This window comes from Actinoplanes flavus, from assembly GCF_017592555.1.
Lineage (GTDB): Bacteria > Actinomycetota > Actinomycetes > Mycobacteriales > Micromonosporaceae > Actinoplanes > Actinoplanes flavus.
Map to the genome: position 1 here is coordinate 158,365 of NZ_JAGFNS010000017.1, position 56,448 is coordinate 214,812.

56 protein-coding genes, 1 tRNA gene and 3 pseudogenes (2 of these 60 cut by a window edge) are annotated in these 56,448 nt (G+C 69.1%); 23 read left to right on the top strand and 37 right to left on the bottom strand.

All coding sequences use genetic code 11. The features are described from left to right. The 4 genes in view from J5X75_RS25530 to J5X75_RS25545 are tightly spaced (at most 31 nt apart) and all read right to left on the bottom strand, a layout consistent with a single transcriptional unit that may run on beyond the window. Positions 1-342: the beginning of a hypothetical protein gene (locus J5X75_RS25530; protein WP_208470030.1), read on the bottom strand. 669 nt of this gene lie to the left of the window's left edge; only the first 342 of its 1,011 coding nucleotides appear in the window; the start codon lies at positions 340-342; its stop codon lies beyond the left edge, outside the window. After that, positions 326-838, bottom strand: coding sequence for a SigE family RNA polymerase sigma factor (locus J5X75_RS25535; RefSeq protein WP_208470031.1), 513 nt, complete (start codon positions 836-838; stop codon positions 326-328). The genes J5X75_RS25530 and J5X75_RS25535 overlap by 17 nt, the downstream gene beginning before the upstream one ends. Positions 839-869: 31 nt before the next feature. Further along, on the bottom strand, positions 870-1,772 hold the full coding sequence (gene mqnP, locus J5X75_RS25540; protein WP_208470090.1) for a menaquinone biosynthesis prenyltransferase MqnP: 903 nt from the start codon (positions 1,770-1,772) through the stop codon (positions 870-872). Further along, positions 1,760-3,220 (bottom strand): menaquinone biosynthesis decarboxylase, encoded by a 1,461-nt coding sequence (locus J5X75_RS25545; protein ID WP_208470032.1) that lies wholly within the window; start codon positions 3,218-3,220, stop codon positions 1,760-1,762. The genes mqnP and J5X75_RS25545 overlap by 13 nt, the downstream gene beginning before the upstream one ends. Positions 3,221-3,281: 61 nt before the next feature. Between J5X75_RS25545 and J5X75_RS25550 the strand changes: the two genes are divergently transcribed. Further along, positions 3,282-4,127 carry a hypothetical protein gene (locus J5X75_RS25550; protein ID WP_307798257.1) on the top strand — a complete coding sequence of 282 codons (846 nt, stop codon included), beginning with the start codon at positions 3,282-3,284 and terminating at the stop codon, positions 4,125-4,127. 3 nt (positions 4,128-4,130) lie between these two features. Here the strand turns inward: J5X75_RS25550 and ccsB are convergent, their stop codons facing one another. From ccsB to hemL, 6 genes are read right to left on the bottom strand one after another with little or no spacing between them, the layout of a single operon-like run. Further along, on the bottom strand, positions 4,131-5,054 hold the full coding sequence (gene ccsB, locus J5X75_RS25555; protein WP_208470033.1) for a c-type cytochrome biogenesis protein CcsB: 924 nt from the start codon (positions 5,052-5,054) through the stop codon (positions 4,131-4,133). Further along, positions 5,054-6,646: a cytochrome c biogenesis protein ResB gene (resB, locus tag J5X75_RS25560; protein WP_208470034.1), complete on the bottom strand. Its 1,593-nt coding sequence runs from the start codon at positions 6,644-6,646 to the stop codon at positions 5,054-5,056. Before resB ends, ccsB begins: the two co-directional genes overlap by 1 nt. Beyond that, complete coding sequence (locus J5X75_RS25565; RefSeq protein WP_208470035.1) at positions 6,643-7,398, bottom strand: cytochrome c biogenesis CcdA family protein; 756 nt, start codon at positions 7,396-7,398, stop codon at positions 6,643-6,645. The genes resB and J5X75_RS25565 overlap by 4 nt, the downstream gene beginning before the upstream one ends. Then, positions 7,398-7,964: a TlpA family protein disulfide reductase gene (locus J5X75_RS25570; RefSeq protein ID WP_208470092.1), complete on the bottom strand. Its 567-nt coding sequence runs from the start codon at positions 7,962-7,964 to the stop codon at positions 7,398-7,400. The genes J5X75_RS25565 and J5X75_RS25570 overlap by 1 nt, the downstream gene beginning before the upstream one ends. Then, a complete protein-coding gene (locus tag J5X75_RS25575; protein WP_208470036.1) occupies positions 7,961-8,617 on the bottom strand; it encodes a histidine phosphatase family protein in 657 nt (218 codons plus the stop codon). Before J5X75_RS25575 ends, J5X75_RS25570 begins: the two co-directional genes overlap by 4 nt. 2 nt (positions 8,618-8,619) lie before the next feature. Next, positions 8,620-9,957: a glutamate-1-semialdehyde 2,1-aminomutase gene (hemL, locus tag J5X75_RS25580; protein WP_208470037.1), complete on the bottom strand. Its 1,338-nt coding sequence runs from the start codon at positions 9,955-9,957 to the stop codon at positions 8,620-8,622. Between the two features lie 125 nt (positions 9,958-10,082). On the opposite strand from hemL, the gene J5X75_RS25585 reads away from it, so the two are divergent. Next, positions 10,083-10,409: an STAS domain-containing protein gene (locus J5X75_RS25585; protein ID WP_208470038.1), complete on the top strand. Its 327-nt coding sequence runs from the start codon at positions 10,083-10,085 to the stop codon at positions 10,407-10,409. Positions 10,410-10,447: 38 nt separating this feature from the next. On the opposite strand, the gene J5X75_RS25590 is transcribed toward J5X75_RS25585, so the two are convergent. From J5X75_RS25590 to J5X75_RS25605, 4 genes are all read right to left on the bottom strand, one after another. After that, on the bottom strand, positions 10,448-11,230 hold the full coding sequence (locus J5X75_RS25590; RefSeq protein WP_208470039.1) for a hypothetical protein: 783 nt from the start codon (positions 11,228-11,230) through the stop codon (positions 10,448-10,450). Positions 11,231-11,438: 208 nt separating this feature from the next. Continuing rightward, the gene (locus J5X75_RS25595; protein ID WP_208470040.1) at positions 11,439-12,944 is read right to left on the bottom strand and encodes a pectate lyase; all 1,506 of its coding nucleotides are present in this window, start codon (positions 12,942-12,944) and stop codon (positions 11,439-11,441) included. Between the two features lie 137 nt (positions 12,945-13,081). Next, positions 13,082-13,630 carry a response regulator gene (locus J5X75_RS25600; protein WP_208470041.1) on the bottom strand — a complete coding sequence of 183 codons (549 nt, stop codon included), beginning with the start codon at positions 13,628-13,630 and terminating at the stop codon, positions 13,082-13,084. 29 nt (positions 13,631-13,659) lie between these two features. Continuing rightward, positions 13,660-18,051, bottom strand: coding sequence for a hybrid sensor histidine kinase/response regulator (locus J5X75_RS25605; protein ID WP_208470042.1), 4,392 nt, complete (start codon positions 18,049-18,051; stop codon positions 13,660-13,662). Positions 18,052-18,162: 111 nt separating this feature from the next. On the opposite strand from J5X75_RS25605, the gene J5X75_RS25610 reads away from it, so the two are divergent. Continuing rightward, positions 18,163-20,199: a SpoIIE family protein phosphatase gene (locus J5X75_RS25610; RefSeq protein WP_208470043.1), complete on the top strand. Its 2,037-nt coding sequence runs from the start codon at positions 18,163-18,165 to the stop codon at positions 20,197-20,199. A gap of 336 nt (positions 20,200-20,535) precedes the next feature. Then, entirely contained in the window at positions 20,536-21,150 is a 615-nt protein-coding gene (locus tag J5X75_RS25615; protein ID WP_208470044.1) for a dihydrofolate reductase family protein, read from the top strand. 40 nt (positions 21,151-21,190) lie between these two features. Here J5X75_RS25615 and J5X75_RS25620 read toward each other — a convergent pair whose 3' ends face one another. Then, positions 21,191-22,291 carry an FAD-binding oxidoreductase gene (locus tag J5X75_RS25620; protein ID WP_307798258.1) on the bottom strand — a complete coding sequence of 367 codons (1,101 nt, stop codon included), beginning with the start codon at positions 22,289-22,291 and terminating at the stop codon, positions 21,191-21,193. 106 nt (positions 22,292-22,397) lie between these two features. Here J5X75_RS25620 and J5X75_RS25625 point away from each other — a divergent pair, with 106 nt between their 5' ends. Continuing rightward, positions 22,398-24,461 carry a S9 family peptidase gene (locus J5X75_RS25625; RefSeq protein WP_208470046.1) on the top strand — a complete coding sequence of 688 codons (2,064 nt, stop codon included), beginning with the start codon at positions 22,398-22,400 and terminating at the stop codon, positions 24,459-24,461. Here the strand turns inward: J5X75_RS25625 and J5X75_RS25630 are convergent. From J5X75_RS25630 to J5X75_RS25655, 6 genes are read right to left on the bottom strand one after another with little or no spacing between them, the layout of a single operon-like run. Next, positions 24,458-25,987, bottom strand: a complete 1,530-nt coding sequence (locus J5X75_RS25630) for a SpoIIE family protein phosphatase (protein WP_208470047.1) — start codon at positions 25,985-25,987, stop codon at positions 24,458-24,460. The two genes, J5X75_RS25625 and J5X75_RS25630, sit on opposite strands and share 4 nt — an antisense overlap. Continuing rightward, positions 25,984-27,327 carry a sensor histidine kinase gene (locus tag J5X75_RS25635; RefSeq protein WP_208470048.1) on the bottom strand — a complete coding sequence of 448 codons (1,344 nt, stop codon included), beginning with the start codon at positions 27,325-27,327 and terminating at the stop codon, positions 25,984-25,986. Before J5X75_RS25635 ends, J5X75_RS25630 begins: the two co-directional genes overlap by 4 nt. Continuing rightward, entirely contained in the window at positions 27,324-28,355 is a 1,032-nt protein-coding gene (locus J5X75_RS25640; RefSeq protein ID WP_208470049.1) for a SpoIIE family protein phosphatase, read from the bottom strand. Before J5X75_RS25640 ends, J5X75_RS25635 begins: the two co-directional genes overlap by 4 nt. Next, the gene (locus J5X75_RS25645; protein ID WP_188120635.1) at positions 28,352-28,756 is read right to left on the bottom strand and encodes an anti-sigma regulatory factor; all 405 of its coding nucleotides are present in this window, start codon (positions 28,754-28,756) and stop codon (positions 28,352-28,354) included. The genes J5X75_RS25640 and J5X75_RS25645 overlap by 4 nt, the downstream gene beginning before the upstream one ends. Further along, positions 28,753-29,166, bottom strand: coding sequence for an STAS domain-containing protein (locus tag J5X75_RS25650; protein ID WP_208470050.1), 414 nt, complete (start codon positions 29,164-29,166; stop codon positions 28,753-28,755). The genes J5X75_RS25645 and J5X75_RS25650 overlap by 4 nt, the downstream gene beginning before the upstream one ends. 1 nt (position 29,167) lies before the next feature. Further along, positions 29,168-30,007, bottom strand: coding sequence for an STAS domain-containing protein (locus J5X75_RS25655; RefSeq protein WP_208470051.1), 840 nt, complete (start codon positions 30,005-30,007; stop codon positions 29,168-29,170). A 165-nt stretch (positions 30,008-30,172) separates the two neighbouring features. On the opposite strand from J5X75_RS25655, the gene J5X75_RS25660 reads away from it, so the two are divergent. From J5X75_RS25660 to J5X75_RS25670, 3 genes are all read left to right on the top strand, one after another. Continuing rightward, positions 30,173-30,526, top strand: a complete 354-nt coding sequence (locus J5X75_RS25660) for an STAS domain-containing protein (RefSeq protein ID WP_188120632.1) — start codon at positions 30,173-30,175, stop codon at positions 30,524-30,526. Positions 30,527-30,612: 86 nt separating this feature from the next. Beyond that, positions 30,613-31,062, top strand: a complete 450-nt coding sequence (mscL, locus tag J5X75_RS25665) for a large conductance mechanosensitive channel protein MscL (protein WP_208470093.1) — start codon at positions 30,613-30,615, stop codon at positions 31,060-31,062. 64 nt (positions 31,063-31,126) lie between these two features. Further along, positions 31,127-31,360, top strand: a complete 234-nt coding sequence (locus tag J5X75_RS25670) for a hypothetical protein (RefSeq protein ID WP_208470052.1) — start codon at positions 31,127-31,129, stop codon at positions 31,358-31,360. Here the strand turns inward: J5X75_RS25670 and J5X75_RS25675 are convergent, their stop codons facing one another. Both J5X75_RS25675 and J5X75_RS25680 read right to left on the bottom strand, forming a co-directional pair. Next, complete coding sequence (locus tag J5X75_RS25675) at positions 31,361-32,131, bottom strand: zf-HC2 domain-containing protein (RefSeq protein WP_208470053.1); 771 nt, start codon at positions 32,129-32,131, stop codon at positions 31,361-31,363. 42 nt (positions 32,132-32,173) lie between these two features. Next, a complete protein-coding gene (locus J5X75_RS25680; RefSeq protein WP_208470054.1) occupies positions 32,174-32,770 on the bottom strand; it encodes a CGNR zinc finger domain-containing protein in 597 nt (198 codons plus the stop codon). A gap of 110 nt (positions 32,771-32,880) precedes the next feature. Here J5X75_RS25680 and J5X75_RS25685 point away from each other — a divergent pair, with 110 nt between their 5' ends. After that, on the top strand, positions 32,881-33,663 hold the full coding sequence (locus J5X75_RS25685) for a L,D-transpeptidase family protein (protein ID WP_208470055.1): 783 nt from the start codon (positions 32,881-32,883) through the stop codon (positions 33,661-33,663). On the opposite strand, the gene J5X75_RS25690 is transcribed toward J5X75_RS25685, so the two are convergent. The 4 genes from J5X75_RS25690 to bglS form a co-directional block, all read right to left on the bottom strand. Beyond that, positions 33,657-34,097, bottom strand: a complete 441-nt coding sequence (locus J5X75_RS25690; RefSeq protein WP_208470056.1) for a hypothetical protein — start codon at positions 34,095-34,097, stop codon at positions 33,657-33,659. The two genes, J5X75_RS25685 and J5X75_RS25690, sit on opposite strands and share 7 nt — an antisense overlap. Positions 34,098-34,338: 241 nt before the next feature. After that, the gene (locus J5X75_RS25695; protein WP_208470057.1) at positions 34,339-34,725 is read right to left on the bottom strand and encodes a hypothetical protein; all 387 of its coding nucleotides are present in this window, start codon (positions 34,723-34,725) and stop codon (positions 34,339-34,341) included. 58 nt (positions 34,726-34,783) lie between these two features. Then, positions 34,784-35,797 carry a LacI family DNA-binding transcriptional regulator gene (locus J5X75_RS25700; protein WP_208470058.1) on the bottom strand — a complete coding sequence of 338 codons (1,014 nt, stop codon included), beginning with the start codon at positions 35,795-35,797 and terminating at the stop codon, positions 34,784-34,786. Between the two features lie 54 nt (positions 35,798-35,851). After that, positions 35,852-36,625, bottom strand: a complete 774-nt coding sequence (gene bglS, locus J5X75_RS25705; RefSeq protein WP_208470059.1) for a beta-glucanase — start codon at positions 36,623-36,625, stop codon at positions 35,852-35,854. Positions 36,626-36,891: 266 nt separating this feature from the next. Between bglS and J5X75_RS25710 the strand changes: the two genes are divergently transcribed. Further along, positions 36,892-37,935, top strand: coding sequence for a glycoside hydrolase family 26 protein (locus J5X75_RS25710; protein ID WP_208470060.1), 1,044 nt, complete (start codon positions 36,892-36,894; stop codon positions 37,933-37,935). Positions 37,936-38,050: 115 nt separating this feature from the next. On the opposite strand, the gene J5X75_RS25715 is transcribed toward J5X75_RS25710, so the two are convergent. Then, a complete protein-coding gene (locus tag J5X75_RS25715; protein ID WP_208470061.1) occupies positions 38,051-38,305 on the bottom strand; it encodes a hypothetical protein in 255 nt (84 codons plus the stop codon). 333 nt (positions 38,306-38,638) lie between these two features. Further along, complete coding sequence (locus J5X75_RS25720) at positions 38,639-39,031, bottom strand: hypothetical protein (RefSeq protein ID WP_208470062.1); 393 nt, start codon at positions 39,029-39,031, stop codon at positions 38,639-38,641. Positions 39,032-39,643: 612 nt separating this feature from the next. Here J5X75_RS25720 and J5X75_RS25725 point away from each other — a divergent pair. The 3 genes from J5X75_RS25725 to J5X75_RS25735 all read left to right on the top strand — a co-directional run bounded on the left by J5X75_RS25725 (position 39,644) and on the right by J5X75_RS25735 (position 41,915). After that, on the top strand, positions 39,644-40,486 hold the full coding sequence (locus tag J5X75_RS25725) for a TIGR04255 family protein (RefSeq protein ID WP_208470063.1): 843 nt from the start codon (positions 39,644-39,646) through the stop codon (positions 40,484-40,486). A 170-nt stretch (positions 40,487-40,656) separates the two neighbouring features. Continuing rightward, complete coding sequence (locus tag J5X75_RS46425) at positions 40,657-41,097, top strand: helix-turn-helix domain-containing protein (RefSeq protein WP_372450959.1); 441 nt, start codon at positions 40,657-40,659, stop codon at positions 41,095-41,097. Between the two features lie 149 nt (positions 41,098-41,246). Next, positions 41,247-41,915, top strand: coding sequence for a hypothetical protein (locus J5X75_RS25735; protein ID WP_208470065.1), 669 nt, complete (start codon positions 41,247-41,249; stop codon positions 41,913-41,915). Positions 41,916-41,922: 7 nt separating this feature from the next. On the opposite strand, the gene J5X75_RS46430 is transcribed toward J5X75_RS25735, so the two are convergent. Next, positions 41,923-42,324 (bottom strand): aminoglycoside phosphotransferase family protein, encoded by a 402-nt coding sequence (locus tag J5X75_RS46430; protein WP_372450957.1) that lies wholly within the window; start codon positions 42,322-42,324, stop codon positions 41,923-41,925. On the opposite strand from J5X75_RS46430, the gene J5X75_RS25745 reads away from it, so the two are divergent. Together J5X75_RS25745 and J5X75_RS25750 are read left to right on the top strand one after the other, a co-directional pair. After that, positions 42,269-42,433, top strand: coding sequence for a hypothetical protein (locus tag J5X75_RS25745; RefSeq protein ID WP_208470067.1), 165 nt, complete (start codon positions 42,269-42,271; stop codon positions 42,431-42,433). The genes J5X75_RS46430 and J5X75_RS25745 overlap by 56 nt on opposite strands. Then, positions 42,430-42,945 (top strand): hypothetical protein, encoded by a 516-nt coding sequence (locus J5X75_RS25750; protein ID WP_307798259.1) that lies wholly within the window; start codon positions 42,430-42,432, stop codon positions 42,943-42,945. The genes J5X75_RS25745 and J5X75_RS25750 overlap by 4 nt, the downstream gene beginning before the upstream one ends. On the opposite strand, the gene J5X75_RS25755 is transcribed toward J5X75_RS25750, so the two are convergent. Continuing rightward, positions 42,939-43,247: a CPCC family cysteine-rich protein gene (locus tag J5X75_RS25755; RefSeq protein WP_307798260.1), complete on the bottom strand. Its 309-nt coding sequence runs from the start codon at positions 43,245-43,247 to the stop codon at positions 42,939-42,941. The genes J5X75_RS25750 and J5X75_RS25755 overlap by 7 nt on opposite strands. A 164-nt stretch (positions 43,248-43,411) precedes the next feature. Between J5X75_RS25755 and J5X75_RS46435 the strand changes: the two are divergent. Both J5X75_RS46435 and J5X75_RS46075 read left to right on the top strand, forming a co-directional pair. Further along, a pseudogene (locus J5X75_RS46435) lies at positions 43,412-43,591 on the top strand (replication initiator); the annotation flags it as partial. A gap of 94 nt (positions 43,592-43,685) precedes the next feature. Further along, positions 43,686-43,931, top strand: a pseudogene (locus tag J5X75_RS46075) (site-specific integrase); the annotation flags it as partial. Here the strand turns inward: J5X75_RS46075 and J5X75_RS25760 are convergent. After that, complete coding sequence (locus J5X75_RS25760; RefSeq protein ID WP_208470068.1) at positions 43,900-44,115, bottom strand: hypothetical protein; 216 nt, start codon at positions 44,113-44,115, stop codon at positions 43,900-43,902. The pseudogene J5X75_RS46075 and the gene J5X75_RS25760 overlap by 32 nt on opposite strands. Positions 44,116-44,213: 98 nt before the next feature. Continuing rightward, positions 44,214-44,285: transfer RNA gene (locus J5X75_RS25765), tRNA-Lys, on the bottom strand. 527 nt (positions 44,286-44,812) lie between these two features. Here J5X75_RS25765 and J5X75_RS25770 point away from each other — a divergent pair. From J5X75_RS25770 to J5X75_RS25780, 3 genes and pseudogenes are all read left to right on the top strand, one after another. Beyond that, positions 44,813-45,133, top strand: a complete 321-nt coding sequence (locus J5X75_RS25770; RefSeq protein WP_208470069.1) for a hypothetical protein — start codon at positions 44,813-44,815, stop codon at positions 45,131-45,133. A gap of 199 nt (positions 45,134-45,332) precedes the next feature. After that, a pseudogene (locus J5X75_RS25775) lies at positions 45,333-45,575 on the top strand (SAM-dependent methyltransferase); the annotation flags it as partial. Positions 45,576-46,061: 486 nt separating this feature from the next. After that, positions 46,062-48,737 (top strand): transglycosylase domain-containing protein, encoded by a 2,676-nt coding sequence (locus J5X75_RS25780; RefSeq protein WP_238489211.1) that lies wholly within the window; start codon positions 46,062-46,064, stop codon positions 48,735-48,737. 160 nt (positions 48,738-48,897) lie between these two features. Here the strand turns inward: J5X75_RS25780 and J5X75_RS25785 are convergent, their stop codons facing one another. Next, complete coding sequence (locus J5X75_RS25785; RefSeq protein ID WP_208470070.1) at positions 48,898-49,998, bottom strand: calcium-binding protein; 1,101 nt, start codon at positions 49,996-49,998, stop codon at positions 48,898-48,900. Between the two features lie 373 nt (positions 49,999-50,371). Here J5X75_RS25785 and J5X75_RS25790 point away from each other — a divergent pair, with 373 nt between their 5' ends. Next, positions 50,372-52,072: a methyl-accepting chemotaxis protein gene (locus J5X75_RS25790; RefSeq protein WP_208470071.1), complete on the top strand. Its 1,701-nt coding sequence runs from the start codon at positions 50,372-50,374 to the stop codon at positions 52,070-52,072. A gap of 50 nt (positions 52,073-52,122) precedes the next feature. Here the strand turns inward: J5X75_RS25790 and J5X75_RS25795 are convergent, their stop codons facing one another. Beyond that, positions 52,123-52,671 (bottom strand): RNA polymerase sigma factor, encoded by a 549-nt coding sequence (locus tag J5X75_RS25795; protein ID WP_208470072.1) that lies wholly within the window; start codon positions 52,669-52,671, stop codon positions 52,123-52,125. A gap of 42 nt (positions 52,672-52,713) precedes the next feature. Between J5X75_RS25795 and J5X75_RS25800 the strand changes: the two genes are divergently transcribed. Next, positions 52,714-54,051 (top strand): serine/threonine-protein kinase, encoded by a 1,338-nt coding sequence (locus J5X75_RS25800; protein ID WP_208470073.1) that lies wholly within the window; start codon positions 52,714-52,716, stop codon positions 54,049-54,051. Here J5X75_RS25800 and J5X75_RS25805 read toward each other — a convergent pair. Beyond that, positions 54,042-54,665 carry a hypothetical protein gene (locus J5X75_RS25805; protein ID WP_208470074.1) on the bottom strand — a complete coding sequence of 208 codons (624 nt, stop codon included), beginning with the start codon at positions 54,663-54,665 and terminating at the stop codon, positions 54,042-54,044. The two genes, J5X75_RS25800 and J5X75_RS25805, sit on opposite strands and share 10 nt — an antisense overlap. A 184-nt stretch (positions 54,666-54,849) precedes the next feature. Here J5X75_RS25805 and J5X75_RS25810 point away from each other — a divergent pair, with 184 nt between their 5' ends. Beyond that, positions 54,850-56,061, top strand: a complete 1,212-nt coding sequence (locus J5X75_RS25810) for a phytase (RefSeq protein WP_208470075.1) — start codon at positions 54,850-54,852, stop codon at positions 56,059-56,061. 178 nt (positions 56,062-56,239) lie between these two features. Here J5X75_RS25810 and J5X75_RS25815 read toward each other — a convergent pair whose 3' ends face one another. Then, a protein-coding gene (locus J5X75_RS25815) for an STM3941 family protein (RefSeq protein WP_208470076.1) crosses the window boundary here: on the bottom strand, positions 56,240-56,448 show its end. It continues 265 nt past the right edge of the window; only the last 209 of its 474 coding nucleotides appear in the window; the start codon falls outside the window, past its right edge — the gene reads right to left on this strand; it ends in the stop codon at positions 56,240-56,242.

The following is a 56,448-nucleotide window of genomic DNA, read 5'->3' on the forward strand; positions in this document are numbered from 1 at the left end:
GACCCCGACGCTGGTGTAGCCGGGGCCGAAGCTCCCCGGGTCACCGACCCGGAACGACGCCGTCTGATAGCCGCGGAACCGGGCGACGGACGGGATCAGATACTCCGGCGCCGGCGCCGGGGCGACCGACGCGGCCGGCTGCGGCGGGGCCGGCGCCGGACCCCGGGTGACGACCTGCGGCACCCCGATCGCGGCGGCCACCGCCACCACGGCCGCGAACGCCCACTCGGAGTTCCGGCGCCGCACCCGGCGCCGGCCGGCCGCGACCACGTGGTCGACGTCGTAGCGCGGTGGTGGCCCATCCACCTTCGCCTCGTGTAACAGCTCAGACAGCGGTCTCATGAACGGCCTCCCATTCAGTGCCGAGAATGCGGCGGAGCGCGTCGAGGCCACGCGCGGTGTAGACCTTGACGGTGCCCTCCGGGCACCTCAGCGCCTCGGCGGTCTGCTGCACGCTGAGGCCCTCCAGGAACCGCAGCACCAGCACGGCCCGCTGCCGGGCGGGCAGGCCGTCGAGGGCCTCACGCATCCGGAGGCGCTCGTCGACGGCCCGGGTGGCGTCGTCGGGGACGGGGGCGTCCGGCATGGCGTGGCTGCGGGACTGTTCGCGTCGCCACCACGGGCGGCGGGTCTCGTCGATGGCGGCCCGCACCACGGCGGTTCGCGCGTACGCGTCCGGGTTCTCCACCCGGTTCCATTTCGCGTACAGCTTCGCCAGGGCGGACAGCACCGCGTCCTCGGCCACCTGCCAGTCACCGCAGGTGAGGTACGCGAGCCCCCGTAACGACTCCATCCGCGCGCCGACGAACTCGCGGAAGTCGGCCTCTCTATCGCTCACGCGGATGAGACGGAGAGCACCGGGCTACGGGTTACAGCACGTACAGATCGATGAGCGCGAATAGGAACAGGGCGATGGCGATGAACCCGTTCGCCGTGAAGAACGCCCGGTTGACCTTGGAGAGATCGTTCTCGGTCACCACGACGTGCTGGTAGACCAGGCCCGCGCCGGTGACCAGCAGACCGGCCCACCAGGCCCAGCTGAAACCGGCCAGCTGACCGAACCAGACGAACAGCGCGAAGCACAGCACGTGGGTGACCGTGGAGATGTGCAGGGCGGTCCGCACACCGAACCGGGCCGGGGTCGAGTGCACGCCGATCCGCCGGTCCACCTCGACGTCCTGGCAGGCGTAGATGATGTCGAAGCCACCGATCCAGAGGCCGACCGCGACACCGAGCACCCAGGCCGGCCACGAGCCGCTGAACGTGCCGGTGATCGCCAGCCAGGCGCCGACCGGAGCGACCGCCTGAGCCAGCGCCAGCACGTAGTGCGGGAAGTTCGTGAACCGCTTGGCGTACGGGTAGATCACCAACGGGACGACGGCGAGCGGGGAGAGCACCAGGCAGAGCGGGTTCAGCAGGCCGGCCGCGACGATCAGGACGGCCAGCGAGATCAGGGCGCCGGTCCAGGCCGTCCGCAGGCTCACGGCGCCGGTGACCAGTTCGCGATTCCGCGTACGCGGGTTGAGGGCGTCGATCCGGCGGTCCAGGATGCGGTTGGCCGCCATGGCGAAGGTCCGCCCGGACACCATCGCGATCGTGACCAGCACCAGGTCGAGCCAGTGCTCGCCGACCGTGTCCGTCAGGGACTCGATGGCGACCAGCGACGACAGGTAGGCGAACGGCAGCGCGAAGATCGAGTGCTCGATCATGACCAGCCGCAGGAAGGCCTTGATCTTGCCGGGCTTCTCCTCGAGCGACGTCACAGCCCGTATTCCTTCCACCGCTTGTCGACCAGCGAGACCACCTCGGGCGCCATCGTCATCTCCTCCGGCCAGCCCCGGGTGTAGCCCTCGGTCGGCAGCTTACGGGTGGCGTCGACACCTGCCTTGCCGCCCCAGAACTGCTGGTAGGAGGAGTGGTCCAGGTGGTCCACCGGGCCCTCGGTGAGCAGCAGGTCGCGGGCGTAGTCGACGTTGCCGAAGGCGCGGAAGGCGACCTCGTTGTAGTCGTGCACGTCGACGTCCTCGTCGACCACCACGATCAGCTTGACCAGCGACAGCAGGTGGGCGCCCCAGATCGCGCTCATCACCTTCTGCGCGTGCTTCGGATAGCGCTTGCGGATGGAGACGATCAGGCAGTTGTGGAAGACGCCGGAGGCCGGCATGTCGTAGTCGACGATGTCCGGGATCAGGATCTTGGCGAGCGGCAGGAAGATCCGCTCGGTGGCCTTGCCCAGGCCGTGGTCCTCCTGCGGCGGCTTGGACGTGATGATCGAGTGGTAGATCGGCTTCTTCCGCATGGTCATCGTCTCGATGTGCAGCACCGGGAACGGCTCGACCGGGGTGTAGTAGCCGGTGTGGTCGCCGAACGGGCCCTCCGGGAGACGCTCGCCGGGCTCCAGGTAGCCCTCCAGCACGATCTGCGCCTCGGCCGGCACCTGCAACGGGACGGACACGCAGTCGACCATCTCGATCCGCTCGCCCTGCAGGAAGCCGGCGAACAGGTATTCGTCGATGTCGGCCGGCAGGGGGGCGCTCGCCGCGTACGTCACCACGGGGTCGCAACCGATCGCGACCGCGACCGGAAGTCGCTGGCCGAGCCGCTCGGCCACCGCGTGATGCGCGGTCGAGTCCTTGTGGATCTGCCAGTGCATGCCGAGCGTGTTCTTCGAATGCTGCTGGAGCCGGTAGAGGCCGAGATTGCGCTTGCCGGTCTCCGGGTGCTTGGTATGGGTCAGCCCGAAGTTGTGGAAGATGCCGCCGTCACCGGGCCACACCTGGAGGCCGGGCAGCCGGTTCAGGTCGACCTCGTCGCCCCGGAGCACCACCTCCTGGCAGGGAGCGGTCTTCACCTTCTTCGGCGGCATCGACTTGAGCTGGAGCACCTTGCCGATGCCCTCGCGGATGCCGGACCAGCCGACCGGCAGCTCCGGCTTGGCGATCGCGCTGATCCGCTCGCCGACCTCGTCCAGCCGGTCGACGCCGAGGGCCATGGCCATCCGCTTCTCGGTGCCGAACAGGTTGATCACCACCGGCATGTCGCCCCGGGTGGGCCGCTCGAAGAGCAGCGCCGGACCGCCGGCCCGCACCGTCCGGGTCACGATCTCGCTGATCTCCAGGGTCGGGTCCACCGGCACGGTGACCCGCCGCAGCTCACCGGCCTCCTCGAGGGCGGCGATGAAGCTCTGCAGATCGGCATAGGGGAATCCACGCGGCGCCATGACCCCCAGTCTGGCACCCGGCTCCGTCACTGGAGATCCGGGACTGCCGTTGGAGACTTTCGTGAGGCTCCGGACCGTGACCCGATGGTGTGCGCTGACCGGTGTGGCCGCGGCTCTCGCGGTCGCCGCCCCGGCGATCTCGTCGGCCGACAGACGCCTGCCCGTGTGCGCGCCGGGCCGGGCGCCCACCCGTCCGCCGACCGGTCCGGCGGACGTGGCCAGCCCGCGGGCGTGCCGGGCCGGGGCGCCGCTGACCGAGTCGGACAAGGTCCCGCCGGCCGCGTTCACCCCGAGCGGCTACCACCATCTCGGCGCGGGCACCGGCGGCGAGTGGGGCGGGGTGTCCGGGCGCTTCTCCGTGGTGGACGGTTCGGTACGGCCCCGCACGTACGACTTCGTGGTGGGCCGGTTCATGGCGAAGCGGGACCTCGGTGGGGGCCGGATCTCCTGGCTGGAGGCGGGCTGGGCGGAGACCGGCTGGGCCTCCCCCGGCCGCCAGCAGATCTACACCTTCAACACGAACACCAACCGGTGGCAGTTCTACGACCAGTACCCGGTCCGGGCCGGCGACCAGATCTGGCTGGACCTGAACAGTGACCAGAACGGCCGGTGGCGGGCCTGGCTGTGGTGGGACGACCGGTGGAACCTGCTCACCGAGCAGCAACTGCCGGTCGGCCCGGCCGCCTACATCGAGCAGTACGTCGAGGTGCACGTCGACGCGTCCCGCCAGACCAAGATCGACGTGCCGAAGGTGACGGTCGACAACGTGCAGCTGCGCCCGGTCGGCGGCGGGCCCGCCCGGTACTGGCGTGACGACGTCGCGACCGTGACCGGGGCGGCCGCCCGCGGCGGGTTCTGCCTGGACTGGGTGACCCGCTACGACACGTGGACCGCCGGGGACTGCTGACGCCTAGGCGTACGAGTGCAGGCCCTCGAAGAACAGGTTCACGCCGAACAGGTTCATCAGCATCGTCACGAAGCCGACGACGGCGATCCAGGTGGCGGTGGTCCGCCTGACGCTCGGGGTGGCCCGGGCGTGCAGGTAGGCGGCGTAGACGATCCAGGAGATGAAGGCCCACACCTCCTTGGGGTCCCAGCCCCAGTAGCGGCCCCAGGACGCCTCGGCCCACAGCGGCCCGGCGATCAGCGCGCCGAACGTGAACAGCGGGAAGGCGAAGGCGTGCAGGCGGAAGGTGAGCCGCTCCAGCGTGCCCGCGTCACCGACCCGCTTGCCCAGCGTGTAGGGGAAGCCGCGCTTGCCGGTGTCCCACCCGTTCTTGATCAGGAACATGGCGGCCGGGACCACGCCGACCAGCAGGATGCCGGACGAGATGATGATCGTCGAGACGTGGATGACGTACCAGTACGAGTTCAGCGCCGGGACCAGCGGCCCGACCGGGGTGTAGGCGACCAGCGCGGCCGCGCCCAGCAGCACCACCAGGGTCAGGCTGGCGAACAGGCCCAGATGCCGGACGGCCGGACGGCGCAGCAGCACACCGGCCCACACCGCGGAGCCGATCAGCGTGGTGGAGAGGATGTACTCGTACATGTTTCCCCAGGGCATCCGCTCGGCGGCGATGCCCCGGGTGACCGTGGTGGCCAGGTGCAGGGCCAGGGCGATCAGGTTGAGCGCCACCCCGATCCGGCCGACCAGCTCGCCCCGGTCGCGTTCCGGCGCCCCCTTCAGATCGGGGACCGGAGCGCCGGCCCCCACGAGAGCGGCCCGGCCGATGTGGCTGCGCCGGCCGAACGCGTACTCCCCGGCGTAGCAGACCATGGCGGCCAGGTAGGCCAGCACGGTCAGCGCCATGAGCTGATTGGACAACTCCGCCATCAGGGCGTCCCTTCCTTGATGTGCCGGGTGAGCGCCGCGAACTCGTCGCCGAAACCTGGGTAGTCGGTACGGGGCAGGCCACCTGCTTCGGTCACGCTACCGCCCTCGGCGGAAGCCACCCGGAACCAGACCCTACGGCGGTGCGTGAACAGCGACAGCATCAACCCGGCCAGCCCCAGCACCGCCCCGATCAGCATGAGGAACTGGGTCGGGTCGTGCCGGATCGAGATCGTGGCGAACCGGCGGATTCCGGCGAACTCGAGCGTGCTGCCGTCGTCGAGGGTCCACTTCTCGCCGGGCCGCAGCACGTACGGCCGCTCGCCGCTGATCTTCTTGAGGTCGCCGTCGGCGATCTGCTCACGGTTCAGCGCGTAGACCGAGCTCGGCTTGCCGACGTCCAGCCCCAGGTCGCCGCGGTAGGCCGCGATGTAGAGCACCGGGTTGTCGGCGGCCGGGAACTGCGAGGTGGCGCTGCCGTCGGTGCCGCCGGTGGGCAGGAAGACACCCTCGAAGCCCATCTGGAGCTTCGGGTCCCGCGCGCCGGTGGCCGGATCGAGGTTGACGTCCGGGAACTGGACGACCCCCTCGCTGGTCATGTTGAGGTCGCCGGGCAGGAACGGGACGACCTTGGTCTGCGAGACGCCGTACCGGTCGGTGTAGCGCAGCACCGGAGCGTACCCCTGACCGATCAGGTTGATGTTGGCGCCGTCGAGCCGCAGCGGGTCGTTGACGGTGAACCGATCCGGGCGGTAGTCGCCGCCGTTCTCGCTCACCTCGACCGTGGCCTCGAACGACTTCGGGATCCCGGAGGACTGGAAGGTGGATTCGAAATCGGTCATCCGCACGCAGAAGTCGGGCAGGTCGGAGGCATCCACCCGGGGGCCGAGAACCGACTCGTCGAACTGCGTGACAGCGCTGCAGAAACCCTGGTCGGCACCCTCCACCAGGAGGCGGTTCGCGTGCCAGCCGTACCAGTGCCCGAAACCGACGCCGACCAGCACCGCCAGCATGGCGAAGTGGAAGAGCAGGTTGCCGGTCTCCTTGAGGTAGCCCTTCTCGGCCGCGACGGTCCAGCCGTCGGGCGTCTCCCGCAACCGGGTCCGCCAGCGCCGCCGGCGCAGCGTCTTCGCGATCTCCGCGGCCACGGCCGCGGGCTCCTCCGGGCGTTCCGCCGCGGGGGCATGCTGCGGCAGGCGGTCCAACCGCTTCGGAGCATCCGGGGGTACGGTCCGGAGCGCCCGGACGTGGTCACGCAACCGTGGCAGCACGCACCCGACGAGCGACGTGAACAGCAGCAGGTAGATCGCCGCGAACCAGGGTGACGCGTAGACGTCGAAGGCGAAGAGGCGGTCGATCGCCGGAGCCAGTTTCGGATGGGCGGCGAAGTACTCGGCGACGTTCTCCCGGTTCACCGAGCGCTGCGGGAAGATCGAGCCCGGCACCGCGGCCACGGCCAGCAGGAAGAGCAGGATCAACGCCGTACGCATGCTGGTGAGCTGGCGCCAGGAGTTGCGCAGCAGCGCCCACAGCGGGTTGCCCCGGCCCGGCGGCGGCGCCCCGGCGGTGGCGGGACGGTCCTCGACGACTGTCACAGCAGCACCCACTCACCGACGTCGACGCTGGTCATCAACCAGGTGAGGAAGTACTCGTACCGGCCGGAGACGAGCGCCACCCCGACCAGGATGAGCAGCACCCCGCCCACCCGGGTGACCCATCGGCTGTTGCGGCGGATCGCCTTGAACACGCCGAGCAGCCGGCGGAAGAAGAGCCCGAACAGGATGAACGGGACGCCCAGCCCGAGGCTGAAGGTGATCGCCAGGAGCACCGCCCGGTCGGCCTGCCCGGTCGTGGTGGCCAGCGCCATCACGCCGCCCAGGGTCGGGCCGACGCACGGGATCCAGGACAGCGCGAAGATCGCGCCGAAGACCGGGGCGCCCAGCAGCCCGGCGGCCGGCAGCCGGCTGATCCGGGCCTCCCGCTGGAAGCCCGGGATCACGCCGAGATAGCCCAGGCCCAGCACGATGACGAGAATCCCGAGGACGAGGTTGAGCGTGTCCCGATGGGTGATCATCGTGAAGCTGGCGGTGGTGGCGAGCGTGCCGAGCGTGAAGACGGTCGAGAAGCCGAGCACGAAGAGCCCGGTCCCGGCGAGGATCCGGCCCTTCACCCGGCCGGTCGTCGCCTCCAGATCGGAACCGGCCAGCCCGGTGACGTACGAGAGGTAGCCTGGGAGCAGCGGCAACACGCACGGCGAGAGGATGCTCACCAGACCGGCGATGAGCGCCGCGCCGACCGCGAGCAGCAGCGGCCCGTCCATGACCGTGCCCCGGAACACCTCACCCATCAGCCGACCGCCTCCGCCGCGATCCTCTCCACCAGCGGCTGCAACTCACCGTTGGTGGTCGAGCGCCGGATGGCGGCCGCGATCCGGCCCTGCCGGTCCAGGATCAGGGTGCTCGGCACCGCGCTCTGGGTCACGTCGAACTTGAGCCCGACCCGGCCCTCGAAGTCGTACACACTGCCGTAGGTGACGTGGTAGCCGCGCTCGAACGCCTTCGCCGAGTCCCGGTCGTCGCGGGTGTTGACGCCGAGGAAGGTGACGTTGGAGTCCTTGGTCGCCTGGTAGGTCTTCTCCAGGTCGTCCGCCTCGGCCCGGCACGGCGCGCACCAGGAGCCCCAGAAGTTGACCACGACCACCTTGCCGCGGTCCGCCTCCAGGTCGTAGGCGGCGCCGTCCAGCAGTTCCCCGGTCACGCCGGAGACCAGCGGCCGCTCCGCCGCGGCGCACTCCACCACCATGTTCGTGGTGCCGCATTTCGTCGCCCAGTTCTCCTCGCCGCCGCAGCCGCTCAGGGCTCCGGCGGCGGTGACCGCGGTGAGGGCGGCGACGGCGAGGCGGCGCACGGTCAGGCCCCCTTGGCTGTCTTGGCCGTCGCGGACATGGCGACCAGGTGTGCGGCGGGCTCCGAGTAGTCGATGCCGACCACCTTGGAACCCTCGAACCGGAACGAGGTCAGGCTGGCCAGACCACACTCGCGGCGCCTCGGATCGTGCCAGAGGCGCTTGCCCTCCACGTACCGCCGGAGCGTCCAGATGGGCAGCTGGTGCGAGACGCAGACCGCCTCGTGGCCCTCGGCCGCGACCCGGGCCGCCTGGACCGCCGCGAACATCCGCTGTGCGATCACCAGGTACGCCTCACCCCAGGACGGCGTGATCGGGTCACGCAGCACCCACCAGTGCCGCGGGTTGCTGAACGCGCCGTCGCCGACCGAGACCTTCTTGCCCTCGAAGTAGTTCGCGCTCTCGATCAGCCGCACGTCGGCGGCGATGTCCAGTTTGAACTCGGCGGCGAACGGGGCCGCGGTCTCCTGCGCACGCTCCAGCGGGCTGGCCACCACGTGCGTGATGTCCCGGCCGGACAGCACCTCGGCGGCCGCCTTCGCCATCTGGTGGCCCAGCTCGGAGAGGTGGAAGTCGGGCAGGCGCCCGTACAGGATCTTGGTGGGGTTGTAGACCTCGCCGTGCCGCAGCACGTGGACCGTGGTCTTCGTCGGCTCGGTCAAGGTCAGGCTCCCGCTGCCGCTCGGGCCGCGTGCGGTGCCGCCGCGGCGATCGTTTCCAGTGCCAGGTCGTCGATCGCCGTCGACACGAACCACGACTCGAAGGCGCTCGGCGGCAGGTAGACGCCACGGGCCAGCATGGTGTGGAAGAACGCCTTGAACGCGGCCGCGTCCTGGGTCTTCGCGGAGTCGTAGTCGACGACCTCGGCGTCGGTGAAGAAGATCGAGAACATGTTTCCGGCGTACGAGAGCCGGTGCGCGACACCCGCGGCGCCGAGCGCCTCCGAGCAGAGCGAGCCGATGGTGCCGGCCAGCTCGTCCAGGCGCTTGTAGGCGGCCGCGTCGGCGAGCCGCAGCGAGGTCAGGCCGGCGGCGCAGGCCAGCGGGTTACCGGAGAGGGTGCCCGCCTGGTAGACCGGGCCGGCCGGGGCGAGCCGGGACATGATCTCCCGGCGGCCGCCGAACGCCGCGGCGGGCAGGCCACCGCCCATCACCTTGCCGAAGGTGAACAGGTCGGCGTCGACCGGGTGCAGTCCGGCCCAGCCGCCGGCGGAGACCCGGAAGCCGGTCATCACCTCGTCGATGATGAGCAGCGCGCCGTGCCGGTGGGCGATCTCGGCCAGCTTGCCGTTGAAGTCGTCGCGCGGGGTGACCACACCCATGTTTCCCGGAGCCGCCTCGGTGATGATCGCGGCGATTTCGGCGCCCTCGGACGCGAACGCCGCCTCGACGGCGGCCACGTCGTTGTACGGCAGCACGATCGTCTCGCTCGCCGCCGCACCGGTGACCCCGAGCGAGTCGGGCAGGCCGAGGGTGGCCACGCCGGACCCGGCCGCGGCGAGCAGCGCGTCCACGTGGCCGTGGTAGCAGCCGGCGAACTTCACGATCTTCGACCGGCCGGTGTATCCACGGGCCAGCCGGATCGCGGTCATGGTCGCCTCGGTGCCCGAGTTGACCAGCCGCACCTCGTCGATCGGGGTCCGGCGGACGATCTCCTCGGCCAGATCCACCTCACCGGCGGTGGGCGTACCGAAACTGGTGCCCAGCGCCGCGGCGCGCTGCACCGCCTCGATGATCTCGGGGTGTGCGTGCCCGTGGATGAGCGGACCCCAGGAGCAGACCAGGTCGACGTAGCGGCGCCCGTCGACGTCGGTGAGCCACGGGCCGCTGCCCGAGGCCATGAACCGGGGCGTCCCGCCGACCGCGCGGAACGCACGCACAGGTGAATTCACCCCACCGGGCACGATGGCCTGGGCGCGGTCGAACAGGGCCTGGGAGACCGGGGCATCCTCCGGGTACGGAAGATCCGCGGTGGGATATGTCGTGGTCACAGCGGTCCCCATTCTGTCAGCGGCATGGAACGAGTATTGCGAGAGGGTTGTTCACATCACCGGATGATGTCCTTCGAGCGCACGGTCTGATCGCGCCAGACGGGCCGATATACCCCGAAGAGGATAGGCTGAGCCGCGTGGAGCGTCCCGAGCTGTCCATCACGGTTCAGCGCACCCCGGACGAGGTCGTCATCCAGCTCGCCGGGGAAATCGACGTGCTCACGGTCACCGAGTTGGCCGCCGTCGTCAACGAGATCCTGGCCGAGCCGCCGAACCGGATCGTGCTGGACATGGCCGGTGTGACGTTCTGTGACTCCCAGGGTCTCGGCACGCTGGTGGTGCTCAGCCGCAAGGCGCAGCACGCGCAGGTGGTGCTGGCGCTGGTGAATGTCGGCGACTTCCTGATGCGTGTGCTCGACATCACCGGGCTCCGATCCGCCCTGATGATCAGCAGCAACACCTGACAGCCGGTCGGAGCCTGTGGATAACGCTGTGGACAACCTCAGCGGAAGTCGCCGCTGACGGTCGCGGTCACGTTCGCCCCGGTGGTCGCGGTCGCGGCGTAGGAGTCCCCGTTCGCGTCCCGCCCGCCGGTGGCATGGGTGTACCGCGCGGAGAACGTGTAGGTGCCCGGCTCCAGGGTGTCACCCGAGGACAGCACGAAGCGGTAGACCGCCGTCCCGGACTCCTCGGTGACGGTGCTGGTCACGCTCGCGCCGGGCACCTGCTGGCTGCCGCCGCGGGCGGTGAACCCGTCGGTCCGCACGATCCGGATCGTCACCTCGAGGGCGGTGAGCCGCTCGCCGGCCGTCACCGTGACGACGCTGCCGGCTTGGGAGTCGCCGTCCGGGACGACCGTGCCGTCCGCCCGCAGCGCGCTCTTCGCCGGCGCCACGCTGCCGGCGGTGGCCGACGGACTCGGCGACCGGCTGGGCGGCCGGGACTTCGGGGTCCTGGCGGGCGCGGAACTCGGGGTGCCGGTCGGGCCGATCGCGCTGGAGGAGGCCGGACCGCTCGGGGTGGGCTCGACCGTGACCGTCACCGAGGGGGTGGGCCCGGGAACCGGGTCACCGTCACCGGCGACCGCCCACTGCGCGAACCCGCCGCCGCCGAGCACCGCGGCGACCGCCACGGCCGCTCCGGCGATCTTCACCCGGGGATGCTTCGCGACCTGGTTGCGCATGGCGGTCCGGGTGATCCGGTCGAGCATCGCCGCACGGTCCGGCCGGTGCGCCGCCGCCTCGGCGCGCAGTGCCGCGCGCAGCTCGGGTTCGATGAGCGTCATCGCGCCGCCTCCCCACCGTCGATTCGGGCCAGGGCGACATCGGCACCCTCAGGTTCCTCCGGCCGTGGGGGGGGGGGGGGGGGGGGCGCCCGCCGCGCCGCGCGCCGGCAAGGGGGGGGGGGGGGGGGGGGGGGGGGGGGCCGACAGCGCCCCCCGCTGGGCCCCGGGGCGGGGGCCGCGGGGCCGCGGCGCCCGGCGCCCACGACGATCACTTGAAGGTGATGTCGGACTCGTCGTAGACGCAGTTGACGCCGTCCGCGCCGGTGCCGATCTTGGTCGGCTCCTTGCCGGAGCTGTTGCCGGTGAACGTGACGCAGATGTCCAGGCTCTTCTTGCCGACCACGGTGACCTTGGAGATCGTGGCGGTGTCGCCGTAGTTGGCGTTGATGCCGACCAGGCTGCCGGCCGGGGCGGTGGCGACCACGTTCTGCACCACGACGGCGCGCTTGTGCTGCGCCGAGCAGTTGCCGCACGACCGGTACAGCTTGCCGAAGTCCTCGACCTGGAAGTTCCTGATGGTCAGCGTGCCGCCGCCGTTGTGCTGGAAGACCTTGTCGTCCGCGCCCTTGGCGCCGCCACCGTCCACGGTGTAGGTGGCCGAGGTGCCGCCCTTGAAGGTGGCCGCGTCCTCACCGACGTTCTCCCACCACACGTTGATCAGCGTGCAGGAGCCGGAGCAGTGGATGCCGTCGGCGGCCGGAGCACCGAGGACGACGTTCTTCAGCACCGCGCCGTCGGCCAGCTTGAAGATCGGGTCCTGCGACTCGTCTTGGGAGTCGCTGCCCAGGTCGCCGCTGCCGAAGTAGCGGACGTTGCCGCCGTCCAGGGTGCCGGAGACGGCGATGGTGGCGGTGACCGCCTTCTCACCGGTCGCGGACGGCCACGCCGTGCTGGCGCTGGTGGCGGTCGGCGTCGCGGTGGCCGTCCTGGTGGCGGTGGGGGTCGCCGTGGCGGTCCTGGTGGCGGTCGGTGACGCGGTCGCCGTAGCGGTCGGTGACGCGGTCGCCGTAGCGGTGGGTGACGCGGTCGCCGTAGCGGTGGGTGACGCGGTCGCCGAGGAGGTCGCGCCGGCCCCGAGGGCGGCCACCGAGACGTCGTCGAACTCGGCCGACGCGTAGCTGGTGACGAGACCGATCCGGCCGGCGCCGGCGAGCGAGCCGGTGCCGGAGGCGACCTTCGCGCCGTCCAGGTAGCCGGTGACGGTGGTGCCGGCGACGTCGACCTTGAGGGTGTGCCAGGCGGCCGGGTCGTTCACGGTGGCCGAGCCGAGGCTGGTGACGGTGCTGCCCTTGACCGACTGGAGCTCGGCGCTGCCGGCCGAGGTCAGAACGAGCCGGTACATGGTGGAGGAGCCGCCGGCCCGGGCCGCGACACCGGCCAGGCCCCGGCTCAGGTCGAGCCCCTTGACCCTGGCCTCGACCGAGTAGTCGGCCCAGGAGGTCTCACCGGCGAAGACCCGGGCGAGCTCGCTGTCGGCCTTGGCCTGCCGGTAGACCTTGGAGCCGTCGGAGACCACCGACCAGGTGCCGCCGGACTTGGACCAGTTGCCCGCGCCGCTCTCGAAGTCGTCGCTGAACAGGGTGCCGGCCGAGGCGGACGGGACGAGGACGGCGACCAGCGCGGTGACGGCACCGGCCGCACCGGCCGCGCCGAAACCCACGACCAGACGACGGCGGCGCCGGCTCGGGGACGCGCTGGGCATTGCGTGCCGCATGTTGCTCCTACTCACGGGGATGAGGCCACCGTCAGGGACGGTGGACGTCGCGCATGATCAAAGCGATCACGCCCCGGTAGTGGCGCGGCTGCCCAGCAAGGTTGTCCGTAGTGACCCAGGTCACATCGAGCCGGGTTTCAGTCCCCCCAGCGGGCCTTTTCCAGCAGGTCGAGCGCTTCGGCGGCGGCCGTCTCGCCACCGGCACGCAGCACGCGGGCGGCCTCGTCGACCGTCCCGGTCAGGCGGTGCCACTGCGCCTCCCGCTCCTTCGACGCCTCGGCCTGCGCCTTGAGCTGCTGGTTCTTCACCCACAGCTCGACGAATATGGAGACCTTGGCGCGAAGCACCCACGGGTCGAACGGCTTGGTGAGGTAGTCGACGGCGCCCACGGCGTAGCCCCGGAGGGCGAGTTGGGCGTCCCGGTCGGCCGCGGTGAGGAACAGGATCGGCACATGCCGGGTCCGCTCACGGCGCTTGATGTGGCTGGCCGTCTCGAACCCGTCCATGTTCGGCATGTGCGCGTCCAGCAGGATCACCGCGAAATCGTCGGTGAGCAGCTGTTTGAGCGCGGCCTCCCCGCTCTCCACGGCCACCGCCGTGACAGGCAGGCCCTGAAGGATCGCCTCCAGAGCCAGCAGGTTGTCCCGCCGGTCATCGACCAGCAGCGCCTTGGCGCGCTCACCCACGCTTTCTCACCTACCTCACCCGTGCCGTCTCAGCCGTGGTCCGGCTCGGTCGTGCCGTGGTTCACCCAGCGGGCCATCAGCTCGATGAGCTCGTCCAGGTCCACCGGTTTGGTGATGTAGTCACTCGCACCGGCGGCGATGGCCGACTCCCGGTCCCCGGGCATCGCCTTCGCTGTCAGGAAGACTACCGGTAGGTCCCGGAAACGCTGATTGCGCCGGATTCCCCGGGTCGTCTCGTAACCGTCCTGGTCGGGCATCATGGCGTCCATCAGCACGATGTCCACCTCAGGATGTTCGGCCAGGATCCGCACGCCGTCCACCCCGTTGTCCGAATAGAGGACATGCAGGCCCTGCATCTCCAGAGCGCTGGTCAGGGCGAAGACGTTGCGCACGTCGTCGTCGATGATGAGGACGGTGGCGCCCTCCAGCTTCCGCCCGGCCTGGGTCACCACGGGCGTCTCCTCGACCCGCGGCGGCATCTCCATCAGCGGCATGTCCAGCGACGCGGCCGGGCGCACCGAGATCGCCTTGGCCGGCACCGACGGCAGCGCCGGCATCGGGATCACGTCCGGCACCAGCGCCTCGGGCATGTAGAGGGTGAACGTCGACCCCGCACCCGGCTCCGAGGACACCGTGATGGTGCCGCCCAGCAGCGCCGCGAACTCCCGGCTGATCGACAGACCCAGGCCGGTGCCGCCGTACTTGCGGGTGGTGGTGCCGTCGGCCTGCTGGAACGGCTCGAAGATGATCGCCAGTTTCTCGTCCGAGATGCCGATGCCGGTGTCGGTCACCGCGAACGCGACCACCTGCCGGGCCGCGTGCAGCGACGCCGGCGCCTCGATGTCGGAGTCCAGTTCGGCCGAGAAGATGCTCAGCGTGACCGAGCCGTTGTCGGTGAACTTCACCGCGTTCGACAGCAGGTTGCGCAGGATCTGCTGGAGCCGCTGCGGGTCGGTGACGATCGACTCGGGCAGCTCGGGGGCCACCGCCACCCGGAACTCCAGGCCCTTGTCCTCCGCCTGCGGGGAGAACGCCTGCTCGACGTAGCTGCGGATGCCGTCGAAGTCGACCACGTCCGGTTCCACGTCCATCCGGCCGGCCTCGATCTTCGACAGGTCCAGGATGTCGTCGATCAGCGACAGCAGGTCGGAGCCGGCGCTGTGGATGGTCTTGGCGAACTCGATCTGCTTGCCGGTCAGGTTCTGCTCGGTGTTGTCGGCCAGCAGCCGGGCCAGCAGCAGCAGCGAGTTCAACGGGGTCCGCAGCTCGTGGCTCATGTTGGCCAGGAACTCGGACTTGTACGTGTTCGCCCGGGACAGCTGCTGCGCCTTCTCCTCCAGGCCGAGGCGGGCCAGCTCGATCTCCCGGTTCTTCAGCTCGATGTTCGCCTTCTGCTCACTGAGCAGCTTCGCCTTGTCCTCCAGCTCGGCGTTGGTGCGCTGGAGCTCGGCCGACTGGTCCTGCATCTCCCGGGCCAGCCGCTGCGACTGGGCGAGCAGCTCCTCCGTACGCCGGTTGGCCTGAATGGTGTTGAGAGCGACCCCGATCGTGGCGACCAGCCGCTCCAGGAACGTCAGATGCAACCCGGAGAAGGCCGCCACCGACGCGAACTCGATCACGCCGAGCATCTCGCCCTCGAACAGGACCGGCAGCACCACCAGGTCGTTCGGTGGCATGGCGAGCAGGCCGGAGCGCATGGTGAGTATGCCGTCGTGGGTGGCCCGCACCCGGATCGTGCGGCGCGACACCGCGGCCTGGCCGACCAGGCCCTCGCCCGGGCCGAAGATCACCTCGTGGTCGCGGGCGACGTAGCCGTACGCCGCGGCCAGCCGCAGCCGGGTCGTCGCCTCCTCGTTGTCGACCAGGAAGAACGCGCCGAGCTGCGCGTCGACCAGCGGCGTCACCTCGGTCATGATCATGCGGCAGACCTCGCCGACGTCCCGCTGGCCCTGGAGCAGGCCACCGATCCGGGCCAGGTTCGAGTCGAGCCAGCCCTGCTCCGCGTTCGTCTTCGTGGTGTCGCGGAGCGTCACGATCATCATGTTGATGTTGTCTTTGAGCTCGGCCACCTCGCCCTGCGCCTCGACCGCGACGCTCTGGGTCAGGTCGCCGCGGGTCACGGCGGTGGACACCTCGGCGATGGCGCGCAGCTGGATGGTGAGCGTGGAGGCGAGCTGGTTCACGTTGTCGGTGAGGTCCCGCCACGTACCGGAGACGCCCTTGACCTGGGCCTGTCCGCCGAGCTTGCCCTCCGAACCCACCTCACGGGCCACCCGGGTCACCTCGTCGGCGAACGACGACAACTGGTCCACCATCGTGTTCACGGTGTTCTTCAGCTCGAGGATCTCGCCGCGCGCGTCGACCGTGATCTTCTGGCCCAGGTCACCGTTGGCGACCGCGGTGGAGACCTGGGCGATGTTGCGGACCTGGCTGGTCAGGTTGGACGCCATGTAGTTGACGTTGTCGGTGAGGTCGCGCCACGTGCCGGCCACGCCACGCACCTGCGCCTGACCGCCGAGCTTGCCCTCCGAACCCACCTCACGGGCCACCCGCGTGACCTCGTCGGCGAACGACGACAACTGGTCGACCATCGTGTTCACGGTGTTCTTCAGCTCGAGGATCTCGCCCTGCGCGTCGACGGTGATCTTCTGCGACAGGTCGCCCTTCGCGACGGCCGTGGTGACCGACGCGATGTTCCGCACCTGGCTCGTCAGGTTCGACGCCATCGAGTTGACGTTGTCGGTCAGGTCCCGCCACGTGCCGGCCACGCCACGCACCTGCGCCTGACCGCCGAGCTTGCCCTCCGAACCCACCTCACGGGCCACCCGGGTCACCTCGTCGGCGAACGACGACAACTGGTCCACCATGGTGTTCACGGTGGACTTGAGCTCCAGGATCTCGCCGCGCGCGTCGACCGTGATCTTCTGCGACAGGTCGCCCTTCGCGACGGCCGTGGTGACCGACGCGATGTTCCGCACCTGGCTCGTCAGGTTCGACGCCATGTAGTTGACGTTGTCGGTGAGGTCGCGCCACGTACCGGAAATGCCTTTGACCTGGGCCTGTCCGCCGAGCTTGCCCTCCGAGCCGACCTCGCGGGCGACACGCGTGACCTCGTCGGCGAACGAGGAGAGCTGGTCGACCATGGTGTTCACGGTGTTCTTGAGTTCCAGGATCTCGCCGCGCGCGTCGACGGTGATCTTCTGCGACAGGTCGCCCTTCGCGACGGCCGTGGAGACCTGGGAGATGTTGCGGACCTGGGCGGTCAGGTTGGCGGCCAGCTGGTTCACGTTCTCGGTGAGGTCGCGCCAGGTGCCGGAGACGCCGCGGACCTGGGCCTGACCGCCGAGCCGGCCCTCGGTGCCCACCTCGCGGGCCACCCGGGTCACCTCGTCGGCGAACGACGACAGCTGGTCCACCATCGTGTTCACGGTGTCCTTGAGCTCCAGGATCTCGCCCTGCGCGGCCACCGTGATCTTCTGCGACAGGTCGCCCTTGGCCACCGCCGTCGAGACCTGGGCGATGTTGCGGACCTGGCTGGTCAGGTTGGACGCCATCGAGTTCACCGAGTCGGTGAGGTCCTTCCAGGTGCCCGCCACGTTCGGCACGTCGGCCTGACCGCCCAGCTTGCCCTCGGTGCCCACCTCGCGGGCCACCCTCGTCACCTGCTCGGCGAAGAGCCGCAGCGTGTCGGTCAGCCCGTTCATGGTGTCGGCCAGCTCGGCCACCTCGCCCCGGGCCGACACGGTGATCTTCTGGGACAGGTCGCCGCGGGCCACCGCGGTCGCCACCTGGGAGATCGACCGGACCTGGTGGGTCAGGTTGGACGCCATGGTGTTCACCGAGTCGGTGAGGTCCTTCCAGGTGCCGGCCACGCCCCGGACGTCGGCCTGACCGCCCAGCTCGCCCTCGGTGCCCACCTCGCGGGCCACCCGGGTCACCTCGTCGGCGAACGACGACAGCTGGTCGACCATCGTGTTGACCGTCCGGCCGATCCGCAGGAACTCGCCCCGCAGCGGCCGCCCGTCCATCTCCAGGGCCATGTGCTGGGACAGATCGCCCTCGGCCACCGCCACGATGACCCGGGAGATCTCGGTGGTCGGCCGGGCCAGGTCGTCGATCAGCGAGTTCACCGAGCGGACGCTGTCCGCCCAGGCGCCGTCCAGGCCCTCCTCGTCGAGACGCTCGGTGAGCCGGCCGTCGCGCCCGACGATCCGGCTGATCCGGCGCAGATCCAGGTTCTGCCGCTCCTGGAGGGAGACCACCTCGTTGAAGGCCTCCGCCACCGCCCCGGCCATGCCACCACGCCGGGGCAGCCGCACCTTGAGATCGCCACGTCGCACACGGCGCAGCGCATCGGCGAGCTCACCGAGTAGAACGGTCTCGTCGGGCACGCCGACGCTGGCCTCTTTCGCCGCAGTCATGCTGTCCTCACTCGCTGTCTACCGCCGGGGCTCCCTATCCTCTCTCGCCCTACCGGGTCAATGCGAGAGACGACTTTGTGCATACACCCGTCCACGGGAGAGGATGCATGGGTGCCAGCCGAGGTCGGAACCAGGACGAGCATCCCTACCGGTGCCCCGTCCGAGGCTCTGGTGCGCCGGACCAGGTTGCCCAACGACCGTCGTACCCCGGCGGCGGCGCGCGCACTCGTCCGTTCGGTGCTCGAGGAGACCGGTCTGGTCGGCCTGCTCAACGAGGCTCTGCTGCTGACCACCGAGCTGTCCACCAACGCCGTGGTGCACGCCAACACCGAGCTGGAGATCGAGGTGACCGCCGACCCGGGCGGGCTCACCGTGACCGTCACCGACTTCGCCCCCGGCCCGGTCGAGCAGCTCGCCGTCGGCCCGCGTAACGAGTCGGCGGAGATCGGCGAGGTCGCCGAGCGGGGCCGGGGCCTGCTGCTGGTCGACCATTTCGCCAGCCGCTGGGGCACCGTGCATGAGGGCGACGGCAAGGGCGTCTGGTTCCGGCTCGACCAGCGCGACGACGCCGGCGTCCCGGTCCGCCTGCCCAGCGTCGCCGAGACACCCAGCCTGGGCGCGCTCACCGGCCTGCTGCGCAGCGGCTCCGACCGGCACTCCGAGGAGGGGCTCGCCGATCTCGCGGCCGACCTGCTGTCCCGGCTGGCCCGGCTGACCGGCGCGGCCGGCGGGGTGGTGCGCCTGGACCGGGGCGACGGGATGGGCCGCCAGCTGCTGGCCCGCTACGGCCGGGCGCCCCGGGACAACGCCGACACCATCCGGGTGCCGCTGACCGTGCAGCGACCGTACTCGGGAGAGCTGGAGCTGGACGCCGCCCCCGAGGGGTACGCGCTGGCACTGGCCGCCATGGTCGCCGAGCGGTTCTCCCTGCACCTGGAGAACGACCGCCTGCGCCGCGCCGACGTCCGCCGGCAGACCTGGATCACCTTCCTGGCCGAGGCCAGTGAGCTGCTCGCCCAGTCCCTCGACGTGAATTTGACGATGGCCCTCATCCCGCAGCTGGTGGTGCCCCGGCTGGGCCAGTGGTGCGCGGTGCACACCACCGACGCCTGGGGCCGGCTGCAACTGGCCGCCGCCACCCACGCCGACGAGTCGGTGCTGGCCGAGCTGCACACCACGCTGGCCGAGAGCGGCCCGGAGTCGCTGCTGGCCCGGCTGGAGGAGGCGTCCCGGCTGGGCACCCAGGTGATGTTCGGCTCGCCGCTGGAGGGTTACGCGCTGCCGCTGGTGGCCCGGGGCGCCCGGCTCGGCACCCTGGCGGTCGGGCGGCACCCGAAACACCGGCACGACGCCGACGAGGTGGCCGTCCTGGAAGACGTGGCCCGGCGGGCCGCCCTGGCCATAGACAACGCCCGGATCCACGACGAACGGCGTACGGTCGCCCGCACCCTCCAGGCTTCGCTGCTGCCGCCCGCGCTGCCCCGGGTGGAGGGCATCGGCTTCGCCGCGGAGTACGTTCCGACCGGCTCCGAGGTGGGCGGCGACTTCTACGACGTGGTCCCGTTCGGTGTGGACCAGTGGCTCGTGGTGGTCGGTGACGTCTCCGGCAAGGGCGTCCAGGCGGCCACCGTGACCGGCCTGGTCCGGGACGTGATCCGGATCCTGGTCGACGACGGCAAGGCGCTCACCGAGATCCTGCACCGGGTCAACCGCACGCTGGTGCAGCGTGGCGGCGGACGGTACTGCACGCTCGCCATGGCCTCGGTCACCCGGCAACCGGGCGGCAGCCTCACCGTCTGCCTGCACCTGGCCGGGCACGACCGGGCCGTACTGGTCCGCTCGGACGGCCGGACCGCCTTCGTCGGCGAGGGCGGGACCGCCCTGGGCCTACTGGAGACGATCACCTCACCGGACGTGACGATCTCGCTGAACTCCGGCGACTCGCTGATCTTCTACACCGACGGGGTCACCGAGCGGCGCCGCGGCCGGGAGCTCTTCGGCTCGAGCCGGCTGCGCGAGTCGGCCGCCCCGCTGGCCGGCTATCCGGCCGACGTGATGGCGGCCCGCCTGCGCTCCACGACGATCAACTTCTCGGTCGAGGAGCCGCGCGACGACATCGCCATCCTGGTGCTGCGCAACGACGCCTGATCTCCGTCGTACCCCGGTGGCAGGGCCGGGGCATGAAGACGCGGTACTACACCGCCACCACGATCGACGGTTACATCGCCGACCAGGAGAATCCGCTGGGATCCGAGATGTGAGAGTCGGTCCCGCCCGGTCCCGCGTTGGAGTACGGTGTGGGACCCCGCGGCGTGCTTTCCCGCAGGCCGTGGCGCCGGGCCGGTGACGGTGGCGGGCTGGGTGCGGCAACGCCCGACCCGCCACCGGCACCCCGCCCCACGCGCTCCGGCACCTTCCGCACAGCCCATGGCGTCCTGGCGGATCCGCCCTTGTCGTCGCCGGTGGCGTGGCATGGTGATGGTCATGGCGAAGACGCAGTACTACACCGCCACCAGCATTGACGGCTACATCGCCGACGAGAACAACTCGCTGGAGTGGCTCTTCGAGGTCGACGAGGGCACCGAGAACCCGTTCGGTGAGTTCTTCGAGGGTGTCGGTGCGTTCGCCATGGGCGCGACCACCTACGAGTGGGTCCTGGAGAACGACAACCTGCTGGAGGAGCCGGAGAACTGGCACGACATGTACGGCGACGTCCCGTGTTGGGTCTTCACCCACCGTGACCTGCCGTTGGTGCCGGACGCCAACATCTTCATGATCAGTGGCGACGTCCGCCGTGTGCACGAGGCCATGCTGGTCGCCGCCCAGGGCAGGAACGTCTGGCTGGCCGGCGGCGGCAACCTGGTGGGGCAGTTCGTGGCCGAGGGCCTGCTCGACGAGATCATCCTCGGGATCGTGCCGGCCATCCTCGGCAGTGGCGTCCCGATGCTGCGTCACCGCCTGCTCGTCGACGATCTGGTCCTCACCAACGTGCGCGAGGTCGGCCAGTTCGCCTACCTCACCTATGCGGTCGGCGACGTCGCCCGGCTGGGCCGCCACCTGGCCTCCGAGGTGGTCACCCGGATCCCCGTGCTCAGCTGACCGAGCCTCTCTCGACGCGTTTCGAGACCGCCGGGCGGGGCTAGAGCAGGTCTTCCGGGCGGGCCATCTCCATCTGGGCGGCCAGCTCGGGTGGGGCGGTGAGGACCACGACACGGCCGCCCCGGCCCAACAGCACCTGTTTGAGGGCGACCACCACATCACCGATCCGGGCCGCGCTCAGCCCGTGGGGCAGGACCGCGTGGACGACGCCGGCGCCCGCTGAGCCGCGAACCGGGACGGGCAGGCCGACCACGTCACGCAGCGTGTAGCCCACCGCGTGCAGGTCGCGGGACCGCACCCGGATCCGCAGCACCACATCGGAGACGCCGAACGGGTACCGGCCCCACCACTGCGGTGGCTCGGCCCCGATCACCGCCCGTGGGCCGAGCTGCCGGGCCAGCCGCCCCGCGCCGGTGGCGACCCCGGCGGCCGAACCCTCCACCAGCAGCGCGAGTGTGCCCGCGCCGGCGGCCGGCAGGTCCACCTCGACGCCGCTCAGCGCCAGATCCTGCGTCACCACCTGCGCGACCAGGTCACCGGCCTCGGTCGGCGTCGACACCGGACGGATCACCCAGCGACGGGCCTCGGGCAGATCCTCCAGCGGCAGCAGCGCCGCGGTGAGCACCTCGCCGGACGGTCTCTCCCACTCGGCCGTCTCGGTGACCCGCCCGGCCGGATCCACCAGGCTCACGCTCTCCGCCTGCCCGGCCGGCGCGCCGAACCGGTGCCGCAGCGGACCCGACTCGTTCATGGCCAGCACGCCGCCGATGGTGGCGCCGGGTGACGGCGGGTCGAGGGTGAGCCGGCGGCCGTGCGACCGGAGCACGGCCTGCACCGCCTTGACCGGGGTGCCGGCGGCCACGATCGCGGTGTCGCCGTCGTGATCCCACATCCCGTTGAGACGGCCGGTGTCGATGACGAGGTCGGGGTGCTCCCCACCCGTACCCCAATGGAATTTGCTCCCGGAACCGCGCGGCCGGACGCTGAGCCCGCGCTCGACGGCGATGTGGAGAAGCTCGGCGACCGAGCGTGGGGTGGCCGGGGAGGCGACGAAGCCGGCGCCGGAGTCGTCCGGCCGGCCGACGCGGGCGGCGCCGGGCCCGCAGATCGACTCGAGCTCGGCCAGAAGGGAACCGCTCACTCCGATGCCTCCCCACAACGAAGATCGTCCACTCTGGCACATCGTACACATGTTCGAATGGACGAGGTCCGTGTGTGTACGAAAGTCGGCCGGTAACGTGTTTCCGGTGACGATTGAAGGTCCACCCATCGCTCGCCAGGTCCCGTCCGAGCGCACCTTCCACGGCGACACGGTCACCGACGAGTTCGCCTGGCTGACGGTCAAGGACGCCCCGGAGACCCTGGCTCTCCTGGAGGCGGAGAATGCCTGGACCGACCAGGCGACAGCGCACCTGGAGGACCTGCGCGGCACCGTCTTCCAGGAGATCCGCTCGCGCACCCAGGAGACCGACCTCTCCGTGCCGACCCGCAAGGGCGGTTTCTGGTATTACACGCGCACCCTCGAGGGCAAGCAGTACGGCATCCACTGCCGGATGCCGGTGCGCCCCGGCGAGACCGGTCCACCGGCCGGTGCGGACCGTCCCGGCGAGCAGGTCCTGCTGGACGGCAACGAGCTGGCCGAGGGGAAGGACTTCTTCGCGCTCGGCACGTTCGACGTCAGCCCGGACGGGACGTGGCTGGCCTACTCCACCGACTTCGCCGGCGACGAGCGGTTCACGCTGCGGGTGAAGAATCTGACGACCGGCGAGGTGCTGGCCGACGAGATCACCGACGCGTTCTACGGCAGCGCCTGGTCGGCGGACGGCGGCGAGCTGTTCTACATCACCGTCGACGAGGCCTGGCGACCGTACCGGGTGTGGCGGCACACCATCGGCACGACCGAGGACACGCTGGTCTACGAGGAGCCGGACGAGCGGTTCTGGGTCGGTGTCGAGCTGACCCGCAGCGAGCACTTCATCGTCATCGACACCCAGAGCAAAATCACTTCAGAGGTACGGGTGATCCCGGCCGACCGCCCGACCGCCGAACCGGTCGTGATCGCCGAGCGGCGGCAGGGCGTGGAGTACTCGATCGAGCACCACGGCCACCGGTTCCTGATCCTGCACAACCTCGAGGCCGAGGACTTCGCACTGGCCTGCACCTCGGTGGACAACCCGGGTGAGTGGGTGGAGCTGATCCCGCACCAGCCCGGCACCCGGCTGGAGTCGGTGGACGCGTTCGTCCGGCACATCGTCGTCTCGCTGCGCCGCGACGGGCTGACCGGTCTGCGGGTGATCGCGGACGGCAGCACCGCGGCGCACGACATGGAATTCCCCGAGCCGCTGTACAGCGTGGGCCTGTCCAGCAACCCGGAGTACGACACGTCCTCGGTGCGGATCACGTACACCTCGCTGGTCACCCCGGAGTCGGTGTACGACGTCGACCTGGTCACCCGGGCGATGACGCTGCGGAAGCGCAAGCCGGTGCTGGGCGGTTACGACCCGGCCGACTACGAGCAGTTCCGGGAGTGGGCGACGGCCGCCGACGGCACCCGCGTACCTATCTCGATCGTGGCCCGCAAGGGCACCGAGCGGGACGGTTCGGCGCCCACGCTGCTCTACGGCTACGGGTCGTACGAGCACTCGATCGACCCGTACTTCTCCATTCCCCGCCTGTCCCTGCTGGACCGCGGGGTGGTCTTCGCGATCGCCCACGTGCGCGGTGGCGGCGAGATGGGCCGGCAGTGGTATGAGCAGGGCAAGATGCTCGCCAAGAAGAACACCTTCACCGACTTCGTGGCGGCCGCCGAGGCCCTGGTCCGCAGCCGGTGGACGACAGCGGCCCGGCTGGTGGCCCGCGGCGGCTCGGCCGGCGGCCTGCTGATGGGCGCGGTCGCCAACCTGGCCCCGGAGGCGTTCGCCGGCATCCTGGCCGAGGTGCCGTTCGTGGACCCGCTCACCACGATCCTCGACCCGTCGCTGCCGCTCACCGTCACCGAGTGGGAGGAGTGGGGCAACCCACTCGAATCGGCTGAGGTGTATGCGTACATGAAGTCCTACAGCCCGTACGAGAACGTCGCGAAGCAGGCGTACCCCCGGATCCTGGCGGTGACCAGCCTCAACGACACCCGCGTGCTGTACCACGAGCCGGCCAAGTGGATCGCCCGGCTGCGCTCGGTCGCCCCCGAGGGCACCTACCTGCTCAAGACCGAGATGGGCGCCGGTCACGCCGGCCCGAGCGGCCGCTACGACTCCTGGAAGGAGGAGGCCTTCAACCTGGCCTGGATCCTCGACGTCACCGGCGCGGCCTAACGCCGGCGGACCGCGACGACGGCGATGTCGTCCGCCTGCTCCCTGGCTCCGGTGAGCTGGGTGAGCAGGCGGCGGCAGAAGACGTCGAGGTCCGGTTCGACCTCGGCGGCGGAGGCGGCCAGCGCCCGCAGGCCCTCGTCGATGTCGGCGTCCCGACGTTCGATCAGGCCGTCGGTGTAGAGCACCAGCGTGCCGCCCGGGGGCAGGGTCAGTTCCAGCTCGTCGCGGCGGGGCGCCTGGATGCCGAGCAGCGGCCCGCGCGGCTGGAGGAACTCGACCCGGCCGTCGACGTGCAGCAGCGGCGGCAGGTGCCCGGCGCCGGCCATCCGGATCCGGCCGGTCTCCGGTTCCAGGGTGAGCAGGCAGAGGGTGGCCGAGTCGGCCGGCAGCACGGTGCGCATGAACTGGTTGACCAGCTCCAGCACCGCCCCGGGGGAGTGCCCTTCGACGGCGTACGCCCGGACGGCGTGCCGGATCTCGGCCATCACCGTGGCGGCGTGCAGCGAGTGCCCGGCCACGTCACCGATCGCCACCAGCAGCCGGTCGTTCAGCACGGTCAGTTCGTAGAAGTCGCCGCCCACCTCGGTCTGCGCGCCGGCCGGCTCGTAGAGGACGCCCAGGTCCAGGCCGGGCACCTCGGGCAGGCGCGCCTGCAGGAGGCTGCGCTGGAGGGTGACCGCGATCCGGTGCTCCTCGTCGAAGGAGCGCTGCGCCTCGACGGCGGCCGCGACCGCCTGGGAGAGCTGGCGGAGGACCGGTGAGCCGGCGGTCTGCGAGCTTCCCGGCGCGGCGACGTAGACCGGCGGCCGGTCGATGCGCAGCCGGGCGGCGGCCACCGTGACCGTCTCACCGGGCGGCCACTCGGCCACGTTCCAGTCGGCCGGGCTGTCGGTGCGCAGCAGCGATCCGACGGCGACGCGGTGGCCGGGGACGGCCCATCGGCGTACCGATGCAGGTTTGCCGACCGCGGCCAGGCTCTCGCCCTCGGAGGTCTCCGCCACCACCACGACCGGACCGCCGAAGATGTCGCAGGCGCCCTCGGCGGCGGCGGCCAGCAGGGCGGGCAGGGTGGGCGCCGAGTTGATCGCCAGGGTGGTCTCGGCGAGGCGGAGCGACCGTTCGGCGAGCAGTTCGGCACGCTGCCGGGCGCTGTAGTAGCGGAGCACGGCGTGCGCGGTGGCGATCAGCTCGTCCGGCTCGATCGGCTCGACCAGGTAGGCGTCCGCGCCCCGGTTCAGTCCCTGGGTCCGGTCGTTGACGTCGACGGCGTGCGCGGACACGTGGATCACCGGCAGTACGCCGTACCGTTGATCGGTCTTGATTTGCTCGCAGACGTCGAAGCCGCTCATGTCCGGCAGTTTCACGTCCAGGACGACCAGGTTGACCTCGACCTCGAGCAGGCGGGTCAGGGCCTCGCCACCGGTCTCCGCCTCGAGCACCGTGAAACCGGCCCGGGTGAGCCAGCTGACCAGCAGGTAGCGCTTGGTCGCACTGTCGTCGACGACGAGAACCGTGGCGGCGATCATGACGTGACCGGCAACCGGAGGGTGAACACGCTGCCCGTACCGGGGGTGGAGTCGACCCGCAGGCCGCCGCCGAGGATGCCGGCCAGCCGCCGCGCGTAGGGCAGGCCGAGGCCGGTGCCCTTGCCGCTCACCGGTTTGCTGCCGGGCACCTGGTAGAACTCCTCGAAGATGCGTTCGTGCAGCTCAGGCGGGATGCCGGCGCCGGTGTCGGCGACGATGAACTCGATGTCCGAGCCGGCCGGGGCGGCGCTGAGCCGCACCGATCCGGACGCGGTGAACTTGAGCGCGTTGGTGAGCAGGTTGCGCAGCACCTGGGCGAGCAGCACCTCGTCCGAGCGCAGCGCCGGCACGGCCGGCTCCTCGATCACGAAGTCCACCTCGGGCCGGGTGGCGAGTGGCCGCAACGTGCCGCGCAGCTGTCCGAACATCGCCCGGAGATCCACCTCGGACCAGTGCGGCTCGATCCGGCCGGCCTCCGCCTTCGCCAGGTCGAGCAGGCCGTTGACCAGGGTCAGCAGATCGCTGGCCGAGGTACGGATCAGGTCCACCTGGCGGTGCTGTTCCACGGTGAGCTCGTCCGAGCCGGAGTCGGTGAGCAGCCGGCCCAGCCCGATGATCGCGGTGACCGGGGCGCGCAGTTCGTGGCTCACGTTGGCCAGGAAGCGGCTCTTGGCCTCGCTGGCGGCCCGCAGTTGCGCCGACTTCTCGTCGAGTTCGGCGTAGAGGGCGACGACCCCGCGGTTGGTCTCCTCCAGCTCCTGGGAGAGCTGGTTGTAGAGGGCCATCACGCCGCGGTTGGTCTCCTCCAGCTCGGCGTTGAGCCGGGCCAGGTCGTCCCGTTGCGCACGCACCTCGTCAAGGGCGGCGATGAGCTGCTGATTCTGGACGGCCAGCTCATCCAGGGGAGTGCCGGGAACGTGCTCGGACAGCCCGGCGCGTATCTCGCTCATACGCTCGGGCGTCAGCAGGGGAGCGCCCGGCGGCAGCCGCCGGGACATCCGGATGACCGTCCTGCTCTCACCCTCGTCCACCTCCATCGTGTCGACCAGCCGGCCGACCTGCCGCAACTGTCCGGTGATCCGGGCCGCCGCACCGGCGTCCGGATGTGCCATCGTCACCAGCAGCGAAGGTACCCCGATCGCCGGAACGGTGAACGCCACCTCGGCGTTCAGGCCCGCGGCGAGCAGAACCCGGGCGACCTCACTGAGCGCGGTGGCCATCCGGGTCTGGTCCTGGGATTCCAGCCCCACCATCCGGGCCACCTCCCGGCCCAGTTGCCGTACCACGAAGATGTCCTGCTCGACCCGCAGGCGCATGCGCATCAGCGGTTCGGCGGTCATGAGAGTCGCGCCACCAGTACACCGGCATCGTCCCGCCTGATCCCGGCGTCCCGCAACACGGTCGCCGCGATCACCTCGGGGGCGTGGGTCAGCAGGCCCGGGTAGTCGGCCGCGTTCCAGCGGTCGACCACGCCGTCGGTGTGCATCAGCACGACCGCGCCGGGGGCGAACGGGTAGTCGTACTCCCGCACCTGGCGGCGCTGATGCCCGGCGATGCCCGGCATCGAGACCATGCCGCGCCGGCCGCCGTCCGGCGCCAGCACGGTGCCGGAGATGTTGCCGAGGCCCGCGTAGCGGACCACCCCGGCCGACAGGTCCGGCTCGGCGACGGCGAGCGCGGCGCCGCGGGTGTGCCCGAGGGTACGGTGCAGCGCCTCCACCACCTGGGCGGGCGGCACGGCCGGCGCCTTCCGGAAGGCCCGGATCGCCTCGTGCGTGGCGGCCGCGGCCAGGCCGCCGTGGCCGAGCCCGTCACAGAGCAGCAGTTGCCGGCGGCCGTCGATCTCGCGGATCGCGTACCCGTCCCCGCTGACCGTCTCGCCGGTGAGCGGCCGGGTCAGTCCCGCCGCCCAGTTCGGCTCCGGGAGCCCGTCCGGCCACACCTGGACGGCCAGCACCGTCCCCCGGCCGGGCACCGAGTGCAGGTCCCACCGGCTGGCCTGGCGTGAGATCGCACCGAGCCCGATCCCCAGGGTCCCGGCCGTGGAGTGCCCGTCGCCGATCGCCCGCCGCACGTCGCTCATGCCGGGGCCGCTGTCGATCACGATCAGCTCGACGCCGGCATGTTCCGCGGTCCGCACCGTACGCACCAGGACGGCGCCCTGGTCGGCGTGCTTGACCAGGTTGCCGGCCGCCTCGGCGGCGACGATGGCGAGGTCCGCGACACGGTTCTCCGGCATGTCCAGGCTGGCGGCGAGACGCTCCGCGGCCCGGCGTACGGCCGAGGCGGTCCCGGATTCCTCCACCCGGAACCAGACCCCCTCGTCCAGGAGCCCTTCGGGTACGGACGCCACCGTGCCTCCGCTCATCGGCACCACTTGACGACCGTGATGGTCGTTCCCTTGCCCGGCTCGGTCTCGATCTCGAACTCGTCGACCAGCCGGCGGGCGCCGCTGAGCCCCAGACCGAGGCCGCCACCGGTCGTGTACCCGTCGGTGAGCGCCAGATCCAGGTCGGCGATGCCGGGCCCCTGGTCGGCGAAGACGATCCTGATCCCGGCTCGCCGGTCGTTGTGCACCCGGCTCACCTCGGCCTCACCACCACCACCGTAGACCAGGGTGTTGCGGGCCAGCTCACTCGCGGCCGTGACCAGCTTGGTCTGGTCCACCAGCGACAGCTTCACCGCCACCGCGACGGTACGCACCAGCTGCCGTACCCGGACCACGTCCTGGTCGGTGACGACCGGTAGGCGCTGGACGTCGTCGTTCACGGTGTGGTTTCCGCAACCTGATCCGTGTCGTCCTCGTAGCCGAGCAGGTCGATGTCCTCGTCCTGGCGGGCCAGCATGGCGATGCCCAGATCGACGTTGAGGGCGGTCCGGATGCCGGGCAGGGACAGCCCCAGCTCGACGAGGGTGATCGCCACCGCCGGGCGCATCCCGACCACGACGGTCTCGGCGTCCAGCACCCGGGAGACGGAGGCGATGGTGGCCAGCGTGCGCCCGACGAACGAGTCCACGATGTCGAGCGCGCTGATGTCGATGATCACGCCGCGGACGCCGGTCGCCACGATCCGCTCGGCCAGGTCCTCCTGGAGTTGCAGGGCGACCTGGTCCTCCATGTCGATCTGGATGGAGACCAGGAGGATCTCACCGATCTTCAGAACCGGCACGCGCTCCATGTCAGCGCACCGGCCGTTTCCCGGTCTTGCCGAGGACGTAGCGCAGCGCGTCGGCCAGCGAGGCCTTGGTCGCGATGTCGCCGAACTCGATGCCGAGCGCCACGATGGTCTGCGCGATCTGCGGCCGGATGCCGGAGATGATGCAGTCGGCGCCCATCAGGCGGGCGGCCACCACGGTCTTGAGGATGTGCTGGGCGACCTGGGTGTCGACGGCCGGCACTCCGGTGATGTCGATGATCGCGTACGGCGAGCCGGTGTCCACCAGCGTCTGCAGCAGCCGCTCCATCACCACCTGGGCGCGGGCCGAGTCGAGGGTGCCGACCAGCGGGACGGCCACCACGCCCTCCCACAGCTTCACCACCGGGGTGGACAGCTCCAGCAGCTGTTCAGCCTGGTCGGAGATGAGCGCCTCGCGGACCCGTACGTAGCTGTCGAAGGTGAACAGCGCCGCCCGGTCCACGAAGGCGGAGAACGCCACGTAGTCCCGCAGGGTGGCCGCGTCGTCGGCGTCGCCGAGGACCTGGAGCGTCGCCTCCTTGAGCGCGAAGACGCTGATCGCCGTCTCGGTGGCGCTGAAGCCCTGCCGGGCCCGGTTGCTGGACAGCTCGCTGAGCTGGGCACGCAACTCGGCGGCGGCCTCGTCGTTCACGTCGGCGGCGCCGGCGGCGAGCGCCTGCTGGAAGGCGGTCCGCAGGTCGCGGGTCTGCCGCAGCAGCTCGGCGCCGCTCAGCCGGCCGCGCAGGCCGGCGCCGGCCAGCTCACTCCAGCGGGCGGCGAGCGACTCCGCATTACTTTCCAGCAGTACGGCGAAGCGGCTCGCCTCGTCCGGACTCAGCGGCATCGCTGTCTCCCTACCACACGATCTGAGCGCAACGGCCGGACTTTACCATCAGCGTGTCCGTTAGTTGCTGTAAGCCAAGTAACGGACCGGGGTCGAAAGGGCCGTCCTGTTCTGCGCGCCTCGGGGCACCTGGAGTACCGTTCAGCAATAACTGGAGGTCGGCGAATGTCCTTGACGGTACAAACAGAACAGCGCGGCGACATGGTGGTCGTGTCGGTCGCTGGTGAGCTCGACATGGCGACCGCCCCCCAGCTGCAGGATCAGATCAGTGATCTGCTGGAGAAGGGCCGGACCCGCCTGGTCTTCGACCTCGCCGAGGTGTCCTTCTGCGACTCCACCGGGCTGTCGGTCTTCGTCCGTGCCAAGAACAGCACCGACGACGCCGGCGGGACGGTCCGGCTGGCCGCGCCGCAGCGCGGGGTGCTGCGCATCCTCGAGGTGAGCGGGCTGGTCGAGGTGCTGCACACCTATCCGACGGTGGACCAGGCGGTCGCCGCCGAGGAGCCAGCGCTCGACTGATTCACCGGTCGGCGTAGTTTGTCGCCGACCGGTGACGGGCACCCCGTCGCCGGATGGAAACCGGCCCCCCAGGAGTGCCCGTGAAATTGTTCCAAGGTTTCAAAGACTTCATCATGCGCGGCAACGTCGTCGACCTGGCGGTCGGCGTCGTCATCGGCGCCGCCTTCACCGCTGTGGTCAGCAGCTTCACCAAGTCGTTCCTGGAGCCGCTCATCAAGTGGGTCTCCGGCGGCAAGGGCGAGCTGGCGGGGTCGGTCTCCCCCGCCGACGGCGTCGAGTTCACCTACGCGGAGTTCCTGAACACCCTCATCACCTTCCTGCTGACCGCCGCAGTTCTCTACTTCCTCGTGGTCATGCCGCTGAACAGGCTGGCCGAGCGCCGCCGCCGGGGCGAGGAGCCCCCGCCGAAGGCCCCCAGCGAGGAGGTCAAGCTGCTCACCGAGATCCGCGACGCGCTGCTGCGCGGCCAGGGCCACCAGGTGGCCAACAGCGCCCTGGACGAGGTGCTGAGCCGCCGCCCGGAACCGCCGCGCTGACCCCCCGGGGAAAAAGATCCGCCCTCCCGGCACTGTTCGAACAAATGTTCGATACAGTGCCGGGATGGAGCAGCGTAAGCACTGGTGGAACGGCAAGTGGGGCCGGATAGCCCGCAAGGACGTCTACTTACGGACCAACGGCGATCAGTGGTATGTCGAACAGCGCGCCGGCGGTTCCGAGGGCACCTCGCACTTCTTCGAGTACGACAGTGAGGACGCGGCCCTCGACATGGTCCGCGCTCTGCTGACCGGCCCCGACGAGTGGCGTGAGCTGTCGGTCCGCCCGTCGGCCCGCTGATCAGGCCGCCCGATGGTCGTCCCGGTGGTGTGCGGTGAGCGGTCCCCGCGGCGACGGCAGCAACCGCAGCCCCGGCCGGGGCGCGTCCTCCTCGCCCACGCTGTCGAAGCGCGCCCGCCAGCCCGAGCCGACTCGCGCCCCGGGCGGCTGACCAGCGCCGCCCACACCTCGCGACAACGCCACCACCAGCAGATATCCGGCGATCACGAAACCGTGGCCGACGAGCCGGGCGATGTCCACCCGCCCGCCGGTGAGGTCGTTGACCGAGAGCAGCAGCAGCATCGCGACGAAGGCGGTCAGCATCGGCACCAGACCGGTCGGCCGGGTCCGCCGCAGGGCGATGAAGAGGTAACCGGCGCCCACCGCGACGTTCCACGCCGCCGACTCGTGCCAGAGATGGCCGGGCGTCGCGCTCAGGCCGGTGTGCGCGTGCGCCGCGCTCGCGCCGCCGCCGACCTGGGTCAGCCCCAGGATCAGTTGCACCGTGCCGACCAGCGCCAGGGCGAGATGGAGCAGCGCCGCCACCGGCAGCCGCCGGCGCCGTGACGGGGCGGCCGGCTGCGGCAGCGCGGCCAGGATCGCGGCGCTGAGGTCGGGCACCGGGGGCACCGGGGCGGTCCGGGTCAGCCGGTTGACCACCGCGGCCCGGTCCAGCCAGTCCCGGCAGCCGTCGCACCCGGCCAGGTGCTCGTCGACCAACGGGCGCAGCGCCGGGTCGTCCTCACCGTCCAGCTGCGCGGAGAGCATCTCGCGCCACCGCTCACATGCCATGACCTGATAGTCGCCCCGATTCGCTGCGAAGTTCCCGTGGGATCAGTGATGTTCCTGGCCGAGTAGGCGCCGCCGCTCCCGGAAGGCCCGCAGGTTGGCCGTGTTGCCGCAGGTGCTGACGTCGTGCCAGACACCGCTGTTGTTGCGCGAGGTGTCGAAGAAGGCGGCCCGGCACGCCGCGTTGTTGCAGAGCTTGAGCCGCGGCCACATCCCGGCCTGCTGGGCCAGCAGGGCCTCCGCCCACAGCGCCGACGCCAGCCAGCGGACGCCCCGGCCGGTCGGCACCACCCGCACCCAGCCGGTCCCGTCCGGCACCAGGCTGACCTGGACGTCGGCGGGTGGCAGCGCGCTGTCCGGCTCCGGGCTCGCCCCGGCCAGCACCACATGCTCGAAGGCGGTCCGCAGGCGGCGCAACGACCGCAGGTCGGCCGAGGAGAGCAGCAGCGTCGGCGCCGACAGGCCGGAGGCGTGCGACCAGATCGTGAGGGTGTCGGTCACCCACCACTGGGCGTCCTCGGTGGCGGCCAGCAGATCCTGGGCGTAGGACATCGCGGCCCGCGTGTTCAGCAGCTCCTGGACGAGCGCGAACCCGCCGGGCGCTTCGCGGACACCGTGCCGTGCGCTGGCCTTCCATGACATAGACAAAGGGTACTCGGCTCTTTTCTCACCTCACCCGTGCCGCCACCCGGGCGGGTGGACGGCAGCCGTTGACCGGTGGACGTACGTAAATGTGTCTCTAAACTGGTCCCGTGCGCAGAGCCCTGTCGATGACGCTCGCCGCCACCGCGGCCCTGACGTTCGCGGCCGGCTGCGACACGGATTCACCGACCGCCGCCCCCTCCACGGCGCCCGTGCCGGTCACCTCGTCCGTCACGCCGTCGGTCGCGCCCAGCGCCGCCACTCCGGTGACACCCTCGCCCAGCACCGCCGTACCGCGGAAGAAGTTGAAACGAGGTGCCGAAGGCGCCGAGGTCCTGGCGTTGCAGCAGCGCCTCACCGAACTCGGCTACTGGATCGGGAAGGCTGACGGGAAGTTCGGCGGCACCACCCAGCAGGCGGTCTACGCGATACAGAAGGCCGCCGGCATCGGCCGGGACGGCAGCGTCGGCCCGAAGACCTGGCGGGCATTGGATCGAGGGGTCCGCCCGAAGGCCCGCTCCACCAGCGGGGACCTCGTCGAGATCGATCTCAAACGGCAGCTGTTGCTGCTGGTCGACGACGGTCAGGTCACGCAGACCTTCAACACGTCGACCGGCTCGATGGAGTACTACGAGCAGAAGGGCCAGACCTACCTGGCCGACACTCCGCGCGGAAGGTTCACGGTGGGCCGCCAGATCGACGGCTGGCGCCACGCCCCGCTCGGGCTGCTCTGGCGGCCGAAGTACTTCAACGGCGGCATCGCCGTCCACGGCGCCCCGAGCGTGCCGCCCTACCCGGCCTCGCACGGCTGCGCGCGCGTCTCGATCGACGCGATGAACTGGATGTGGAAGAACGACGCGATCCCGCTGAAGACCAGGGTCTGGGTCTACTGAACCGTCTCGTAACGGCGCAGCCGGCGCCGCGGGCCGGGAATCACCGGCGCGTAACCGGGCGGCCAGGCGGCCCCGTACATCTCCGCGCAGAGCACCACGCTCAGCCACGGCACCCACGGCCCGCTGATCTCGACCGTGCCGCGCCCGCGCGTCTCCAGCGCGAGCGACCAGTCGTCCGGCCGCGGCCGCAGCCGGGTCACCGACCGTAGTTGGTACTCCTCGGTGCCCAGAATCAGTCGCCGGTTGGTGACGACCGTGAGCCGCCGGCCCACCCCGGTCACGTCCACGGGGAACCATCCATACTGCTTCTCCCCGGCCATCAGGGGAATCGTGGGCGTCACCGCCGCCGGCCGCCCGCCCCGCTCGACGAAGCCGGTCAGCATCGTCATCGACCGGTAGCCCGCGAGAAGCTGTCCAGGGTCGTACTCCGACAAATCAATCTCCGATCCGGACGGCCACCCGGCGTGGCCCCCGACAAACCCTGGCATGCCGGGCCACTCACGCACAGCGAATACACCCCCACGGTGGGTCCGAAATTTCCGACGTTCCCGGTTAACCCGACCGGGTCACAACCAGATAAAGAACGACAAAACATCCGGTACGCTGCCGCCCCGCCCCGGCCTGACCAGCGGTAACGGCGGGCCACGAGCGGCTCGGGGGAAACCGCCGCGACTCTCAGTTCGGCGCCTGAGCGGCCGCAGCCGCCTCCCGCTCGGCCTTCTCGCTACGACGGACCATCAGGGTCGTCTCCACCACGAACGTGATGATCGTCAGCGCGATCGCGACGATCAGGGCGATCCACCCGGCCGTCATGATCATCATGCCGGTCGAGCTGTCGAGAGCGGCGATCCGCACGGACAGATCCTCCGATCCGCCCGAGGGCTGCGACGTCGGCGCCGACAGCTCGACCACTCCCAGCAGGATGACGGCGAAGGCTCCCGGCGGGGTGAGCCCGGCAAACCACAGCCGCGCCCGGCGGCTCGCCCACCACAGGCGCACCCAGGCCACGACGAGCAGCGCCGGAAGAACCCAGAACCCCCATGGCAAGTCGAGGAACGTCAAGACGGCTACCACCTCTCCGTACGACCCGACCCGGCCACCGGCCCGTTGCCCGACGCGGTCAGGCCGACTCTCGTACGACCACCTTCGTGGGCAGGATGAACGGTTCCGGCTGCGCGCCGTCGAGCAGTTCGATCAGCATGCGGGCGGCCTCCCGGCCCAGCGCCTGCACCGGCTGATGAATCGTGGTCAAAGTCGGGTCGGTGTGCAACGCGATCGGCAGATCGTCGAAACCGACCACGGCGACGTCGTCGGGCACCGTACGACCGGCGTCACGCAACACCCGCAGCGCCCCCGCCGCCATGTTGTCGTTCGCCGCGAGCACGGCGTCGAGATCCGGGTGCTCGCTCAGCAGCGTCCGCATCGCCGCGACGCCGCTGGCCTCCATGAAGTCCCCCGGCTCGGTGGCGTACGGCCGGAGTCCCGCCAGCATCAGCGCCTCGGTGTAGCCGCGCCGGCGCTCCCGGCCGACCGCGGTGTCGTCCGGCCCAGCGATCATGGCGATGCGACGGCGCCCGGCGCGCAACAGGTACTCGGTGGCCGCCCGCGCCCCGCCCGCGTTGTCGACCTCGACGTAGAACGGTGGCGTTCCGTGCATCGGCAGCCCGACGAAGACGGTGGGCACCCCGGATCGGGCCGCGATGTCGATCAGCGGATCGTCACCGCGCAGCGCCACCAGCATCACCCCGTCGGCTCCCCGGGTCTGCAGGAAGTTCTCCAGCCGCCGCTGGCCGTGACCGGTGGTGGCCAGGCTGAGCACCAGGTGCAGGTCCGTCTTCTCCAGCGCGGTGGACGCACCCATCATGATCTGCCCGAAGAACGGATCCGCGAACACTCCCGGCCCGTCGCCGGAGACCGCGAGCACCACCAGACCGGTCTGGCGGGTCGCCAGGGCGCGCGCGGCCCGATTCGGCGTGAACCCGAGGTCTCGAATCGCCTTTTCCACCGCGTCGCGCTTCGCGCGGCTCACGTTCGGCCCGTTGTTGATCACCCGGGACGCCACCGTACGCGACACCCGCGCCCGCTCGGCGACTTCGTCGAGGGTCGGTGGACGCGACGGGACCGGCGACGACATGGACGGCCCCCTCCGCTCGAACCACCATCAGGCTAGCGGGCCGCCCCGCGACGATCAGTACTTGGTGTACCTGGCCCAGTCGTATGTGGCGGTCAGTTTGGTGCCGGGGTAGGTGAAGGGCCCCAGCCAGCTGTCGACCCCGACGCCGGGCCAGAGGTTCATCATGATGCGTTGCGGGTGCGTGGGAAGCGGTCCCCGGGAGCCGTTCTCCTGGTGGACGAGCCGTCCGTCGACGAACCAGTTGATGGTGCCGCCGTTCCACCACTCGAAGGCGTAGTCGTGGTAGCCGCTCGCGGCGTCGAAGCCCAGGTTGATGACGGTCTCGTGCCCGCCGACGCCGTTGGTGAAGTAGTTGACCTGCATCTGGGTCGTGTTCTTGCCGAGGATCTCTATGTCGATCTCGTCCCAGGGCTGGCCGTCACTGGGCCCGGTGTAGGTGAAGAACGAGGTCACGGTGCCGGGGTTCTTGACGGCCTTCATGCGCGTCTCGAACCGGCCGTACGTGTACAGGTCGGTGGTGCGATATTCGCCGGCCGCATACGGCTTGCCGGAGCAGCCGCCCGGACAGGACTGGGTGTCCAGGTTGAGACCCATCACGCCGCCGCTGAACCAGACGTGGTCGGCGCGCCAGCCGGCGTTGAAGACGCCGCCGTTGCTGTAGCCGTCGGCCTTGTACCAGCGGCCGGTGTCGAATCCGTTGAAGTTGTCGACGAAGCTGGGGCCGATGGCGGCCTCGGCCGGCGCGGCACCGCCCGCCGTGAGGGCGCCGACCACGCCGAGAATCGCGGCGGCCAACATTTTCGGGGCGCTCGCTCGAGTGATGGTCATCGACGTCTCCAGTTCTACGGGTTCCGCCTGGTGGAGGAAAAATTGGAAGCGCTTCCAAGATCGGATGATCCAGCGCCGTCTATGAAATTTTTGTAACCTCGCGGCAATCTCCTGTCAAGCGTCGGCTGTCTGGCTGCGGCGATACGGGTTGCGACCTCCGCCACGGCTTCACGCAGGAAACCCGCTCTTTACATCGACGAGCGCGAGTCACTATCTTCTGACCGGAAGCGCTTCCAGTCCGCGCTTCACCACCCCTGGGAGGCACCATGCGAAGGCGAGCACTGCTCGGCACGGCGGCGGCCGCGGCGGCACTGGCGATGTCCGACGCCGCCGGCGCGCAAGCCGCACCGGGCCGGCCCCCGACCCGTTACCTGGGCATGTTCCGGCAAGAGGACCCCACGGCGATCGCGACGAGCGTCAAGAACCTCTACGGCGCCGTCCCCGCCAGCGTGATGTGGTTCGACAGCTGGGCGAGCGGACGAGCCTTCCCCGTGAACGAGGCCAGGACGCTCTGGCGGCGCGGCATCATGCCGCACTACACCTGGGAACCGTGGAATACCGCGCTCGGCCCGACCGACCCCGGGCAGATCCACCTGGCCGACATCATCGGCGGCGCCTGGGACGGCTACATCAGGGCACGCGCCGAAGAGTTCGCCGCCGTGCGGCAGCCGATCCTGGTGCGCTGGGCGCACGAGTTCAACGGCAACTGGTACCCGTGGGGCATAGCGAACAACAACGCCGACCCCTCGCTGTACGTGCGGGCGTACCAGCATGTCCACGACCTGGTCACGGGCGCCGGGGCACGGAACGTGCAGTGGGTGTGGGCGTACAACAACGGATCCTCGCCGGACGCCCCCTACAACGACCCGGCCCGCGCATACCCCGGCGACAGGTACGTGGACTGGGTCGGCATCGACGGATACAACTGGGGCTTCGGCCCGTCGTGGGACCCGGCCGGCGACCACTGGACGAGCTTCGACGCGACCTTCGCCACCGCGTACGCCAAGGCCCGCACCGTCGCACCGAACCGGCCGGTGATGATCGGCGAGTTCGCCTCCACCGAGGACGGCGGTGACAAGGCCGCATGGCTCCAGGACATGGACGCGAAGCTACGCTCCGGCGCGTACCCCGACCTCAAACTGCTCACCTACTTCGACGTCACCAAAGAAGAGGCCTGGTCACCGAGCTCATCGCCGGCCGCGCTCGCCACCTTCACGTCCTGGACACAGCAGAGGTACATGAGGGGACGCGGCCACGAGCTGGCACGCGTAGCCGGGGACTACGCCTGCTCCCGCCTTCCCCTCACCTAGCCGGGCGCGTCCCCTGACCCCTGACGTGCCGCCGGCTGCCGGCGTTGCTGTACTTCACCCAGCTCGGCCAAAGGAATCGCTCGGGAAGCCCGGCACCCCACCTCTCCAGTGGGGACTACCGGCACATCGCGCCAGCGTGCCGGGTCACCCGGCCGTCACCGCGATCCACGCACAGCTCGCTGGTCTCGCGATCGATCCAGTACGCCTGCCCGGCGTCCACAAAAGTCGGCTCTTGCAGGTGAAACCACCGGTCAACCGTGTCGACCAACAGAAGCCGATCCGCGATCACAGGCTCGCCCACGACGCCTCCCGACAGCTGGGCTGCTGTACTTTGCTGCTGTACGCCCCCGGAAACGGCACTGGCCAGCACCGGGAACCCCGGGCTGACCAGCCGTAACAGTGGGCCGCCAGGGACTCGAACCCTGAACCTATGGATTACCCGCGATACGGGTGGATCAAGAGTCGTACGAGGTCAGACGGCTTGATCAGGTCCGGTTCAACCCGGTCCGACTGCTGGCGCTGCTGTACTTCACTGCTGTACAGCAGCGCGGCCTCCGACCTGCTCTACTCGCACCGGCCGCCGGCATCCACCAGCCGCGCCCACACCCTGGCCAGCCCCGCACCCAGCCGGACCACCGTATTCGGTGGCAAGCCGCGAAGCGGCGCGGCAGCAACTTGAGCGCGACCCACCGCAACCTTAAGTTCACTTTCGGCCGAGTTGGGCCAACCAAGCTTGTAGCACGTCCCTCATCTCCGCGGCCTCGTTCTCGAAGCCCGGCTCCGGTGCCGTCTCCCGGGCCGCCACGGCTGCCCAATCGTCAAGCGCTTCCGCGACGATCCGACAGCTCCGACCCGGCACGTCGATCGTGACCATGCGTTCGTGTGGCAACGGCAGTCCATCAGCGCCGTAGGCATGGCGCCAGATGTCCTGCATGACCGCCTGTGCGGGCTCAACAACCCCTCGCGGGTCGCCTTCGACAACCTCTGTACTCGTCTCGTTGTCGAGGGTTCCGAGCACGTACAGCCACTGCCCGACCGACAACGTAACGGCGTAGGTCGATCCGGGATCCAGATCGATGCTCTCGATAGAGGTCACACTTCCCCCAAGTGGCCTGGTAGGTCGACAGGGCTTTATAACAGCCGAGCCACCCAGCGCGAAGCCGAACCAGCAACCCGGCCGCCCGTTCCACCGAGAACCGGCACCGCCGTACCTGTTTGGCCTTGTCCCGGTTGACGACGGGCGGGACAACATCGGCATCCTCCGGAACACCAGCATTCCGCCGAAGACACCCCTCGCCTCAAGCACCGCCGCGAAGGACTGGCCGGTGCGCCGGCCGATGCCGGGCGGAGCCCGCCAGCAGGCCGAGCGCGTCCGGCCCGCGCCGCGCTTGCACGGCGCCTTGATCCAGAAAAGAACAACTCGGCAGTGCAACGAGGCAGGGCAAACGAGGCAGGGGATTTCTGGATGCCCGCCTAAGCCTGAACCGTGCGTCATCGATGCCCGTCAGTTCCCAGGCACTTCTCAGGAACCCCCACCGATGCGACTTGCCGCCCCCGCCGAGGGAGTATCAAGGGTGTTCACGCAGGCCAAGCTGCCGTAGCCCGTATGGCTGCACCCCGAGCGCCAAGGAAATTCTGAGTACTTCCTTACAGACATACACAGGTTCGGCCGATACTGTACCTGGAACTTTCATGGAAACTTGGAGGCATGGTGCTGTCTCTTCCCGACCCGCCACGCTTCGGCATGAAGAGCGTGCCGTTAGCCCAAGCCCTGGTGCAGGTAAATTTTCCAGTTCTGCCTCGCCTTGAGACTCTTGCCGGGGTGGCGCCCCTTCAGGATGCCTTGGCTGATCTATTCCCGTACATGAACCGCAACAGGATTCAGCAGGTATCCCTTCTAATCGGACCAGCCGGACCCGCAGCGCCTGAGACTGCCGAGTCATGGGTGAACGAGTTCTCCGACGATGACGGTTGGACACTGTCCGTAACCGCAACCTCGGCAGTCCTCGCTGTTGGCTCGGACTACGCAGGTGTGCAGGACTTTGCCCGGCGCTTCTCTGCCGCCTGTGAGGCGCTTCGAGATGCCGCGCGCGTCCGCCGCTGCGACAGAATCGGAGTCCGCTACCTCGACGTAATCCGTACCTCAGGATCGGACGAGTGGGCGAGTTGGCTCCGACCGGAGGTGGTCGGTTTAGCTCATCCAAGCATCGCTCCACGGGATCAACTCACCGCTTCACTTACCGAGACACGGCTACAACGGCCAGCCTCTGGCGTCTTCGCCTGGGCTTCCAATGTGCCGGTGCAGGGCATCGTCCGCCACGGCCTTGTCCCGGGCGGCGCCGTGCTCGCTGGCGTACCGCCACGCCCGATTGAAGAACCTTCCTTCGTCCTGGACATGGACATGTTCATGGCATCAGCGCAGACCTTCGATCCCAAAGCATTGACCGAGCAATACCTAGATCTACACACTGAGATCGAACGGATCTTTCACTGGGTGCTAACAGAAGACGGGAAAGAACATTTCGGATACGAGATAAGAGACGGGGAGTAAGGATGACCGCCGCCGCCTTTCCTCGGAACACTGGCCAGACCAATAATCGCCGCCTAATGGAGGCGGTGAAGCCCTGGAACACAGATACGGGAAATTCTGACGACTCCAGCTCACCTTGGGTTTTCTTGCCAGTGAGTTACGCCGCTTCGGGCGGCATCTTTGAGGATGCGATGCAATGGGTTTTCCTTCCATCCGCAGCACCTCGAACTAAGTCGAGCTTGCCCCGACTAGTCCGGCAGATTCGAGAATGGACCGGTTGGTCCCAGAGAGACCTTGCGTCCATTCTCGGGACATCTCACACCACGGTGCGAAAACTGGAGAGCGAGGGTCGCGTTACTGCAAGATCACGAGATGCCGCCACACGTGTAGCGCCAACACATGACCTCATCCGCCGGCTAATCGTCGTTGCCCATCACGACTCCGGGCGCCTCGCGACGGCCTTGAACGCACAAAGTCACCTAAAAGGTAAACGTGTAGTTGATCTAATCACCTCTGGTGACTACCCATCGGCGTACGTTGCTGCCGCACGCGCCCTTCGAGGCACCAGAACCGGTATGCTGGCTCCCGCTGGCAACAGGGCCATCCGAAATGCCACCATGGAGCTTCCCTGAGCACTCCAACTGCTGAACCCGCCGAGGAGCCGGATTGCGATCCCCGGTCGCTTCGCGCCGCTGGCTGGAAGCAGGGGTGTCGGTTCCGGCTCCCAATGCCGCTACGGCACATGGTACTGCAGGATGGCCGCCCCCACGAGCAGACCGAGGTGTATGACGAGTGGGTCATCGCCTCACAAGACTGTGATCTTGCCTGGAAGGCATTGATCGGCTCATCAGACTTCCTGCTGGAGTTAAGACCGGCAATTGTTGACGCCGAAGTCAAGGATTGGGGCATTCGCAACTCGAAGTATCTCCTCGATACCAAGGGAAACTGTATCGACAACAATCTTCCCAGGCTTCAGGTAACACCGAGCGTTGTTGCAGCAGGCCAGCATCTAAGCTGCCTGGACGACGAGTCCGTACTTAGGCTTAAGACTTGGCTCGGTCTCCGCTACGACCGGCCAGCGGTTCCGCAACGATACGTTAAGCTGGCAAGATCAATATCAGAAAAGGTCAAGGCGAAAAGAGGCCGCACTTTTGCGGATCTGGTTCGCGATGTTCTCATCCATTTTACGGATGAGAAAGATTCAACTAACCCCTTCGAACTTGTGGCTGTTCTGAACACCAAGGAAGCTTCCCCTGAAACACTAGAGAATATAACGGAATGGCTTGCCGAGATCGCTTTGGGAGCTCCGGCCGAACTGGGGATCGCGACCTATTTCCAAGCCGTTCCTGATTCAGGAATTTCCTTGGCCTACATCGAGAACGCCTTCTCTCTTGATGTAAGCAATGTAAGTTGGCCCTTCAAGACTCCTGGACCGAGCGGCGCAGTTTGAACCGCCGCTAGACACGGGCGGCGTGCGCAACAGCCATCCAATCCCGAAGTCGACTTTCGGGCACCTGAACGGCTTCCGCAACAAAATTGGCAATGTCTATTGATGACGGGACCGCAGCTATTCGGATGGCCATAACGGCCGCGTCATAGGCATACTCGCCACTCATCCCTCGCGGGTCTATATACATCCATCCATGCATGCCGCTAGAAATGACGTTTCCGCTAGATGCGTCGCCATGACAAAGGCCCGGAACATGATCTTGGGCTAGTTCAGCTAGCACCCGAAGCGCATCTCGGCGCTCACTAATCGACGCAACGCCGGTACCGGGGCGTAGGTCAGTGAGATGGTCGTCTTTGAGGCGCCCGCGCGGAGCGCTCTGTGACCGGATCCCGCAGACCCAACCCGGCATCGGCTACGTCGTCCTGGAGGGCGACCCGACACCGATGCGGGTCCGGCTCACCTACTGCGACGACGACACCGTCCGCGACATGGCCGACGAATACGGAGTCGTCGCGTGAAAGATCGGATCGAAAGCCTGGCTCTGGTCGTCATCCTCACCGTCGTGGCGGTGGCGGCCGGGTGGGCCTCCTTCACCCACGTACACGACTGGACCATGCGCCACGCCCCGACCGGCACCCCGGACGCCTTCGGCTGGGTCAACGCCGTCATCTCCGAACTCGTCCCTGTCGCCGCCCTGCTCATCATCAAGCGGCGCCGCCGCGATGGTGCGCCGATCGGCTACCCGCTGTTTCTACTCATCGCCGCCGGCACGCTGTCACTGTGCGCCCAGCTCGCCGTCGCCCAACCCAGCCCAGCCGGATGGCTGCTGTCCGCCGTGCCGGCTCTGGCATTCATGGCCCTGGTCAAACTCATCTTCGCCGGACCACCGACAACGGCCACCGCACCTGCGACGGCAGAGCAAGAACCTGCTCCGATCGTCGAGGCGATCCCGGTTCGGCCTATCGCCCGGCCCAACGGGGTGCCAGTCATCGGGCAGGTGACTCGGTGGTCCCCCGCACCGTCCTACTGAGTCGGTCGTTCACTGTCGCTCGGTTCCCGCACGAACTGCTGGCAACGCTCATCACAAGCGCCCAACTCGGCGAAATTTCGTCGGGCTTCCGTGAGGCTCAACGCCCCGTTGGGCCCGCCATACACCTCATCGGCATCGTGGTCGTCCTGGCCGTCGTCCTCCCAGAAACAGACCGCGCAAATCTCGAAGTGCCCACGAGTGCTGAGGGTCACGTAACCGCAGCACGGACACGTATATGGGCCACCGCTGGCTGGCCGGCTGACGATCACGAATTTCCCCCAAACCCGTACGGATCGCGCCACGCTACACCAGCCGGGGAGATGACCCGTTGACCATTCCAGTCCTCTTCAACACTGAAACAGACAGCCAACAACCCCGGCCTGGTTCCCGGGCTGCACGTCTCGCACAGCCACGCGCCGTTGACGCGCTCAAAGACCTCGCCATCGACCACGGGGTCTGCATCCGCTTGATCGCGCTGCGACGGACCGACCTGGCCACCGGGAAGACGGAACTTGTCGACCTACCTTGCGGCGCCACCCTGGAAGCCAAGTGCCCGCCCTGCGCCAAACGGGCACGACGGCTGCGGCAGGTCCAGATCCGGGAAGGCTGGCACCGGGCCGACGAACCCCTACCCGCCCCGGCGCCGGCCACGCCCCGGCAACGCGACCTGATCACCGCACGGGCGCACCTGGAGTTCGAGCGGGCCGCCCTCCAGCTCGCCGCGATGGACCCGGACCAGCGGGCCGCGGAACTTCAACCGCTACTGGGACCGCCGCTGCGACCTGGCCGGTGTCCGCCGCATCACGATCCGAGACGCCCGGCGCACCTGCGCTTCACTGCTGGCGGACCTCGACGTGCACCCTCGGGTAGCGATGCAGATCCTCCGACACGCGCAGTTCTCGATCACGATGGAGATCTACACGGTTGTGTCCTCGGCGACGACCCGCGCGGCTCTCAAGAAGTTGGGCGAGTCCCTTGATCACTGACGTGCCGCCTGCTGCCGGGATGCCGTGTCACTCGGCCGGCGCCCCGGTCCACGCAGAGTTCGCCGTTCTCATGATCGACCCAGTAGGTCTGCCCGGCGGCGATGAAGGTCGGCTCGCGCAGTTGCAGGCAGCAGTCGACCCGGCTGGCCAGCAGAAGCCGATCAGCGGTCACGGACTCGGTCACCGCACCTCCCGAACGTGCGCTGCTGTACTTTGCTGCTGTACGCCCCCGGAAACGGCACTGGCCAGCACCGGGAACCCCGGGCTGACCAGCCGTAACAGTGGGCCGCCAGGGACTCGAACCCTGAACCTATGGATTAAAAGTCCACAGCTCTGCCATTGAGCTAGCAGCCCGTAGCAGACAGAGTACCGGGGCATGACCTTGGAGCCCACCGGGATACCCCCGCAGGCGCGTTTATGCGGATCAGGGCCCAAGTGTTGGGCACCTTGGACGGGCACGTAGGCCATGACCGAGCCGTTGTGCGGCACACGGGGGCTGCGGTAGAAGCGGCCACCGAGCGACGTCGGAGCAACCGCACCACAGGGAACCTTCCTCGACGGCCGGCCCCGCCCCATCAGTCGTGGCCGCAGGTGAACATCATTGGACCGCTCGAACGGTGCAGCGCTACCTTCTCCCGGCCGAGGTCCGGGACGACATCTCGGTACCTGCAAGATTGAGGTCGGAACGGCCGCACGGGGTTGGGCCGGCTTGGGGCAGATTCTCGTCGTGGTGCGGGCGCGCCGACCCCTGAGCGGTTCCACCAGCAGATCAGCCGGCGCCGTCCAAACTGCCGAGATTCACCTACCGACGCGGTGATGCTGGAACCTGCGGACACGCGATCCGACGGTGATCACGTGGTGCGGAAAGAACCGTTGAAACGATGTCCGGGGCCACGGCGACAGCCAACCTCCAGACATCGAACGAAGATGCCCCACGGATCGCCGTCGCCTCCGCCCACGTTCTCGTCGGCTGCCAACTCCGCCGGGAGGCCGATGATCTACTCGACCAGGCCCAGAGGACGGCGCCGTCGCTGGAGCCGGCACTGGAAGCGATCGCCGTCCCCGGCTCACCGGCCGCCGCTCGCGTCATCGCCGAACACCGCCCGGTCTGCGCCCGACAGCTGGACGAAGACGGGACACCCGACCCGACGGCGGTCAACACGGCCGAGCAGACCTGGACAGCGACAGGCCTACCACGATGAACGCCGTCACCCCAGCGCGTCATCGCGAGACCACCGAACGGACCCGGTTGCTGCCGGCGGTCGTAGCCGCCACCGACCCCACCGACGGTGACCTGCCCACGCGTCACCGGCTCACCGCCATTGCGACACGACACCACCGCGACTGGCCGGTCGTCGGTTTGCCAACGCGCGTCGACGGTTGCCCAGGAGCGGCAGGGTCATGACCAACGACACCAATGTCTTCCCCAGACGGACTGGATTCGACGCCGGAGTGCCGCACTGCGCCCGTGCCTACGACTACTGGTTGGGTGGCAAGGACAACTTCGCCGTCGACCGTGCCGTCGGCGACGCGATGATCCGGGCCGTTCCCGGCATGCGTCACATGGCCCGCGAGAACCGCCGCTTCGTTCACCGGGTGACCCGCGACCTGACGGTCAAGGAGGGTATCCGCCAATTCCTCGACGAACACGGTCACCGGTCGCCTCACGCTGAAAGTCGCAACTCGGCACGTTTTGGGGATTCGTAAAGTCGAATCGATTCGCCGCCATTACCCCGGGTTTGGTATGTCGTACCGGATGTAATCGAAAAGCCTGAACTGGCTCCGCGGTACGTAAAAGTCGCCGAAGAGGTTGTATTCAAGCCGGTATAGAGACGACCGCCATATTTGCTGTTCGCAATGCACCGATCCACCCTCCCTGCAGCGTCTATATATCGGACACGTGTGTCCATGCCGTGTCGAGTCGTGGAGGGGAGAAGCGCAATGCCAGGGACTCCGACCAGCCGATCGGCGCAGCACCGACGAGAGGAGCCGGAACGCTGGCCGCAGTGGATCCGTCCGGGTACGGCTCGGCTCGGCGTGGTGGCGTCGCGGCCAGTGTTCTCGGCGCTTCGGCGCGGGTCGCACCGGCCGGTGGCGTGGTTCCGGCGTTGGCCACGATGGTGCCGTCGGATGCTGGCCGCGGTGATCGTGGTCCAGTTGGCCCTGGGAGTGGCCGCTTGCGGCTACGTCGTGAGTGTGGACGTGCCGCCGGATCCCGTGCCCCCGCAGGCCTCGGTGCTGTACTACCGTGACGGACACACGGTTCTGGCGAGAATCGGCCTGACCGACCGCACCGACGTCACCTTGGACAAGGTTCCCGTGGGCGTCCGGCAGGCGTTCATCGCCGCTGAGGACCGGGGATTCTACGAGCATTACGGCGTCTCGGTGCGGGGTCTGTCCCGGGCGCTGTGGTCGAACGTGGTGAGCGACAGCGGGCAGGGTGCCTCCACGATCACCCAGCAATATGTGCGTAACGCGTACCTGACGCAGGAGCGGACGGTCAGCCGGAAAGCCAAGGAGGCGGCGCTCGCGCTGAAAGTCGAGCACCGGTTCACCAAGGACGAGATCCTTGAGCGTTATCTCAACACCATCTATTTCGGCCGGGGCGCCTATGGCATCGAAGCCGCGGCACATGCCTTCTTCGGTACGTCTGTCGCCCAGCTGACCGCGTTCCAGGGGGCCGTGCTTGCCGCGATGGTCAAGGATCCGACGCGGGGTGATCCAGCCGTAGACCCCACGTGGACCTTGGACCGGTGGAAGTGGATTCTGCGTGCGATGAGTGAGGCCGGCTGGTTGCCGGACGGGGCGGCCGATCAGACGCCGTATCCGGCCGTCGCGAAGGAGTCGGTCACCGCGGCAACCATCGGCGGCCCGATTGGGCTGATCACGGATCGGGTCGAGGAGGAACTGGTGGCCGCGGGCATCACCCGGCAGCAGATCCGCACGGGTGGCTTGAGTATCACGACCACGCTCGACGCCACCGCACAACAGGCTGCCACCGGGAGTATCGCCAAGGCCCTCAACGGTCAGCCGGAGGTGCTGCGGACCGCGCTGGTGGCCATCGATCCGCGCGACGGCGGGGTGCGCGCCTACTACGGTGGCGATCGCGGCCGCGGCTTCTACGACGACGCCCTGGCGGCCCGGCCGCCCGCCTCCACCTTCAAACCGCTGGTCCTGGCCGCCGCTGAGGAACGCGGCATCGCTTACCAGTCGTACTACAACGGCACCTCTCCGCGGGTGTTCTCCGATCGGGGCGGCGTGCCGCTCTATAACCAGGACAACCTGCAGTGCCCGGTGTGCCCGCTGGACACCGCGATGGTGCACTCGTTGAACACTCCGTTCTACGCCCTGGCGGAGAAGATCGGCCCGAACCGAGTCCGTGATCTCGCTCTGCGGCTGGGCGTGCCGGAGAGGTACGGCGACCAGGTCACCATGGTCGACCTCAAGGGAGAGCTGTCTCCTGGCCGGACACGTGCCGACATCGCCCTCGGTAGATATGCGGTCGCTCCGGCCGACCTGGCGAGTGTCTACGCCACGCTCGCGGGCGGCGGCACCCGCACGAACCGGCACTTCGTCGTGTCGGTCACCGCCGCTGAGAGCGGCGTCCTTCACCGGTACCAGGTGAAGCCGGTCCGGGTGCTCGACGCGGGAGTGGCGGCGGACATGGGCGCTGTACTGTCGCAGGTCGTCGACGAGGAGGGCCGGGTGCCCGGCGTCGCAGCCGCCGCGAAAACCGGTTCCCAGCAGTACGGCGACACGAACGACTCCTCCGACGCCTGGACCGCCGGGTGGGCCTCCGGCCTCGCTGCGGTCATCTGGGTGGGCCGTGACAAGCCCGGGCCGATCCGTACGAAGGACGGTAAGGCCATCAACGGCGACGGCATGCCATACGAGATCTTCCAGAAATTCCTGACCGGTGCGTTCGCCGGTCGTCCGGCGGGGGATCTTCCGCCGGCGTCGCACGTGGGGCGCCAGGACATGGGCGACCTGGAGACGCTCGAGGGCGATGTCAGCATGGCTCCCGGCCAAATCATCCGGGGGCCGCAGAAGGGCGACCAGGTCGACAGGTCACTGGCCTTCGGCACCTGGTCCGAGCGGGTGTCGCGACTGACCGACGTTCTCCAAAAGTATGCTTCGTCCGGCACCGATTTCTCCGTTTCCTTCGTCGACCGCAAGACCGGACATCGGTACGACTATCAAGGCGACCGTGAGTTCGAGACCGCCAGTGTGGTGAAGGTGGAGCTTCTGGCCGCGTTACTGCTGCAGGCGCAGGACGAGGGCCGCGGACTCACCACCGCGGAGCAGAAGAGCGTCCGCAAGATGATCGTGGCCAGTGACAATGACGCAGCGGTCAAGGTGTACGCCAAAATCGGTGGCGTTGACGGCCTACGCCAGAAACTGGAACGGCTCGGCCTCCACGACACCGACCCGGACCCGCAATTCGGGTTGACCACCACCACGGCGAAGGATCAGACCCGGATGGTGTCCGCGCTCACGGCAGCCGGCAGCCCGTTGAACGAGGACTCCAAGGCGCTGATCCTGCAGCTCATGTCGTCGGTCAATGCCGACCAGACCTGGGGCGTCAGTGCCGCCTCCTTCGAGGGTGAGCAGACGGCGCAGAAGAACGGCTGGGTGTCGCGAGCCGCCGAGGAAGGGCGGTGGATCGTCAACAGCACCGGCCGGATCAGTGGTGAGAAGACTGATGTCGCGCTGTCCGTGTTGTCGCATGGGCACAAGACCCAGCAAGAGGGCATCAAGGTCGTCGAGCACATCTCCGCGTTGACCCGCAGCTATCTGGGGTGGTGAGTACCGTGCCAAAAGGATCCGGGAGGCCGGTCAGATGTCGGCCTGACGGAACGGCGCCGTTGTGGCACCGCGGGGCAAAGCGTACAAATAGGCGCTTTTCGGACCAAGCGAAGGCCGGACCTGCGTGGGCGGGCCGGTCACCGGCCCGCCCATCAGTCGTTCAACTGCCGGCGGTCACGTACTCGCAGCCCACCGTCCGGTCGTTGGTCCACCGCAGGCAGAAGTCACCGCTACTGCCATTGGCGCCACCGTCGAGCAGGTCCGCGGTCCGGTTGTTGGTCCAGTCATCGCCGGTCAGCCAGTCGTCACCGGCGCCGCCGTACATCTTGTCGGCGCCCGGGCCGCCGTAGAACACGTCGTCGCCGCCGAGACCGTAGATGACGTCGTTGCCGCTGAGGCCTTCCAGCATGTTCGCCCCGGCGTTGCCGACGATCCGGTCGTTGCCGTCGCCGCCGACGAGGTTCTCGACGTCAGTGGCGATGTTGTCGCCCTCGCCCTTGCGTCCGTCGTCCGCGACCGCGTCGGCGTCCATGTTGACCGCGACGCTGTAGCTGAGGTACAGCACGGTGTCGGAGCCTGCCCCGCCGAAGATCCGGTCGGTGTCTGCAACGTCCGTGTACTCGAGCATCGAGATCCGGTCGTTGCCGGCGTCTCCGTAGTACACGTCGTTGCCGCCGTGTCCGTCGAGGGTGTCGTCGCCGTTCCCGCCGCGGACAAGGTCCCGGCCGTGCCCGTCGTCGATGGTGTCGGCGCCGTCACCGCCGTACAGCTTGTCGTTCTGCGACGATCCGTAGATGCGATCGTTGCCGCCGAGGCCCCAGATCTGATCTCCGCCGAGGTCGGCGTACAGGATGTCGCCGCGCGGACCGCCGGTGATCTTGTCGCTGCCGATGCCCCCGAAGGCCGTCATGGACAGGCCCGTGTTGTTGACGATCGTGTCGTTGCGGTCGTATGTGCTGACCCGCACCCGAGTCGGCGCGGTCTTCGTCGTACAACGCACCTTGGTCTTGTCGCCCTTGACCGCCTTGCATCCCGCGCCGGCCTTTACTGCGACCCGGTCGTCGACGGTGATCGTGTTGCCGGACCGGCTGAGGAGCACCCGGTTCTGGTGGCCGCCGCCGGCCTTGTATCGGACCTTGGTGCCGTCATAGACGGAGACGACCCCGGCACTGGCGGCCTGCGCGGGCGTCGCCACGACGCCGACGGCGCCCACGACGACCAACGCCAGCCCGGCGCGGGTCAGCCATACGGAACGTGACACTCGGAATCCCCTCATAAGACTAGGCGTGACGTTGCCGAGCCGGTCGGCCGCTGATCGTGCTGGTGAGGGAGCCCGCGAACTCGGCTGTCGGCGGGCGACCAGGAGTGGCGCCGGTCAGCAAAGCGGCCAGGAGGCCGGTAGTGACGATGCGCACGACGGCCCCCGAACCGAAGATCGACACAAGACATCGAGGATCGTAGTCGCAACGCTACGGTTCCGTCACGTCGTTAAGGCGAACAGGTCTCGCGCGTGAGCGAGTTCATTCCTGTGCGGGCACCGCGGGAGCACGGTCAGAGCAACCGGTGAGCAGCGCCACGTCCGGGACGCCGCATCCAATATTCAGACTTTTGGCCGCCGGGCCGAAGAGCCGGACATGAAACTGGAGGTACGACGGCTGTGGCCGATCCTTGGTGCCCTAATCGCGTGCGTCCTGAGCTTCCTGCTGGTGCGGCAGGTCGCCACCAGTGCTTTCGGCGGCCTCGAAGCCAGTCAGGTGGCGCAGGACGCCGACCGGATCCGCATCGGACTCGACGGCCAGGCCCGGCTGCTAACCGCGTTCGGCGTCACGAACAGCATCTGGGACGACGTCTACTTCGCGGTCGGCAAGGATGACGATGATGCGTTCCTGACCGCGTTCCCTCCGGCGGACCAGCACGACGCCAACGACCTGGACGGCGTCCTCGGCGTCGGTCTCGACGGCACGCTGCGCACCGGCGGGCTCACCGCCGACGCCGACGAGTTCGGCGCGCTGCCCGCCGCGCTCGCGGATCCGGCCGTGCTCCAGCGGCTGTACGATCCGGACGCCGCGGCCGGCACGCCCGTCTGTGGTGTGCTGTCGGCCGGCGGTGGATACCTGTTCTGTGGGCTCGGCACGTTCCCCAGCAGCGGCGAAGGTCGCCCGTCCGGTGGCCTGGTGCTGCTCAAGGCGCTGAACACCGATCGGCTCGGCGCGCTCGGCAAGGATCTCGGTCTCAGCATCGGCCTGGTGGACGGTGTCCGCCCGGACGCCGTCGCGCAGCCCACGCTGAGCAGCACGATCGGTGATGTCGGGGTGCACACCGCGATTCTCGGGGCGGATCGGATGGCGGTGGACGCGGCCATCGGCACGGTTGACGACGGCAGCCTGACCCTGGAGGCGGTCCAGCCGCGGCCGATCTCTCAGGCGGCCACCCGGACGGCGTGGCGACTGTTCGCCCTGATCGCGGCCGCCACCGTGCTGCTGGTCGTCCTGATGCGCTGGTCCACCCGGCGGACGCTGCGGACGCGAGTGCGCCCGCTGCGCGAGACCACCGAGCAGATCATCGCGTCGGGCGACCACACGCTGCGCATTGACGCGGACGGCACGGACGACCTCGCCGGGCTCGGCAAGGCCATCGACAGCATCCTCGACAGGATCAGTGCCAACGAGGATCTGTTGCGTACCGAGCAGGAGCAGCGGCAGCGCGAGTTGCAGCTGGCGCACGAGGAACAGTCCGCCGCCCAGCAGGCCGCCCAGCAGGCGGCCCGGGAATTGGTCACGAACACGTCGGCGGTGGTCAACGGGCAGCTGACCGACGTCTCGGAGCGGGCCGGCACGGTCAGCGCCGCCGCGGCCCGGATCGAGGGGCAGGTCGCCGACGTGCGTAGCGTCGCCGGTCGTCTGCTCACCGGCAACGCCGCGGCCACCGCGGCGATCGAAACCCTGCACACCAGCCTGCGCCGGGTCGACGAGGTGGCCCGCTTCATCGGCGGCATCGCCAAGCAGACGAACCTGCTCGCGTTGAACGCCACCATCGAGGCGGCCCGGGCCGGCGCGGCCGGCCAGGGCTTCGGGGTGGTCGCCGACGAGGTGAAGACCCTGGCTCTGACGACCGCGGAATCGACGCAGACGATCAGCTCGACCCTGGACGAACTGAACGGGCACGTCGCCGCGGTCGCCGAGATCATGTCGGCGATGAGCGCGGCGATCTCCGACATCGACCTGACCACGGCCCGCGCGCGGGACATGACGGCCGAGCAGGCCAGCACGCTGACCGCGCTGACCGGTCAGGTGTCGGCGGCCATCGGCCGGCTGGACGAGCTGGCGCTGCACTGATCAAACACGGCGACACCGGTCCCGGCAGTCCTCCGACGGACTGCCGGGCCTCAGAGTCCGGCGAGCAGATACTCCCGCACCTGTCCCCGGGCCTGGTGGATCCGCGACTTCACGGTGCCTTCCGGAATGCCCAGGTGGGTGGCGATCTCCTTGTAGTCGAGCTGGCAGATGTCCCGCAGCACCATCGGCGCCACGAGTTCGGTCCGGGTCGACTCCAGTCGTTCGAGGGCGTCGAGCAGGTCGAGCCGGGACCCGGCGATCACACTGGTAGTCCGGGCGTCGGCCACGTCGACGGGCATCTCGCCGTACCCCTGTTCGGCGGCCCGCCGTTTGAGGGTCCGGTACGTCTGCCGCGACCCGTTGGCGATGATCACGTGCAGCCAGGTGCTGAATTTCGACCGGCCCTCGAATCCGCCGATGTTCCGCGCCACCTGCATGAGCACGTCCTGGCAGGCCTCTTCGGCGTCCTGGTAGCAGGGCAGGAACCGGGAGCACCGGCGCAGCACGCCGGGCTGGATCGCGGCCAGCAGCATCTCGAGCGCGTTCCGGTCGCCGGCGGCCGCCCGCCGGGCCAGTTCTTCCTGTTGTTCGTCCCGCACGCCGTCCCCGTCCGCTGATTTAACAACGTTGATAATACGAGCGTGCAAGCACCTACCATGATCGGCCGGTACCGGATCACCGAGCGCCTCGGTTCCGGTGCGTTCGCCACCGTATGGCTCGCCGAGGACGATGTCCTGGAGTCCCAGGTGGCGATCAAGATCCTCGCGGAGAACTGGGCGCATCACCCGGATGTACGGGCCCGGTTCGAGCAGGAGGCGCAGGTGCTGCGCCGGGCCGATTCGGAGCGGCTGGTCCGGGTCCACGACTTCGGCGAGCTGCCGGACGGGCGCCCGTACCAGGTGATGACGTACGCGGCCGGCGGCACCCTCCAGGACCGTCTGGAGCAGGGTCCGATGCCGGTCCGGAAGGCCCTGCGGACCGCCAGCGACATCGCCCACGCGGTGAGCGTCCTGCACGACTCCGGGGTCCTGCACCGCGACTTGAAGCCGTCGAACGTCCTCTTCGACACGGTCCGCGGCACCGAGCGGGTGCTCGTGGCCGACCTGGGTCTGGCCAAGGAGATCGCGCACGCCTCCGGGTTCACGGTGGTGGCGGGCACTCCGGGCTACATGGCGCCGGAGCAGCATCTGCCCGGCGGTGGTCTGGATGTGCGCGCCGACGTGCACGCCATCGGCGCGATGACCTATCAGATGTTGACCGGCCGGCCCCCGCAGCCGGGTAGGGCCGCCCCGTCGAAGTTGCGTACCGGCATCTCCCGCGAGGTGGACCGGGTGGTGATGCGGGCGCTGGACGCGGACCGGGATCGCCGCTGGCCGTCGACGGCCGCGTTCGCGACGGCTCTGGACGCTTCGGCGGCGGCCGCCCCGAGCCGGGTGCTGCGGTTGCTGCGGCACAGTGTGGGCGTGATGGTGGCGCTGGCGCTGCTGGCCTATCTCGGTGGCGCCACCGTCCCGAACAGCACGCCGTTCGGTTGGGTCCGGGTCGCCGACGATTCCAACACGCTGTCGATCGCGGTGCCCGCCGAGTGGGGACGTCAGCTGCGGGATTCCGGCTGGAACACGGCGGCCGTGGGGATGCCGGCCGGGCCCGAGGAGGGTCTCCAGGTCGGCGCCGACCTGAGTTCGGACACGTCACCGGGGTTGTTCGCCGGCCGGAGCAGATGGCTGGTGCCGGGGAGCGTGGCTAAGGTCCCGCTGCATCCGGGGTGCGATCGGGCGAGCGACCGCACGATCGAGGTGGTCGGCTTCACCGGGCGGATCCAGCGCTGGATCGACTGTCCGGGTGCGATCTCGTACGACGAGGTGCTCCTCACCCGGGCCGGCGGTGAACCCGGGCTGTACTTGCAGATCCGGCAGAGTGGCGGAGACCCGGACCGTACCGATGAGGTGCTCCGCACGCTGCGCTTCCCTCACTCGTAGCAGTTCTGCTTGTCGTGCTCGAGGCCCAACTCGGTGAGCTTGTTCTTGTTGTCGAACCGGAACCGGTAGTGGACGTTCTTGTACTCGTCGTCCCACCCGGCGTACGCGTCTCCACCGGGGGTGGCCTCGAGCACCTCTACAGGGAGCTCCTCGATGTTGCGCCACTCGAAATCGGGGTAAGCCGCCTTCACCTGAGCCAAGGTGCTGCCGATGTGAATACCCTCCGGGGTCGCGATCCGGCCCCACGCCGGGATGGCGATGAGCCCGCGGTCGGTCGAGTGGGTGGTCTTGACCTCGCTGGATTTCGCCGCCCTGATCTCGGAGGCACCGCAGCCCTCCGCCACCAGGTCCGGCGACTTGAGCTCACCGGTCGCCACCGCGTCCTCGACGCTCATCCCGATCTTCAACTTGCCGACGCCGGTCGGGCCGAAGACGAGGGCGGCACTCTTCGTCGAGGAGGGCGAGGAGGAGGACGAAGGGGAGGGAGAGGAGGCCGGCTTGGCGGAGGACGCCGAGGGTGACGGGGAGGGCGACGGGGATGCAACTCCGGCCGGCTTGGCCTCGCCGGCCACCGTCTGTGGGGCGTTGGCACATCCGGTGACAAGGGTCGTCATGGCGAGAGCCAAAATCGTGCGTCGCATCGTCGTCTGCCTTTTCTGCGATATCGGTCGGTCACATGGTGCGATGCGGCTTCCAGTGGCCCGGTTCGGGATCCAACATCACGGATGGATAACGGAGTCGCGGGTGTTCAGCAACTAGCCACCCCACGGTCAGGTCGATCAGGGATCGTCATGATCCATGCAACGGACCACGGGCCTCGCCGCTCTCGTCGCCCTCACGACCCTCGCCGCGGGCGCCCCCGCGGCCGCGGCCGATCGCCCGCTCCGGGAGATCACCGCCGCCGTCGAGACGCCGGCGCTCTTCGACGACGAGGCGGGCGGCATCGCGGACGCGGACGACCCCGCGATCTGGATCAACACGGCCGACCGTTCGCGCAGCCTGGTCATCGGCACCGCCAAGAACGGTGGCCTGCGCGTCTACGACCTGAAGGGCCGCGAGGTCCAGTCGATCGCCACGCCCGAGGGCGGGCGTTTCAACAATGTGGACATCCTGACCGGCTTCACCCTCGGCAGGAAGAAGGTCGACGTCGCCGTCGTCACCGACCGCGGTCTCGACAAACTGCGCATCTACCGGATCGAGGCGAGCGGCCTGACCGACATCACGTCGGCCGACGCCCCGCTGCTGTTCTCCAAGGACCAGGCCGAGGTGGCGGAGCAGGCCACCGGCTACGGCGTCGCCGTCTACGACCGGTACGCCGTGGTGAGCCGCCGCCACAGCACCCGCCTCGGCATCTTCCGGCTCGAGGAGCGCAACGGCAAGGTCACCTACCGCACCACCGACACCATCGATCTCCCGCGCGAGTTCCGCCTGCCCGACGGCACCAGCTGGACCCCTTGCCTCGAGCCGGGTGAGAACCCGCAGGTCGAGGGCATGGTCGTGGATGCCGCGGCGGGCGTGCTCTACGCCGCCCAGGAGGACGTCGCCCTGTGGCGCATCAACCTGGCCGGCGGCACGTTCAGCAGCATCCCGCGGATGGTCGAGCGGGTCCGCGAGTTCGGCGAGCCGGCCACCTACGACCCCGAGTCGGAGGAGTGCACCGTCGACTACCGGACCGGCTTCGGCGGCCGCATCACCGCCGACGTCGAGGGCGCGACCATCTACCCGACCGGCAAGCGAGACGGCTACCTGATCGTTTCCAGTCAGGGCGACAGCCGCTTCTTCGTGTACGACCGCCGCACCAACAGGCCGGTCACGATCTTCTCGGTCGTCGACGGAAAGCGCAGCGACGGCGTCCAGCACTCCGATGGAGCCGCCGTCACGGCCGTCTCCCTACCCGGCTACCCCAAGGGTCTCCTGATCCTTCACGACGGCGAGAACACCCCCGACGACGACCGCGCCAGCACCAACTTCAAGTTCGTCGACTGGCGCGCCCTGAACCTCCCGTCCTGACCGAGAAAAACCGGGCCTTCCGCCGATGAAAGCGGAAGGCCCGGCCTGAAACCATTTTTCGGTACGGGCTACGCCGCCCACAAAGCACGAAAACCGTTCCCGGCTTCGCCGCGACCGGCCATTCCGGTCAGGCCAGTTCGCAATCTTGAACGACGGAAAGTCACGAAGGTCCGGGCCGTCAGTTCCAGTACCGAAGCACCGCCGCGTACAGGTCGTCGGCGTTGCACCGCAGTCCCGTGGCGCTGATGTGCACCCCGGACAATCCGGCCCCCTGGTTGATTCGGTGCAGCATGGCGGTCCCCCCGGACAGGTACTCCCGCTCGAACGCCTCATCGAGGTCCAGGGTCACGAACCGCTGCCGTTGCACCTTCACTTCACGCACCCGCA

What these genes read in the sequence shown, in the direction of transcription:
- J5X75_RS25545 (WP_208470032.1), bottom strand. Translation starts at nt 3,220, where the DNA reads ATGGCGCCGCGTGGATTCCCCTATGCCGATCTGCAGAGCTTCATCGCC.
- ccsB (WP_208470033.1), bottom strand. Translation starts at nt 5,054, where the DNA reads ATGGCGGAGTTGTCCAATCAGCTCATGGCGCTGACCGTGCTGGCCTAC.
- J5X75_RS25565 (WP_208470035.1), bottom strand. Translation starts at nt 7,398, where the DNA reads ATGGGTGAGGTGTTCCGGGGCACGGTCATGGACGGGCCGCTGCTGCTC.
- hemL (WP_208470037.1), bottom strand. Translation starts at nt 9,957, where the DNA reads ATGGGGACCGCTGTGACCACGACATATCCCACCGCGGATCTTCCGTAC.
- J5X75_RS25590 (WP_208470039.1), bottom strand. Translation starts at nt 11,230, where the DNA reads ATGACGCTCATCGAACCCGAGCTGCGCGCGGCACTGCGCGCCGAGGCG.
- J5X75_RS25595 (WP_208470040.1), bottom strand. Translation starts at nt 12,944, where the DNA reads ATGCGGCACGCAATGCCCAGCGCGTCCCCGAGCCGGCGCCGCCGTCGT.
- J5X75_RS25605 (WP_208470042.1), bottom strand. Translation starts at nt 18,051, where the DNA reads ATGACTGCGGCGAAAGAGGCCAGCGTCGGCGTGCCCGACGAGACCGTT.
- J5X75_RS25615 (WP_208470044.1), top strand. Translation starts at nt 20,536, where the DNA reads ATGGCGAAGACGCAGTACTACACCGCCACCAGCATTGACGGCTACATC.
- J5X75_RS25630 (WP_208470047.1), bottom strand. Translation starts at nt 25,987, where the DNA reads ATGATCGCCGCCACGGTTCTCGTCGTCGACGACAGTGCGACCAAGCGC.
- J5X75_RS25635 (WP_208470048.1), bottom strand. Translation starts at nt 27,327, where the DNA reads ATGACCGCCGAACCGCTGATGCGCATGCGCCTGCGGGTCGAGCAGGAC.
- J5X75_RS25640 (WP_208470049.1), bottom strand. Translation starts at nt 28,355, where the DNA reads ATGAGCGGAGGCACGGTGGCGTCCGTACCCGAAGGGCTCCTGGACGAG.
- J5X75_RS25650 (WP_208470050.1), bottom strand. Translation starts at nt 29,166, where the DNA reads ATGGAGCGCGTGCCGGTTCTGAAGATCGGTGAGATCCTCCTGGTCTCC.
- J5X75_RS25655 (WP_208470051.1), bottom strand. Translation starts at nt 30,007, where the DNA reads ATGCCGCTGAGTCCGGACGAGGCGAGCCGCTTCGCCGTACTGCTGGAA.
- J5X75_RS25660 (WP_188120632.1), top strand. Translation starts at nt 30,173, where the DNA reads ATGTCCTTGACGGTACAAACAGAACAGCGCGGCGACATGGTGGTCGTG.
- J5X75_RS25670 (WP_208470052.1), top strand. Translation starts at nt 31,127, where the DNA reads ATGGAGCAGCGTAAGCACTGGTGGAACGGCAAGTGGGGCCGGATAGCC.
- J5X75_RS25675 (WP_208470053.1), bottom strand. Translation starts at nt 32,131, where the DNA reads ATGGCATGTGAGCGGTGGCGCGAGATGCTCTCCGCGCAGCTGGACGGT.
- J5X75_RS25680 (WP_208470054.1), bottom strand. Translation starts at nt 32,770, where the DNA reads ATGTCATGGAAGGCCAGCGCACGGCACGGTGTCCGCGAAGCGCCCGGC.
- J5X75_RS25700 (WP_208470058.1), bottom strand. Translation starts at nt 35,797, where the DNA reads ATGTCGTCGCCGGTCCCGTCGCGTCCACCGACCCTCGACGAAGTCGCC.
- bglS (WP_208470059.1), bottom strand. Translation starts at nt 36,625, where the DNA reads ATGACCATCACTCGAGCGAGCGCCCCGAAAATGTTGGCCGCCGCGATT.
- J5X75_RS25710 (WP_208470060.1), top strand. Translation starts at nt 36,892, where the DNA reads ATGCGAAGGCGAGCACTGCTCGGCACGGCGGCGGCCGCGGCGGCACTG.
- J5X75_RS25725 (WP_208470063.1), top strand. Translation starts at nt 39,644, where the DNA reads ATGGTGCTGTCTCTTCCCGACCCGCCACGCTTCGGCATGAAGAGCGTG.
- J5X75_RS46425 (WP_372450959.1), top strand. Translation starts at nt 40,657, where the DNA reads ATGCAATGGGTTTTCCTTCCATCCGCAGCACCTCGAACTAAGTCGAGC.
- J5X75_RS46430 (WP_372450957.1), bottom strand. Translation starts at nt 42,324, where the DNA reads ATGCCGGGTTGGGTCTGCGGGATCCGGTCACAGAGCGCTCCGCGCGGG.
- J5X75_RS25770 (WP_208470069.1), top strand. Translation starts at nt 44,813, where the DNA reads ATGTCCGGGGCCACGGCGACAGCCAACCTCCAGACATCGAACGAAGAT.
- J5X75_RS25780 (WP_238489211.1), top strand. Translation starts at nt 46,062, where the DNA reads ATGCTGGCCGCGGTGATCGTGGTCCAGTTGGCCCTGGGAGTGGCCGCT.
- J5X75_RS25790 (WP_208470071.1), top strand. Translation starts at nt 50,372, where the DNA reads ATGAAACTGGAGGTACGACGGCTGTGGCCGATCCTTGGTGCCCTAATC.
- J5X75_RS25805 (WP_208470074.1), bottom strand. Translation starts at nt 54,665, where the DNA reads ATGACGACCCTTGTCACCGGATGTGCCAACGCCCCACAGACGGTGGCC.
- J5X75_RS25810 (WP_208470075.1), top strand. Translation starts at nt 54,850, where the DNA reads ATGCAACGGACCACGGGCCTCGCCGCTCTCGTCGCCCTCACGACCCTC.